The organism is Nocardia paucivorans NBRC 100373, from assembly GCF_000308675.1.
GTDB classification, from domain to species: domain Bacteria; phylum Actinomycetota; class Actinomycetes; order Mycobacteriales; family Mycobacteriaceae; genus Nocardia; species Nocardia paucivorans.
In genome coordinates this window covers 1-57,671 of the sequence record NZ_BAGE01000043.1, presented here as the reverse complement: position 1 = coordinate 57,671, position 57,671 = coordinate 1, and the positions used below count along the sequence as shown (strand labels likewise).

The following is a 57,671-nucleotide window of genomic DNA, read 5'->3' as shown; positions in this document are numbered from 1 at the left end:
GGCTGCTGGACATCAACGACTTCCGCGACCATCCCGAACCCGAGGTGCGGGTTTTCGTCATCGGATTCGCGGTGGTCAATCTGGCTCTGGCCGGGGTCGTGATCGCCAAGGGCAAGATCTGGACCGGGCTGTTCGGCATGTTCTTCCTGCCGCTGTTGGTGGTGGGCGCACTGCGGTTGAGCCGGCCGGGCGCGCCCTGGGCGCGGTGGCGTTACGGCGATCGGCGCCGGCTCATGTACCGCGCCATGGTCCGGGAGCGCCGCTATCGGCGCCCGGTCATTCGCGCCAAGATCTTCGTACAGGATCTGATTGCCGGAAAACCCGATGTCGATCATGTCCGGCGGGCCGCGGAGGCGGAATTGCAACGCACCGTGGTCGCCGCGCCGCCCGCCCCGCATCGTCCGCACCCGTGGTCCCGAGAACATCATCCCGACCCGGAGGTCGAGGGGGAGGAACATCCCTGAGCAGCGGATCGATTTTCGACCCGCTGTGCCGGTCTGGCACAATGCAGGGGTTGCCCTGGGTGCGTTGTCGGCCCCAGCGCATCCCCCTATTCGGAGCACGAACCGGTCGAGCAGTACGCCGCCAGGTTCCTCTGTTCGCGCGAACTCCAGAAGGATGATCATGAACACCCTTGACTTCGTCGACGAGAAATCGCTGCGCAGCGACGTCCCCGACTTCCGGCCGGGCGATACCCTCAATGTGCACGTGAAGGTCATCGAGGGCTCGAAGGAACGTATCCAGGTCTTCAAGGGCGTCGTCATCCGGCGCCAGGGCGGCGGCATCCGCGAGACCTTCACCGTGCGCAAGGTGTCGTTCGGTGTGGGTGTGGAGCGCACCTTCCCGGTGCACAGCCCCAATATCGACCGCATCGAGGTCGTGACCCGCGGTGATGTGCGGCGGGCCAAGCTGTACTACCTGCGCGATCTGCGCGGTAAGGCCGCCAAGATCAAGGAAAAGCGCTGAGCTGTTCCGTATGCGCCGGATTAGCCGGCGCGGGGTTGCGGCCCTGACGGTTCTCGCATCGCACACCCGGGGCCCACGCCGTCGGCGTATACGCCTCGGGTGTGTGAATACGAGACGGGCCGCAACCCTTTTGCGCTCTCATGACCGGGGTCTTCCTTCCCGGTAGGAATTCATGGGCCGTATTCGCTTCGGTCGGTCCCGGAGGTCCCGACCAGTGAGTGTGCGTAAGGGGCTTTCCCGTCTGGCGTCGGTGATATTTCCCGTTGGATCGGTAGTGCGCCCGGACCGCGGTGGTGCGGTGTAGGGAAAGTACCGGTTCCGGTCCGTCACCGCGGTTCTTCTTCGTATGCGGTCGCTGCCGCTATGCCTTTTTCATTTCCGGGAATGCGGGAGTCGATCGCGTCGGAGGTTGCGTCTTCGGCCGGTGGGGATCACGGTGGTTCGTGGGCCGGGACAATCCGGGACGATATTGTGACCGGTCGGAATCGACGGGTCGAGGTGTCGCGTTCTTCGACCGGCCGGGTACCGCGTGCCGCACGCGATACCGGGATACTCTGTTCGGCGTGGCAGACGAGAGTTGGTCGGTATCGGTGTCCGGGTCCGACGGTGGACAGTCGCGAGGGCGTCGCGCGCGGCGGCGGCACACCGAGAAAAAGCAGCGTCCGTTCTGGCAGGAACTGCCGATTCTATTGGTGATCGCCGCGCTGATCGCGGCCGTGATGGTGACTTTTGTCGGCAGGCCCTATGTCATTCCGTCCCAGTCGATGGAACCGACCCTGCACGGGTGTGAGGGTTGTACCGGTGATCGCATCTACGTGCAGAAGTTGAGCTATTACTGGAGCGATCCGAAACCGGGAGACGTGGTCGTCTTCGTCGGTCCACCGTCCTGGAACACCCACTACCGCTCCATTCGTTCGGACAACCCCGCCATCCGCGGCGTGCAGAATTTCTTCTCGTTCTTCGGTCTCGTGCCGCCCGATGAGAACGATCTGGTCAAACGGGTTATCGCGGTCGGTGGACAAACCGTCGAATGTTGTGACGATCAGGGCCGCATCCTCGTCGACGGTGATCCGTTGGACGAGCCGTATGTCGCCGACGACTTCCCGTGGACGCCGGGTGCCCGGAACGCCGCCTACCCGGTGGGGCGGGTCTTCGGCCCCGTCACGGTTCCGCAGGGGCATCTGTGGGTGATGGGCGACAACCGTAACGAGTCCCGGGATTCCCGGGCGCATATCGGCGACGAACTCCAGGGGACGGTCCCGATCGAGAACGTCCGCGGCAAGGCCGTGTTCAAGATCTGGCCCCCGGGGCGGATCGGTCCGATTCGCTCGGAGAACCCGCAGACGGGGCAGTGAGCCACCCGAGCGGTATCGGTGGGCGGAGCCGGTCTCCGGTCGAGAGTGCGGTCAGGCCCGTGGATGGGCCCGATCGTGCACCTTCCTGAGGCGGTCGACGGAGACATGGGTGTACAGCTGGGTGGTGGCCATACTGGCGTGACCGAGCAACTCCTGAACCACGCGGAGATCGGCCCCGCCCTCCAGTAGATGGGTGGCCGCGGTATGCCGGAGACCGTGCGGTCCCATATCCGGGGCGCCGGGAACCGCGGCGACGACCTCGTGGACCACGGTTCGTGCCTGCCGCTGGTCCAGTCGTCTGCCCCGGCGGCCGAGCAGGAGCGCGCGCCCCGACTCGGCGCCGGCCAGCAGCGGTCTGCCGTAGCGCAGCCAGTTCTCCAGCGCATCATCGGCCGGGACGCCGAAGGGCGCCGAACGCTCCCTGTTGCCTTTGCCGAGAACCCGGACCACTCGGCGTTCCCGATCGATATCGTCGATATCGAGACCGCAGAGTTCGCTCACCCGAATACCCGTGGCATACAGCAGCTCGACGATCAGTCTGTCCCGCAGCGTCATCGGGTCCTGTTGTGCCGCACCGGATTCGGCTGCGGCCATGGCCTGTGCGGCCTGGTGACGACCGAGGACCGCGGGCAGCACCCGATGCGCTTTGGGTGTTCCCAGACGTGGTCCGGGATCGGTGGCCAGCCGGCCGGTGCGGGTCAGCCAGGCGGTGAACGTGCGGGCCGAGGAGGCACGTCGCGCCACGGTGGTTCGGGCCGCCCCTCGCTCGGTGTGCTCCGCCAGCCATGAGCGCAACACCCCCGTGTCGAGTTCCCCCACGGAGGCATCGGGGGTGTGGTGAACCAGATGCGCCAGGAGCGACCGGGCGTCGCCGAGATAGGCACGCACCGTATGCGCCGATCGATTGCGCCCGAGTCGCAGGTACCGTGCGTACTCGCTCAGCAGGGCTTCCAGGTCTTCGGGCAATTCCTTCACCACCCCACCGTTACCCGGTCGACGCATCCTGGCAAGCGTCCGGGGCGCATGTCCCGCCCGGGGAACGGTGCTTTCGCCGCCAGGGTCTCGTCCCGGCTCGCGGTCACATCCAGGGCGTCCATTTCCAGGGCGCCCATATCGGTCTCGCACATGCGGCCCGACGGCCCCGCTCGCCGGTGCGCACTGCCACACGGTCTCGCCGAGCCACCGACGAATGGGTCGTGCGGTCAATGCGGATGCCGGGCGAAGAAGCGGAACGAACCTCGATGGGGCCACGGTTTCCGGTGGGTGCTTCCGTCCCGTACCGGCCGGCTCCCGGTGTGGCTATCCATGGCGCTCCGGTGGTGTGGTCCCACCACCGGAGCCGGTCGTCGAACGCTCGAAGAACAATGCGGTGCGTACCGCACCGGACGGGGTGACCGTTTCGTGTGGTTCGCCCACCCGGGTGAACCCCGCTTTCTCCAGTACCCGTTGCGAGGCTTTGTTCTCCGGGACCGTCCGGGCCTGGAGTATCGACACGCCGATCGTCGCTGCCATATGCGTGCAGGCGCGCAGGGCCGACCGGGCCGCGCCGTGGCCGCGGGCCCAGGGGGCGAGCCAGAAACCGACCTCCCCGCGCCCGGCGCAGATATCGAACAGTGCGATGCTGCCGAGGAACTCGTCGGAGCGCACATCTGCGATCGCGAGAACGGCGAGCGTTCCCGAGGCCAATCCGGTCGCGATCACCCCATCGATCTGCTCCCGCACGATCCGAGGGGTGTACTCCGAGAGCGGCAGGTGACCGAAACGGCGTACCGCGGCGTCCGCGCTGCCCGCGGCGAACGCCTCGGCATCCCGGTGTTCGAGCCGACGCACCCGAATATCACCCTCGACGCGCGGCAACACCTCCACAATGTTCACTGCTCGGTTCCTTTCTCGATTTCGGGCGCGTTCAGGACTGTGCCGACCGTCGGTCCGGTTTTCGGGGCCGCGACGGTTCGAGCGGCTTCCGGTTTTCACCTTCCACGCGATACCAGCCCGCGGTGCCCACGGCCACCAGGCCCGCCAGTTCGAGCTCGGAAAGCGCCGCGCGGACGGTGGCGAGCGGCAGACCGGTCGGCGCGCAGAGTTCGTGTGGTTGTCGACCGCCGAGCGTCGGTAATGCCGCGTGGACCAGCGCCGCATCCCCTGTCGACCGATCGGTGTCCGAAGTCGGCGTGGCGGAGAACGGCAGGTGTAGTGGTGCAGTTTCGGCGAGGACATCCATGGCATCGGCGACCAGGAGGGCCTCACCGTCCCGGATCATCCGGTGACAGCCGACCGAGGCCGCCGAATGAACCGGACCGGGCACGGCGAGGGTCGGCCGCCCGAGTCGGCGGGCCCATTTCACCGTATTGCGAGCCCCGCTGCGCAACCCGGCCTCCACCACCAGCACCCCATCGGCCAGAGCGGCGACCAGGCGGTTGCGTGCCAGGAAATGGTGTTTGCGTGCGGTGACGCCGGGTGGATACTCGCTGATCACCAAACCGGATGCGGCTATCTCGGCGATGAGTCGATCGTGCTGGGCGGGATACGGGCGGTCGACCCCGCAGGCGAGGACCGCGAGGGTCGTACCGCCCACCGCCAATGCGGCGCGATGCGCCATCCCATCGATACCGAATGCCGCCCCCGACACGATGGTCCAGCCGCGGGCCGCCAGATCACCCGCGATCTCGCCGGTGACCCGATCTCCGTAACCGGTGCTGCACCGGGCTCCCACCACGGCCAGCGCCCGTTCGGTCAGCTCCGACAGCGAACCGGGCCCACGCGCCCACAGCGCCAGCGGAACCGCGCCCTCGGCGTCCTGCCGCGGATCGAGACGGGACAGGCCCAATATCCGCCAGGCCGGCCATTCGGGATCGTCCGGTGTGATCAGGCGGCCACCCAGCGCTGCTATGCGCTCGAGGTCCTGTTCGGCGAGATCGACCCCGCGTCGTCGCGCGGTCGGTCTGCGCAGCGCCTCCGGCAGGGCGCGTTCTCGCACCGCGCGTGCTGCCTCGACCACCCCGACCGAATCGATCAACGCCGATAGTGGGGGACAGGGACCGAGCACCACCCGGGACAGATACGCCCAGGCGAGTCGCCGTTCATCGGTGGCGGTTTCCACGACGGACGATTCGTGTGCTGCGGGACTCATTGCACACCTCGCTGCCGGAAATTCAACGCCAGCATCACGTCCTGCGCGGTGGGCACTTCACCCCCACGCAGATCGCATATGGTCCAGGCGACGCGAAGGGCGCGATCGGCTCCGCGTGCGGACAACCGCCCCAGCCGCAGCGCCGCCTCCACCGGCGCGAGCGCATCCCGGGGTAGCGGGAAGCGACGGCGTAGCAAGTGGCCGGGCACCTCGGCATTGGTGCGCCATCCGTACTCCCGCCACCGTGTGGCGGCTGCCTCGCGGGCCGCGGTGACGCGCCGGCGCACCGTTTCGCTGCTCTCGGACTCCTCGGCGGCCAGGCCTACATTCGTGTTGGCGTGCAGCTGCACCCAGATATCGATGCGATCCATCAGCGGACCGGAGAGCTTGCCCAGATAGCGTCGGCGGGCCAGCGGCGCGCAGATACAGTCCACATCGCGAGCCGGGGCGCAAGGACACGGATTGGCGGCGAGGACGAGCTGAAAACGTGCCGGGTATCGGGCGACGCCGTCCCGGCGGGCGATCCGGACCTCGCCCTCTTCCAACGGGGTGCGCATGGCCTCCAATACGTTCGTCCCGATTTCGGCGCATTCGTCGAGGAACAGCACCCCGCGATGGGCGCGGCTGACCGCCCCCGGACGCGCCGATCCGGAACCGCCACCCACCATGGCGCTCACCGATGTCGAATGATGCGGTGCGACGAACGGCGGCAGGGTGATCAGCGGCTGTTCCCCGGAAAGGGTGCCCGCGACGGAGTGAATGGCGGTGACCTCCAACGCCTCGGCGTCCGTCAACGGTGGCAACAGCCCGGGAAGCCGTTGCGCCAACATGGTTTTCCCGACCCCGGGTGGCCCGGTGAACAAGAGGTGGTGGCCGCCCGCGGCCGCGACCTCCAGCGCCCAACGGGCCTCGTGCTGGCCGACCACTTCGCTCAGGTCACCGCCGGTGCGGGATCGGGTCATCGGGGCTTCCTCGGGTTCGGCGAGGGGACCCTCGCCGCGCAGCCAGTTCAGGACCTCGGCCAGATTCGCCGCGCCGAGGACCCGGATATCGGTGACCAGACCCGCCTCCGGTAGCGCCGATTCCGGCACGACAACCGTGCCGCACCCCGCCTTTCTCGCGGCCAGAACCGCGGGCAGGATCCCTCGAACCCGCCGCAGCCGGCCGTCCAGAGCGAGTTCCCCCAACAGCGCGGTGCCGTCGAGTCGCGTGGACGGTACCGCGTCGGCCGCATTCAATACCGCGATGGCGAGCGCAAGATCGTAAACGCTGCCCATCTTCGGCAGCGTCGCCGGGCCGAGGGCCAGGATCACCCGGCCGTCCGGCCATCTCTCACCCGAATTCGTCACGGCCGCACGGACCCGATCCCGTGATTCCTGCAGTGAGGTGTCGGGTAGCCCCACCAGATGCACCGAGGGAAGCCCCTGCCCGATATCGGCCTCGATCTCCACCAGTTGACCGTCGATTCCGCTCACCGCGATGGAACAGACGCGACCGAGCGCCATCAGAACACCCCCCGCAGATGTTCGATCACCGGTTCCCGATGCCTGGAGAGCAGTACCGAGACCACATCGAACCGAATGCGCTGCCGCGGCCCATCCTGCTCGGTGAGCCACAGCAGCGCCAGCCTGCGAATACGTTGTTGTTTGGCGAAGGTGACCGATTCGGCCGGGACACCGAACCCGAGCCCGGTTCTGGTCTTCACCTCGACGAAAGCGGTAACTCCCGCATCCCGCACCACCAGATCCAGTTCACCGTATCGGCACCGCCAGTTGCGGCAGACGATCTCCATGCCGGCAGATCGCAGGTACCGCGCCGCCAATTCCTCCCCGTGCGCTCCGAGCGCCATATTGTGTGCCACCCGATCAGCGTGCGGCGGCGTCGTGCGTTAGGTGGGACTGCGACCTGGGCAAACAGAAAACCTGTGGATAACCGAGCCTGTGGAGGGTATCCGGAATCCGCTCCACACGCGGGCGGTCCCGGCGGCGCCACACGCCATCCGGGACGGACCTGCGACTACTCCGGTAGCCGCAGGTCCGGCTTCTCCAGCTCCTCGATATTGACGTCCTTGAAGGTGATCACCCGGACGTGTTTGACGAACCGGGCCGGCCGATACATATCCCAGACCCAGGCATCGCTCATCCGCACCTCGAAGTACACCTCACCGTCCGCGTTCTGCGGTCGCAGTTCCACGGAATTGGCGAGGTAGAAGCGACGCTCGGTCTCCACCACGTACGAGAACTGACCGACGATGTCCTTGTACTCCCGGTACAGCGAGAGCTCCATCTCGGTTTCGTACTTCTCGAGGTCCTCGGCACTCATCGGGTGGAACGTCCTCCTTCTCGCCGCACTGCGTTGTACTGACCATCATTGCTCATGCGGGGTCGATTCGGCATGTGCGGGCACCTCGCGTGGTTACGCGGCGCCGTCTCCTTCGGGCACCGGCCGCCCGCGCCGTGGCGGTTCGACAGGTGCGAGTGGGCTACGTGCTCGGGCCGCGCCGCCTCCTTCGAGCGCCGACCACCCTGTGGTGCGGCCCGGTACCACGATCTGCCACCGCTCATTCGACCACGACGCGGTGCGGGCAGAGTGATCGGGCGATCTTCGCGGCTCGGATTCACGCCCCGCGGTCGCTTCGCGAATCCGCGTATATCGGCATTGCCGACGTATTGTCGTCGCGCTCCGATACCGACAGTTCCCGCACGTTCCGCCAGGAACGGCGGTGTTCGGCGCTGGGCCCCAATCGGCGCAGGGCCTCGGTGTGTTCGGGGGTGTTGTAGCCCTTGTGCGCGGCGAAGCCGTAGCCGGGCAGACGACGATCCAACTCGATCATCATGCGGTCGCGGGTGACCTTGGCCAGGATGCTGGCTGCGGCGATACAGGCGGCGGTGGCGTCCCCGCCGATCACCGGCAGTGACGGCACCGGCAGCCCCGGCACTCGGAAACCGTCGATGAGCACGTATCCGGGGGTGTGGTCGAGACCGGCCACCGCCCGGCGCATGCCCTGGATATTGGCGACATGGATACCGATCGCATCGATCTCGTGGGCGGGAACCACCACCACCTGCCAGGCCAGGGCCAGCCGGGTGATCACCGGGTAGAGCTCCTCCCGGGCCGCTTCGGTGAGTTTCTTGGAATCGTCGAGGCCGGCCAGCGCCCCGTGTGCCCGGGGACCGAGTACGCACGCCGCCACCACCAGAGGACCGGCGCAGGGACCACGTCCGGCCTCGTCCACCCCGGCGACCGGGCCGAGTCCGCTCCGGATCAGCGCTGCCTCGAGGGTGCGCAGCCCGGCGGCCTTGCGCATCACCACCCGCGGGGGCCAGGTTCGCGTCGCCCTGGTGCGCCGGTCGGGACGGTCGCCGTGCGGCGTTCGTACGCCTCGATGTCGATCGGTGTACCCCACGTCGCGATTATTGCGTGGGGCGGTGGGTCGTGCCGTGGGTGCGGTACTCACCCCGCCTACCGCGACGGTCGCCACCCGATGCCGATCGGGCCGATTCCTCCGCCGACCCCACCGGTTTCAGTCGTACCCCGCCGGGTCGCAGCAGCCCCAACGGGTCCAGATATTCCGGCCTGCCCCGACGTGCCCCATCCCGGCGGAGCCCCCAGTGCAGACAGGCCGCGGCGGCACATCCGTCGTGTCCGGCGCGCAGCGCACCGATCCGGGCGCCGCGCATCACCCGTCGCCCGACCGGCACCTCCGCCTCCACCGGCTCATAGGTGGTCCGCAGACCGCCCCCGTGCTCGATCGATACGACCGGCCTGCCCGCGACCGCTCCGGCGTACACGACGATTCCGGCTCCCGCGGCCAGCACGGGTTGACCCGGAACGCCGGCCAGATCGACCCCTCGATGGCCCGGTGACCAGTCGTATTCGGGTTTGTCGAACCGCTTCTCCACCGTAGGGCGTGGGCGCAGGGGCCAGTCGAACCGTCCGTCCGACTCCGCTGTGCCCGGCCCGGCCGCCACGGTCAGGGCGAGCGTTGTCAGGGCGAGCGTTGTCAGGGTGAGCGCTGTCAGGGTGAGCACCGCGAGCCGGGGCGTGGCCCGGCGCTCACCCATGTTCGCCCGGTGCGGGCGATGCGGAGACCGATCGGCGGTGCCGATCCGGGGTACGGATCGCCATGAGACGTCCCGGCGTCCGATTCGAGAAGAAAAGGCAGGTCATGGCTGTCAGTCTGCGTCCACCCGACCTCCCGGACGTGGGCCGCGCGGCGAATGTGGAGAACACGCGGGTTGTGGACAACCACCGTCTCCGCGACCCGCTCGACACCATCGATTATCGATATGCGCCGCTCACGCCGTAAACTGGTCGGGCGGTTCGCGCCACGCGAACCGACTTCGCGCACCACCCGTGCTTGTTCATCACGGCGCCGGACGGGCCGCGCTCCCTATGGAGCGGTTCGACCCCGGGCGCATTCCGGACAGGGAATCATCGGCTGGTCCCGCTCCGCACGGATCGGGTCCGATGGTTCGGTGGTGCCAGGGCAGCAGACCGCCGGTCCGCTGCGACAACCGGCAACGAAAGAGAGATACGAGAGCCATGGCTGTCGTAACCATGAAGCAGCTGCTCGACAGCGGCGCGCACTTCGGACACCAGACCCGTCGCTGGAACCCGAAGATGAAGCGGTTCATCTTCACCGACCGCAACGGCATCTACATCATCGATCTGCAGCAGACGCTGACCTACATCGACAAGGCCTACGAGTTCGTCAAGGAAACCGTGGCCCACGGCGGTACCGTGCTGTTCGTCGGTACCAAGAAGCAGGCCCAGGAGTCGATCGCGGCCGAGGCCACCCGGGTCGGTATGCCGTATGTCAACCAGCGCTGGCTGGGCGGCATGCTCACCAACTTCTCCACCGTGCACAAGCGGCTGCAGCGCCTCAAGGAGCTCGAGGCCATGGAGCAGACCGGTGGTTTCGAGGGACGCACCAAGAAGGAAATTCTCATGCTCACGCGTGAGAAGAACAAGCTGGAACGCACCCTCGGCGGTATCCGGGACATGCAGAAGGTGCCCTCGGCCATCTGGGTCGTCGACACCAACAAGGAGCACATCGCCGTTGGTGAGGCTCGTAAGCTGAACATCCCGGTCATCGCGATCCTGGACACCAACTGCGACCCCGACCTGGTCGACTACCCGATCCCGGGCAACGACGACGCGATCCGCTCCGCCGCGCTGCTCACCAAGGTCGTCGCCTCGGCGGTGGCCGAGGGCGTGCAGGCCCGCGCGGGCCGCTCCGGCGGCGACGAGAAGCCGGAAGCCGGTGCGGCCGAGCCGCTGCCGGAATGGGAGCAGGAGCTGCTGGCGCAGGCCACGCCGGGCGGCGAGGCTCCGGCGGCCGATGCGCCGCAGGCCGAGTCCCCGGCCGAGGCCTGAGCCGTAGCCCTGTTGTCGGGGCGGCGTTCACCGTTGTCCACGAGGTGAACGCCGCGGATCGAACGTCTCGCGGCGGTGGTCGCGGCTCGACGAGCACCGACCACCGCCGACCGGTACCCGAACTTTCTCGAAGGAGGCTCGCCACCGATGGCGAACTACACCGCCGCTGATGTGAAGCGGCTGCGGGAGCTCACCGGCTCCGGAATGATGGACTGCAAGAACGCGCTGGCCGAGACCGACGGCGATTTCGACAAGGCCGTCGAGCTGCTGCGCATCAAGGGCGCCAAGGACGTCGGCAAGCGGGCCGAGCGCACCACCGCCGAGGGTCTGGTCATCGCCAAGGACGGCGTGATGATCGAGATCAACTCCGAGACCGACTTCGTCGCCAAGAATGCCGAGTTCCAGGCACTGGCCGACAAGATCGTCACCGCTGCCGCCGCTGCCAAGCCGGCCGATGTCGACGCCCTCAAGGCCGTTCAGGTGGATGGGCAGACCGCCGAGGAGGCGCTGCAGGCGTTGGCGGCCAAGATCGGCGAGAAGCTGGAACTGCGCCGTGTGGTGTCGCTGGACGGCCCGGTCGCCACCTACCTGCACAAGCGCGCCTCCGACCTGCCGCCCGCCGTGGGTGTACTGGTGGAGTACACCGGTGAGGGCGAGGCCGCCGCCGAGGCCGCCCGGGGCGCCGCCATGCAGATCGCCGCGCTCAAGCCCAAGTACGTCACTCGCGACGAGGTCCCCGCCGATATCGTCGAGAACGAGCGGCGTATCGCCGAGCAGACCGCGCGTGAGGAGGGCAAGCCCGAGGCCGCGCTGCCGAAGATCGCCGAGGGCCGCCTCAACGGCTTCTTCAAGGACGTCGTCCTGCTGGAGCAGCCGTCGGTGACCGACAACAAGAAGACCGTCAAGGCCCTGCTGGACGCGGCCGGGGTGACCGTCACCCGCTTCGCCCGGTTCGAGGTCGGACAGCCCTGATCCGTGTACCGAGGCCCTCGCCGTGATATCGCGGCGAGGGCCTCGGCGCATGTTCTGCCCTCGAAAACGGCGCGAGAAAGGTCGATTCGGGGGCCTTCTGCCGCCCGTCGAGGCGGGTAGGGCAGGATAGAGGCGCTGGTATCAGTCGCTTTGCCGAGCCCGTGCTCACCATGTTCGTACAGACACAGACCGTGCCGATCGCCGAAGGAGGCGCCCACCGATGACCCGCCCGGGGACCGACCGACCAGGATATCGCCGGGTATTGCTCAAACTCGGTGGTGAGATGTTCGGCGGCGGAAAGGTGGGGCTGGACCCCGACGTCGTACAGACGGTGGCCGAGCAGATCGCCGAGGTCGTCGCGACCGGGGTGCAGGTGGCCGTGGTGATCGGCGGTGGGAACTTCTTCCGCGGCGCCGAACTCGAGGAACGCGGGCTCGAGCGGGCACGTTCGGATTACATGGGGATGCTCGGAACCGTGATGAACAGTCTCGCGCTCCAGGACTTCCTGCAGAAACAGGGTGTGGACACCCGGGTGCAGACCGCCATCACCATGGGCCAGGTGGCCGAGCCGTATCTGCCGCTGCGCGCCAAACGGCATCTGGAGAAGGGCCGGGTGGTCATCTTCGGAGCCGGTATGGGCATGCCCTACTTCTCCACCGATACAACCGCCGCGCAGCGCGCCCTGGAGATCGGCGCCGAGGTGGTTCTGATGGCCAAGGCCGTCGACGGGGTGTTCAGCGCCGACCCGCGCGTGGTGCCGGATGCCACCATGTTCGAGGAGATCACCCACAAAGAGGTGATCGAGCGGGACCTGAAGGTCGCCGATGCGACGGCTTTCAGCCTGTGTATGGACAATCAGATGCCGATTCTGGTGTTCAATTTGTTGACCAAGGGCAATATCGCTCGAGCGGTTGCCGGTGAGAAGATCGGCACATTGGTTCGTTCCTGACGCCGCGGGTCCGCGGATCATGACGATGACGACGCTGTGGAGGAAACGGTCGTGATTGAAGAAGCGCTCTTCGACGCCGAGGAGAAGATGGAGAAAGCCGTCTCGGTGGCGAAGGACGATCTCGGCACCATCCGCACGGGGCGCGCGAACCCGGGCATGTTCGCCAGGGTCGTCGTCGACTACTACGGGGCGCCGACCCCGATTACCCAGATGTCGAGTATCACCGTGCCGGAACCACGGATGGTGGTGGTGAAGCCGTACGAGCAGTCGCAGCTGTCCGCCATCGAAACCGCGATCCGTAATTCCGACCTCGGTGTCAATCCCACCAACAACGGCGATATTCTCCGTATCACGGTCCCGCAGCTCACCGAGGAGCGGCGCCGTGAGCTGGCCAAGCAGGCCAGGCAGAAGGGCGAGGACGCCAAGGTCGCCATCCGCAATGTGCGGCGCAAGGCCATGGACGAACTATCCCGAATTCAGAAGGACGGCGAGGCCGGCGAGGACGAGGTCGGGCGCGCCGAAAAAGAACTGGACAAGACCACGGCGAAGTATGTCGGTCAGGTCGACGAGCTGGTCAAGCACAAGGAAGCCGAACTGCTCGAGGTCTGATGCCGGCAGCGGCGTCGACGGGCCCGGGCGGTAGCCGGGTCGACCGGGCACAGCGGGGTGAACGCCGCCGGTCGGACACGGTCCGAGGGCCTACCGGGCGGGACGAACGGAACGACGAGTTGAGCGACGGGACAATCGTGGCCGAGAATACCGCCGCGGCCGGTGCTGGTCGGGCGCCGGCCGACGGCATATCCGAACCGGTGCCGGCGCACCCCGGCGATGTGGTGGCGGCCGCGCCATCCGGTTCCCGGGCCGGACGCAATCTACCCGCGGCATTGGCCGTCGGGCTCGGACTCGGGGCTTCGCTTATCGCGATCCTGCTGTTCGTGCCCGAGGTCTTCATCGGGGTGGTGTCGGTGGCGGTCGCCGTGGCGACCTGGGAGGTCGGCAAACGGCTGCGCGAGGCCGATGTATTGGTGCCACGGATTCCGCTGATCCTCGGCGGTCAGGCCATGATCTGGTTGGGCTGGCCGTTCGGCGCGGGCGGGGTGGCGGGTGCCTTCGCGGCCACCGTACTGGTCTGTATGGTGTGGCGGTTGTTCGATCACGGATTGCGTACCGCGCCTCGGAATTTCCTGCGGGACACCGGGATCGCCGTATTCGCCCTGGCCTGGATTCCATTCCTGGCCTCGTTCGCGATACTGCTGTTGTTGGCGCCGAGCGGCAATCTGCGAGTGCTGACCTTCATGATTCTGGTGGTCTGCTCCGATGTGGGCGGGTATGTCGCCGGAGTATTGTTCGGCAAGCATCCGATGGTGCCGGCGATCAGCCCGAAGAAGTCGTGGGAGGGGCTTTGCGGGTCGCTGGTTTTCGCCGTTATCGGCGGCCTGCTCACCGTCACCCTGCTGTTGGACGCCAATTCGATGATCGGTGTGCTGCTCGGTGTCGGCCTGGTGTTGGTCGCCACGTGCGGGGACCTGATCGAGTCGCAGATCAAGCGCGATCTGGGCATCAAGGATATGGGCACCCTGCTGCCCGGACACGGTGGCATCATGGATCGGCTCGATTCGATGTTGCCATCGGCCTTCGTGTCCTGGCTGGTGTTGAGCACCCTGCTCTGAGGTCCGGGCTCCGGGTCGCCGCGCCGATCACCCTCGTTTGGCGGCGCGGCGCAGCTGCATGATCCGCGCTCCCCCGACGAGCGCGGTGAGCAGAACGCCGACGATCACCGAGAGCAGCACCGTGACACCGAGGGGGAGGGAGAAATCCCAGAACAGCAGGTGCAGGTCGACGGTATCCAGGTTCTGCAGGATGAAGGACAGCACCAGGATGCCCAGGAGCGCGGCGAGCACCAGACCGATCCAGGTGTAGCCGGTTTTGGTTCGTCGCACCCCGCGGCGGGGGCGTACCGTGGGCCGGCCGGAGGTCGCGGGCCGGTCGGGCGCCGCTTTGCCCGCAGGATATGTGCCGGGTTCATACGGTCGATCAGCAGGGGAAGTCATACCCCGATAATTGCCTATCGCTATCACCGGTGCACGGATTTCCCCGAGGGGTGTGCGGATTCGATCGGCGATTCTCCCGGGACGGGATGCGCCGTCGGCCACGCGGGCCGAGATGGGACACTGGAAGCACTATGACCGCCTCCCTGCCCCTGGTATTCGACGCCCCACGCCGTGGGATGCCGCCCCGCCACCTCGCCGACCTCGACGCCGACGGCCGTCGCGCCGCCATGGCCGAACTCGGGCTACCCAAGTTCCGGGCCGACCAGATCGCGCGCCAGTATTACGGACGACTCCAGGCCGACCCGGAGCGGATGACCGATCTGCCCGCGGCCGTGCGTACCGCGATCGCCGAAGCCTTGTTCCCGCCGCTGCTCACCCCGGTTCGGCATGTGGACTGCGACGGCGGGCAAACCCGCAAGACGCTGTGGCGCGCCGGGGACGGCACCCTGCTGGAAAGTGTGCTCATGCGCTATCCGGACCGGGCCACCCTGTGCATTTCCAGCCAGGCCGGATGCGGTATGGCATGCCCGTTCTGCGCGACCGGTCAAGGCGGGTTGAACCGTAATCTGTCCACCGCGGAGATCGTCGACCAGGTCCGCGCCGCCGCGGCCGCACTGCGCGACGGCGAGGTGGCGGGTGGACCGGGCCGATTGTCGAATATCGTGTTCATGGGTATGGGGGAGCCGCTGGCGAACTACAAGCGGGTGGTGAACGCGGTGCGTCGGATTACCGCCCCAACCCCGGACGGCCTGGGTATTTCCCAGCGCAATGTCGTGGTGTCCACGGTCGGATTGGCGCCCGCCATCCGCAAACTTGCCGACGAGGGTCTGTCGGTGACCCTGGCGGTATCGCTGCACACCCCTGACGATGAACTGCGCGACACCCTGGTGCCGGTGAACAACCGCTGGCCGGTCGCCGAGGTGCTCGACGCCGCACGGTATTACGCGGACCGTACCGGCCGTCGGGTCTCGGTGGAATATGCGCTCATCCGAGATATCAACGACCAGCCCTGGCGCGCGGACATGCTCGGCGCGAAACTACACCGGGCGTTGGGTTCACGGGTGCATGTGAATCTGATCCCGCTGAATCCGACACCGGGCAGCAAATGGGATGCCAGCCCCAAACCCGTCGAGCGGGAATTCGTGCGGCGGGTGGAGGCCCAGGGAGTGCCGTGTACGGTGCGCGACACTCGGGGCCAGGACATTGCCGCCGCCTGCGGACAGTTGGCGGCCGAAGGCTAGTACCACCCTCGGGGCCCGGCGACAGCGGAACCGGTGTACGGGACCGCTGTCGTGCGCCGGTCGGTCGGCGCGGTTCAGCGTGGCCGGCGACGCAGAACGGACTCGCGGATCAGGATGAACGCGAGCAGCGCGGCGAAGCCGACGAGGAAGTAGTTCTCCACATTGCCCTGGTGGTTGCCGATGGTCATGCACAGCAGGGCGACGACCACGAACCAACCCGCCACCTGGAAGGTACGGCGGGACTCGCCGCTCCAACCCCACGCCGCCGACGGAACCTCGGCGGGGTCCACGGTGGTGACGACGCGGTCATGGGCGGGTTCGAGTTCCGTGGCGGACACGATCGCTCCTCCTCGAGAGAACGGATACTGCCGATATCGTGGCATACGACCCGTCGTCGTAGCCACCAGGGGCGGGTCGGCGCCCCGGTGGGGTCCGCTCGGTGACAATGGGCGCTCGGTGACAATGGGTTGGTGTCAGACATCCGCAGAGTCCTCCTACTCGGCAGCACCGGTTCCATCGGAACCCAGGCGCTCGAGGTGATCGCCGCCAATCCGGACAAGTTCGAGATCGTGGGTTTGGCCGCCCGCGGCGGCAACACCGAACTGCTCGCCGCGCAGATCGCCGCCACCGGCACGAAGAATGTGGCGGTCGCCGACCCTGCCGCGGCCCGGCGGTTGGGCGTGGAATTGAGCGGTCCGGGTGCGGTGACCGAACTGGTGCGGCGCACAGAGGCGGATGTGGTGCTCAACGCCCTGGTCGGCTCGCTCGGGCTGGAACCGACGCTGGCGACGCTGGAGTCGGGCACGCGGTTGGCATTGGCGAACAAGGAGTCGCTGGTCGCGGGCGGATCGCTGGTGACGAACGCTGCCGCGCCGGGCCAGATCGTACCGGTGGATTCGGAACATTCCGCGCTGGCGCAATGTCTGCGCGGTGGTCGGGCCGAGGAGGTGGACCGACTGGTCCTCACCGCTTCGGGCGGGCCGTTCCGGGGATGGACGACGCAGATGCTGCGCGAGGTGAGTCCGGCCGAGGCCAAGGCCCACCCCACCTGGTCGATGGGACCGATGAACACGCTGAACTCGGCGTCGCTGGTGAACAAGGGACTGGAGCTGATCGAAACCCACCTGCTGTTCGGTATCGATTACGACCGTATCGATGTCACCGTGCACCCGCAGTCGATCGTGCACTCCATGGTCACCTTCACCGACGGCTCCACTCTCGCCCAGGCCAGTCCGCCCGATATGAAACTGCCCATCGCGCTGGCCCTGGGCTGGCCCGACCGGGTGCCCGGTGCCGCGGCGGCCTGCGATTTCGGTACCGCCGCCACCTGGACGTTCGAACCGGTCGACAACGAGGTGTTCCCGGCGGTCGAACTGGCCCGCCGGGCCGGAACGGCGGGCGGCTGTGTACCCGCGGTGTACAACGCGGCCAACGAGGTCGCGGTGCAGGCGTTCCTCGACGGCGTCATCCGGTTTCCGGATATCGTGCGTACGGTCGAGCGGGTGGTGGACGCCGCCGACGGATGGCGCGCCGAACCCACCTCGCTCGCGGAGGTGTTGGCCGCGGACTCGTGGGCGCGGGAGCACGCCCGCGGTCTGGTGCGCGATTCCACCGTGTCCAACTCGTGAACCGGTTTCCGGTCGAGGCAGGAAGCACAACGGCCGGGTGGGCGGTTACTGTTGAAAGGTGCTCGCGGCCGGTTCGGTGCGCGTGCGCGCCGGGAGTCGACGAGCTGCGCAACGCAGGAGGGCTGTAGGGCAGATGGTGTTCGCATTGGGATTCGTCCTGTTCGCCCTCGGTATCACCCTCTCGATCGCCTTGCACGAGTGCGGACACATGTGGACAGCGCAGGCCACCGGTATGAAGGTGCGTCGCTACTTCATCGGTTTCGGCCCCAAGATCTTCTCGTTCCGTCGTGGGGAAACCGAATACGGGGTGAAGGCCCTACCGTTGGGCGGTTTCTGCGATATCGCCGGGATGACGGCGCTCGACGAACTGCCCCCCGAAGAGCTCGACCGGGCCATGTACCGCCAGGCGGCCTGGAAACGCCTGGTGGTCATGAGCGGTGGGATCGCGATGAACTTCGTGCTCGGTTTCATCCTCGTCGTGGTGCTCGCGGTCGGGTGGGGTCTGCCGCGCCTCGATCAACCGCCGGAGACGGCGCTGGGCGAGATGAGCTGTGTGGCACCGCAGAACCCCGACGGTTCGTTGGGCACCTGCACCGGGCTCGGTCCGGCGCAGCGGGCCGGGTTGCGCCGCGGTGACGTGGTCACAGCCGTCAATGGTGTGCCGGTCGATACCTGGAAGGAATTCCAGCAGCTCACCCAGCAGCAGACCGGTCCGTTCACCTACACCATCGAGCGGGACGGGCAGACCCTCACCGTGCCCGTCACCCCCGAGCGGGTTATGCGTTACCCCGCAGACGGTGGGCCGGGACGCGAGGTCGGGGTCGTGGGTGTCGGCATGGACTACTACGAACCAGTCCAGTACGGCGTTCTCGCCGCGATACCGGCCTCGATCGATTTCACCGGGGACCTGTTCATCCGCACGTTCCAGTCCCTGCTGCAACTCCCCGCGAAGGTTTCCGCGCTGTGGACCGCCGTCACCGGCGGTGAACGTGATCCGGAGACCCCGGTGAGTGTCTATGGCGCCAGCCGGATCGGTGGCGAATCGGCGGAACTCGGGAAGTGGAACGTTTTCATTCTGGTGTTGGCCAGTCTGAACTTCTTCCTCGGCGCGTTCAATATCCTGCCGTTGCTCCCACTGGACGGCGGCCATATCGCCGTGGTGCTCTATGAGAAGATTCGCAACACCGTGCGCGGCCGACGCGGCCTGGCCCCCGGCGCCCCCGTGGACTATCTCAAACTCCTGCCCATGACCTATGTCGCGGTAGTGGTGGGCGGCGCGTACATGTTGTTGACCCTGGCCGCGGATATCGTCAACCCGATCAGCATCCTCTAGGGGCCGTATCGGTGACGCGGTGTCGTGGCGGTCACATGAGCGGCCGATCGGGTCACGACTAGACTCGGCAGGCGAACGGCCCCGACTGGAGACGAAAGCAGGCATCCGAACGTGACCAGCACAATCGGATTGGGTATGCCGGCCGCACCCGCGGCCGTGCTCGCCCCCCGACGCAAGACTCGTCAACTGATGGTGGGCGGCGTCGGTGTCGGCAGCGACCACCCGATCTCGGTGCAGTCGATGACCACCACCAAAACCCACGACGTCAACGCGACCCTGCAGCAGATCGCGGAGCTCACCGCGGCGGGCTGCGATATCGTGCGGGTCGCCTGCCCGCGGCAGGAAGATGCCGACGCGCTCGCCACCATTGCGAAGAAATCGCAGATCCCGGTAATCGCCGATATCCACTTCCAGCCGCGCTACATCTTCGCCGCCATCGACGCCGGGTGCGCCGCGGTCCGCGTCAACCCGGGCAATATCAAGGAGTTCGACGGTCGGGTCAAAGAGGTTGCCAAGGCGGCCGGCGCCGCCGGTATCCCGATCCGTATCGGCGTGAACGCCGGTTCCCTGGACAAGCGGATGATGGCCAAGTACGGCAAGGCCACTCCGGAGGCGTTGGTCGAATCGGCGCTGTGGGAGGCGAGCCTGTTCGAGGAACACGGGTTCGGCGATATCAAGATCTCGGTCAAGCACAACGACCCGGTGGTGATGGTCGAGGCCTACCGGCAGCTGGCCGCACGGTGCGACTATCCACTGCACCTGGGGGTTACCGAAGCGGGCCCGGCGTTCCAGGGCACCATCAAATCGGCGGTGGCGTTCGGCGCGCTGCTCAGCGAGGGCATCGGCGACACCATTCGGGTGTCGTTGTCGGCTCCGCCCGCCGAAGAGGTCAAGGTCGGTACACAGATCCTGCAGTCGTTGAATCTGCGTCCGCGGAAACTGGAGATCGTCTCCTGCCCTTCGTGTGGCCGGGCGCAGGTGGACGTCTACACCCTGGCCAATGAGGTGACCGCCGGTCTGGACGGGCTCGAGGTGCCGCTGCGGGTGGCGGTCATGGGATGCGTGGTCAACGGTCCGGGCGAGGCGCGAGAGGCCGACCTCGGCGTGGCCTCGGGTAACGGCAAGGGCCAGATCTTCGTCAAGGGCGAGGTCATCAAGACCGTGCCCGAGGCGCAGATCGTGGAAACCCTCATCGAAGAGGCCATGCGAATCGCCGAGGAGATGGGCGCGGAGGCAGGCACCGGAAAACCGGTCGTCACCACCATCGGCTGAGTGATCGGCCCCGCAGGGGTGGGGCCGAGGTCCCTTTCTCGCGATCCGTCGTTCGACGCGTGCGGTTCGACCGGACGTAGCGGCCGGTCGATGGACACATTCCGGTGTAGACGTCGCATACCTGTACCGCCGTGCCGCCGTTCGTGGCAGGCTGTGGAACGTGCGGAGTCTGCTGGAGCCGACCCGGCGCGCGAAGGATGTTCCCGCGCGTCGACTCGCGAGGCGGGACCTGGCCCAGGTCCTCCGGGTGCTCGACGACGACCCGGTGGCGTGCTGTATGGTCGCAGCCCGGATCCAGGAGTGCGGACTGGATGCCCGATGCGGTCAGGGCGAACTGTGGAGTCGGGGCGGCCCCACCGACTCGCTGTGCTTCTCCGGGGTGAATCTGGTGCCGTTGCGCGGAGATCGCGACGCCCTGCGCGCCTTCGCAGAGCGGGCGATCCGCTGGCCGCGAATCTGTTCCTCGGTGGTCGGCCGCCAGGAGTTGGCGCTGCCGTTGTGGGAGATGCTCGCCCCTCATTGGGGACCGGAACGGGAATTGCGCGGCAGCCAGCCGTTGCTGGCTCTGGACGGGACCGCACTGGTGGCCGCCGACCCCCAGGTGCGTCAGGTGCGCATCGACGAGCTGGAGCCCTACCTCGAGGCCGCCATCGCCATGTTCATCGAGGAGGTCGGGGTGGACCCGTGCTCCGGTGACGGTGGCCGCGCCTACCGTAGGCGGGTGGCGAGCCTCATCGAAGCCGGCCGCGCCTGGGCCAGGTTCGAGGACGGCACAGTGGTTTTCAAGGCGGAGGTGGGCGCGCAGTCCCGTCATACCGGTCAGATCCAGGGGGTGTGGGTACATCCCGAACGCCGGGGCCACGGTTTCGGCACCGCCGGCACCGCCGCGGTCGCCAATGCCGTCGTCACCTCCGGACGCACCGCCAGCCTGTATGTCAACGACTTCAACGAGATCGCCCGGCGGGCCTACCATGCGGTGGGTTTCCGGCAGATCGCGACCTTCGCCACCGTGATGTTGGACTGATTACCGCCTCGGTCCCGGTGCGCCCCAGCGGATTTTCGGTATTCGATCGTTACGATCGGTCGCGATGCCGATCCGCCTGGTCCTCGTGCTGACAGCCGCGATGTTCACGATCGCGGCCTCCGGTTGTGCCTCGGTTCGAAGTGGGCCGCTGCCCGCGGCGGACGCGTTTCTCGCAGCCTTCGCCGCCCGGGACATCGACACCGCCGCCGCCCGCACCACCGTCCCCGAAACCGCCCACGCGGTACTGCTGTCGGCGTGGGAACAACTCCGGGCCGAAGAGCTTTCGGCGCAGACCGGCTCGGCGCGCATCACCGGGGATATCGCCGTCGTCGACTACACCTACCGGTGGCGATTGCCGAAGGACCGCGTATGGACCTACACCGGCCGGTTGCAGATGGGGCGCAGCGACGGCCGATGGAAGGTGCGGTGGAGTTCGTCCGTGGTACACCCGCGTCTCGGTGACACCCAAACCCTAGCTTTCCGCGTGGATCCCGCGCCCCGGGCCCGGGTGAACGAACAGTCGGGGAGCGATGTGCTGGTGCCGGGCACTTTGTCGCGGGTGACGTTCACTCTCGCCGATGCCGTGGATCCGCACGCCACGGCCGATGCGCTGTCGGCGGCATTACATCGCTTCGATCGGCAGCTGACAACCGAGCAGATCCTGAACGCGACCCGCCGGGACGGCGGCGTCCACACCCTGATCCGATTGAGCGAGAGCGAGTTCGGCCAGGTCGGCGCGCAACTGCGCGACCTACCGGGGGTGCAGGTGACCGAGGAGTGGGGGATGGCGCCCACCGACCGGGATTTCGCCCCGGACCTGCTGGCCCAGGTGCGGCAGGCCGTCATCGACGAAGTGGACGGTAAGGCGGGCTGGAGTGTGGTCGTGCGCAATGCCAACGGGGTGGAGACGGGGGTGCTGCACGAGGTGCCGGCGCAACCGGCTCCCTCGTTCGCGCTGAGCGTGGACCGCAATGTGCAGAACGCCGCTCAGCGCGCGGTCGACGCGCGCACCGAACAGGCCATGATGGTGGTGTTGCAACCGTCCACCGGCGGAATTCTGGCCGTCGCGCAGAATCGGGCCGCGGACCGGGAGGGACCGGTGGCCACCATCGGCCAATATCCGCCCGGGTCGGTGTTCAAGACGGTGACCGCCGCGGCGGCCATGACCGCCGGTCTGGCCACCCCGGAAACCGTGTTGCCGTGTCCGAGCACAACCGTGATCGGCGAACGCACCATCCCCAATCATCACCATTTCTCCATCGGGGAGGTGCCCATGGCCACCGCTTACGAACGGTCGTGCAATACCTCGTTCGCGATACTCGCCGGAAAATTACCGGCAGAGGCGTTGCACGATACCGCGGCGGCATTGGGAATCGGGCCCGATTACACGGTGGCGGGGCTGCCGACCTTCTCCGGTTCGGTTCCGCCGGCCCGGGACCGGACCCAACGGGTCGAGGACGGTATCGGACAGGGCAAGGTGGTGGTCAGCCCGTTCGGGATGGCTATGCTCGCGGCGACGATCGCACACGGGTCCACGCCGGTGCCGTATCTGATCGGGGGTCGGGAAACCGAGGTCGTCGGCAACCACCCGACGATTGATCCGGCGGTGATCGACGGGCTGCGGACGATGATGCGGATGGTCGTCACCGGCGGTACCGCGGCGCGGATCGCGGATCAGGGCGAGGTCTTCGGTAAAACCGGTGAGGCCGAGGTCCCCGGCGGGGCGCATTCCTGGTTCGTCGGCTATCGCGGTGACCTGGCTTTCGCGACGCTATTGGTCGAGGGGGGTAGTTCCGACCATGCGGTGGCCGTCACCCGGGACATGCTGACGGCGCTTCCGCCGGGTTACTGAGTTCGGGTTGCCGAACTCGCCCCGCTCGCCACCGGGTGATGTCACGGGATGGCGCCGGAGAGGCCGAGCCAGGTCGCGTCCCGGTAGACCAGATCGACGAGTTCGACCGTTCTGTCGTCGACCGGCCTGGGTATGGTGACCTCTTTGGGGTCGTCGGGGGAGAATACCGGCGCCGAGCTCGTGATATCGGTATCGAGGATTTCGACGACACCGGCGCCGCCCAGAATCATTCCGGCTGTGACGAGAGCGAGAGTGACACGCTTCATATCCGACTCCCTCGGATCGAAGATTTCGTCAGGTAGGAGAGATCGAGCGGTTCCTTCGCGGTTGCGCAATCCGGAAGTTGTTTTCTGGCAATTTGCCGTTGAGGCCAAATTAAGCCCGTATAGCCGGCAAGACAAGGTGGAGGGCCCAGGAGAGGACCGATCGACACGAATCGTGATGATCGCCTCGTGCCCGTGATCGAATCGTGACGGCCTGTTCAGATTCTGTGCAGCGTGGCCGCCAGATGATGCTGTAGAGGGCGGCCGACGGCGGCCATGCGTAACGTGTACTCGATAACGTCGCCGTATTGGTGGATCGAGCGGCCGAGTTCGCTCACCGGTTTCGCTGTGCCGGTGCGGCCGATGGTGGTGGATTTCAGTTCCAGTCGGATCCCCCCGTCATCGGTTACCGTCAACGGTCCCGCACAGATCTCGGTGATACCCGTGGGGTGTGCGAGGACGAGTTCCACCCGGTCGGAACCCGGGCAGCGCAGATATCCGGTTTCCGCGTGCAGGGGACGGTCGTCCTCGGTGGAGCGGGTGCGTTGCCGGTAGGTGAGGAAGGGACGGCCGGTATGGCCGAATTCGATCTCCTCCAGATAGCCGAATGGCTCGATAGTGGGATATTCGCCCGCGCCGGAGCCGCGCCAGGTTCCCAGCAGACCGGACAGAGGGGCGATATCGGGATGCACAGCGATGCTCGGTTGCGCTTCGGCCACGGCGACGAGCCTAGTGGACGTCGCCGGGCGGGCTCGTCGCGACGGTCCGGCCGCCGTCCGCGGCCGTGGCGGGACCGCCGGCGCTACCGGGTGCCGGTCGTTTCCGTCCGGTCAGCCCCGTTGCCTTCTGCGACCGAACGGCCAGAACGACCGACTCCGGCGTCGGGGTAGCGCGGCGTAAACCATGGTCATCTCCGCGAAGACCCCTGCCTCCTGTTCGCGTTCCGGGCCGAAATCATCGCGGCCGAGGATCTGCTCGATGGACCCGGGCGCAATTGTCGAGAGCGCATCGATCAGCGCCGGGTCGAGCGCGCTGAAGGAGATACGGGTCTGTTCGGCGTCGGGTTCCGTCGACGGGTTCGTGCCGTAGTGACCGAGCAGCATATGGCCGACGGCGTGTAACACGATGTGTTCGGCGTTGCGACCGGTGGCCGCGGAATCGCAGACGATGATGTCATCGTGTCTGCGGGCGATCCACAGCCCGTTACCGCCGCAGCCGATATCGGCCAGGGCCGACCGGTGCACCGGCTGTAGCGACAACGGTCGCTTCCGGTACTTGGCCACCGCGGCGAGGTAGGCGTTGAGGTCCCACGGATCGGGTAGCGGAACGGTCCCGGCCGCATCGCGAAACCTGGCTTCCATACTTGTCATCGGCGAATACGTTACCGATCGTTCGGGCGCCCGTCATGTCCACGATCGACGCTTTTCTCCGGTGACCGGACGCACCGGTCCGGTTTGCCATGGGGAATGTCGGCGGCGGGATCACTTCACGTCGATCGCCGGGTCGAGGGGACCGTCCTCGGACCTCCGCCCGAATATACGGTTCACCACTCCCAGCGCGGCACCGATCAGCAGCAGCACCCCCGCGACGGCGTACTGTCGGGGATCTCGATCGGTGAACGGTGTCACCAGATACGCACAGGCGAGCGCCCCGATCACCGGCAGGAGCGTCGGGGTGCGGAAATGTTCGTGCGGTACTTCGTCGCGGCGCAGCACCAGGACGGCGATGTTCACGATGGTGAAGACCCCGAGCAACAGCAGGGCGGTGGTCCCACCCAATTGCGGCACCTCGCCCGCGAAGGCGATCAGCCCCAGCGCCAATACGGTGGTGAACACGATTGCGATATGAGGGGTGCGTCGCCGAGAATGCACCCGCCCCAACGGTTCCGGAAGCACCCGGTGCCGGGCCATGCCGTACAGCAGCCGACCGGCCATCAGCATATTGATCAGCGCCGAATTGGCCACCGCGGCCATCGAGATGAACGCGAAGACCTGAATCGGGAATCCGGGTGCTCCGGTCTCGACGACCCGCAGCAGTGGGGTATTGCCTTCGGCGAGCTGTTCCGGCGGGACCAGCGCCACGGCGGTGATCGAGACCAGAACGTAGATCAGCGCGGTGAGCACCAGACCGGCCAACAGCACCTTCGGGAAGATCCGGCTGGGTTCCTTGGTCTCCTCGGCCATGTTCACCGAGTCCTCGAAACCGACCATGGCGTAGAAGGCGAGGGTGGTGGCGGCGATCACCCCACCCACGGCGGAACGGTCACCGGTGGAGAAATCGATCACCCGCCCGAAGTCGCCGTTGCCGAAACCCAATGCCCACAGGCCCACCACGATGACGATCAACAGACCCGACAATTCCACACAGGTCAACAGCACATTGGCCTTGACGCTCTCGCTCACGCCGCGCAGATTGAGCGCCGCGATCGCCGTCATGAACGCCGAGGCGACGAGGGTCGTTCCAATGGCGGTTCCGAGGTCGAATTCGAAGGCCTGCGCGAGATTCGACGCGAAGGCCCGCGCGGCCGTGGCGGCGGAGGTGATACCGGAACACATCACCGTGAAGGTCACCATGAAGGTGAGGGAGTGGAGGCCGAACGCCTTGTGCGTGTAGAGGGCCGCACCCGCCGCCTCCGGATACTTGGTGACCAACTCCAGATAACTGAGCGCGGTGACCAGCGCGACCGCGAACGCGACCAGGAAGGGAACCCACACCGCGCCCCCCACCTCGGCCGAGATCTGTCCGGTCAGTGCGTAGATGCCGGTGCCGAGAATATCCCCGACGACGAACAGCAGGAGGAGTCCCGGACCCATGACCCGCTTCAGTTCCGGTGATCGCCGGGCGCCGGGCGTGGCAGGTGTATCGGCCATGGAACCCCTCATTTCCGTATGGCTCGCGAGATGAACGGCAGGTGACCGCCCGGACGGTGATCGTGTTGACAGGAGTACCCGTTCGGCCTGCGGATCAGACCGGTGATCGGAGGTGTTCGGTGCCGGTGCCGCGTGATATGTCCATTGTGGACCTCAACCCATGCGTTCTGCCGCTTCGGCGATCATGATCGCGGAATCCCTCGGGCTCAACGCCATTGCGCGCAACTGGTCGAAAATGACGCCGAATCGCCGGATCTCGGTATGTCCTTCGATGAGCGCGTCCCCGGCGATCCCCTCGGCGTAGACCAGCTCCGGATCGGCCGGGTCGGGGAAGTCCAGAATCGTGAAGGATCCGATCATGCCGGGGTGCGCTCCCGCGTCGAACGGAAGGATCTGCAGGATCACGTTCTTGCGCTTGGTTTCCTCGCCCAGCCGGCGTAGCTGACCGCTCATCACCTCCGGTCCGCCGACCACCCGCCGAATGGCCGCTTCGTCCAGGACCACCCACAGTTCCAGGGGTTCGTCCTTGCTCAATACGGCCGCGCGGTCCATTCGGGCGCGGGCGCGGCGTTCCAGGACCGCGGGCTCGAGTTTCGGCATACAGGTATCGATGACCGCCATCGCGTACTGTTCGGTCTGCAACAGGCCGGGGATGAACGAGGTCTGGTAGTGCCGGGCCGAAAGCGCCACCGACTCGAAATTGATGTACGCCGCATACACTTCGGAGAGGCTGGCCTCGTACGGACGGGACATTCCCGGTTTCTGGGCGTCCGAGAGCAGTGTCAATGCGTCTTGGCGCCGTTCCTCGCTCACACCGTAGAGATCCAGCATCGTCATCAGGGTGCGCCGCTGCGGCCGCGCCTGTGCCGTCTCGATGCGATAGAGCGTCGTGACATTGATCCCGGTTCGGGCGCTGACCTCTTCCTTGGTCAGGCCGGCGTTTTCTCGCATTTCCAGCAGCAGCACCGACAGTCGGCGCAAGCCCGCGGTGAGGATGGTGCGTTTGCCCGCCATGGCCTTCCTTTCGCTTCCGCTACGCGGTTCGCACTGTTGCGGCCTGATTCTCGTGTTCCCGCAGGGGTGTTGACACGTATTCGTGAGGGAAGATCGGCTGGTTTCGGTCAATATACCGGTGTGAGAACGCCATCGGTTCGGCCCCGATGGCTCGTATGGGACGGTCGAGCGCGGCGAGGGGGCTCGACAGGCCACCGGTCGATACGACCGGGCCGTGCCGGGGGAATCACCTGCCGGCGCAAGAACATATCGAACGCAGCCGAGAGAATGCATTCTTGTGTTCTTGCATCTGTAAGAGCATGATCCAGTTAGCCTAGTTGTGAGCTACCGATCCGATGGCCGGGACAACCGAATCGAGAGTCGATGATGGTCGTACAGAATGTGCAGGTACAGGGTGATTCCGCGAGGTGCAGATGAGTGCACCGACCGCAGCGGAGTTGCCCACCGCACCTCAGTTGTTGTGCGCGTTCCAAGGTAGAAGGTTCGAGGACCGTGCCATGTTGCGCTCCGCGCGAGCCCTGGTGGAACTGCACCGGCGGCGCGCACAGGTCGGCGACCCGGCTCAACTCGCCGAGATGGATTCGCGGCGTGCGCGACTCGTGGCGGATATCAACGAGTGGATCGCGCAGCAGGTCCCCCGGCATCGGTGCGGTGCGGCGCTGCACACCGAGAGCCTCGGCGCGGTGATCGACCGGATGGCCCGCAGTTGGGTGGAGGCCAATCGGGCGATCGATATCGATGGCGTACGCAGCGACAATACCCACAAACACTGGTATCACCTGGCCGAATTGGTCGATGGATATACGGATTTGGTCGCCGATGTGATCGACGGACGTCGACGCCTTCCCGCGCGGTAACCGTGCCCGGTAGTCCTCGCCCTCCGGGCATGAACCGAACCGGTAGGTATGCTCCGGGGCGAAGCGTGATTCATTATTGGTCTAGACCAATTAACGCGATGGGTTGACCGCCATGGAATCGTTGGAAGGGGAACCCCCGTACACCGGCCGCGCCCGGCTCTTTCGGCAGCGCGCCCTCGAAACGCACCACGCGGATGCGGTGAATCCCGAGCAGCCCGGCGCCGATACCCGATCGAAGGTGCACCAGGTGCGCGATGCGATCGAACGGTTGCTCGCCGAGTTGCACGCGGGGGATCCGGTGCCGGCGGAACGGGAGCTGTCCGCCCGGTTCGGCGTCGCCCGGGAAACCGTCCGCCAGGCACTGCGAGATCTCGTGGTGGCCGGCCGGATTCGCAAGGCCGGTCGCGGTACGGTGGTGGCGCGGCCGAAACTGGTGCAGCCGCTCGCCCTGGATTCCATGGCCGATATGGCCGCCCGACCCGGCTGGAAATCCGGTCGGGCGCTGCTGTCCTGGGAAGACCGGCCCGCCGAGGGGGAGGTCGCCCGCGATCTCGATCTGGCCGTGGGCACACCGGTGATGTGTCTGGAACGGATACTGCTGGCCGACGACGAACCGATCGGCCTGGAGACCACCTATCTCTCGCTGGATCGATTCGGCTGGCTGCGCGCCGGATTCGATCCGACCACCTCGCTGTACACCACGATCAGCGATTCCGGGATCGAATACTGCGGTGCGACCGAACGTATCGAGACCGTACTCGCCGGCGCCCGGGAGACCGCCCTGCTCGGCTGCGGTCCCGGAATACCCCTGATGCTGCTCACTCGGCGCAGTGTGGATGCCGGCGGTCGACCCATCGAACGGATGAGTGCGTTGTACCGCGGTGACCGGATAGCGTTCGAGGCGCGTCTCGGCATCGCCGACCACTGAACCGACGCTTCCCGGCTCCGTCGCGCGATATCCGTTCTCACCCGGATATCGGTCCGGCGCGCTCCGGAGGCGGACGCGGATATGCCTTCGCCCGCCGTAGCGACGCCCCCGGCGACCGGGCCGGATACTCTGGAGACATGTCCGTGCGTACCCGTCAGCCGCTAGTCCCCGGAACTCCCACCCCCATCCGCGAGGTGCCCCGCGGTATCGAGCGACCGGAGTACGCGTGGAAACCCACCGCCAACGAAGGACACGAGCCGTGGGTGCAGACCCCGGAGACCATCGAGAAGATGCGGATCGCCGGCCGGTTGGCGGCGCAGGCCCTGGCCGAGGCCGGAAAGGCGGTGGCGCCGGGGGTTACCACCGACGAACTGGACCGGATCGTGCACGAATACCTGTGCGATCACGGCGCCTACCCCTCGACGCTCGGCTACAAGGGTTTCCCGAAATCATGCTGCACCTCACTCAACGAGGTGATCTGCCACGGCATCCCCGATACCACCGTCATCGCCGACGGTGACATCGTCAATATCGATGTCACCGCCTATATCCACGGCGTGCACGGCGACACCAATGCCACCTTCCTCGCGGGTGATGTCGACGAGGAGGTCCGGCTGCTCGTCGAACGCACCGAAGAGGCCACCATGCGCGCCATCAAGGCCGTGCGGCCCGGGCGGGCGCTCAATGTGATCGGGCGGGTCATCGAGTCCTACGCCAACCGTTTCGGTTACGGCGTGGTGCGTGATTTCACCGGCCACGGGGTCGGACCGACCTTCCACAGTGGGCTGGTGATCCTGCACTACGACCAGCCCGCCGTGGACACCATCATCGAACCCGGGATGACCTTCACCATCGAGCCCATGATCAACCTGGGTGGTATCGCCTACGAGATCTGGGACGACGGGTGGACCGTGGTCACCAAGGATCGCAAGTGGACCGCCCAGTTCGAGCACACCCTGGTGGTCACCGAAACCGGCGCGGAAATCCTCACTCTGCCGTGACCTCGCCCCCCGGCACCCGATCCGGTCTCCGGGGTGCGCTGCTGATCGCCGGCACCACCTCCGACGCGGGTAAGAGTGTGCTCGTCGCCGGGATCTGCCGAATGCTGGCCCGGCAGGGGGTGCGGGTGGCGCCGTTCAAAGCGCAGAACATGTCGAACAACTCCGTCGTCACCCTCGACGGCGGCGAGATCGGTCGTGCCCAGGCGCTCCAGGCCCGCGCCTGCGGACTGGAACCGAGTGTGCGGTTCAATCCGATTCTGCTCAAACCGGGCAGCGACCGACGCTCACAACTGGTGGTACGCGGTGTGGCCGTGGACACGGTGGGGGCCCGCGACTATTTCCGACACCGGCGGCGGTTACGAGAGGTGGTGGCCGCCGAACTGGCCGCCCTGCGCGCCGAGTTCGATGTGGTGATCTGCGAGGGCGCGGGTTCCCCCGCCGAGATCAACCTGCGCGCCACCGATCTGGCGAATATGGGTCTGGCCCGGGCGGCCGAACTGCCGGTGCTGGTGGTCGGCGATATCGACCGCGGAGGTGTGCTCGCGCACCTGTTCGGCACCCTCGCCGTGCTCGAACCGGACGATCAGCGGCTCGTTGCCGGTTTCGTGGTCAACAAGTTCCGTGGCGATGTGGAACTGCTGCGGCCGGGTCTGGATCGGCTCGCCGAGCTCACCGGCCGCCCCACCCTGGGGGTGCTGCCCTACCGGGACGAACTCTGGATCGACGCCGAGGACTCGCTCGGTACCGTGGCGGACGCGCCGGTCGGGCGCCCCGCACCACCGCGGGGCGCCGACTGGCTCACCGTCGCCGCCGTGCGGTTGCCCCGAATCTCCAACTCCACCGATATCGAGGCGCTCGCCTGTGAACCGGGGGTTGCGGTGCGTTGGGTGAGCGAACCCTCCCGGCTCGCCGACGCCGACCTGGTGGTGCTGCCCGGGAGCAAGGCCACCGTCGACGATCTGGCCTGGCTGCGACGCACCGGTCTCGCGGATGCGCTGCGGCGGCGGGCGGCGGCGGACCGACCGATCCTGGGGATCTGCGGTGGATATCAGATGCTCGGCCGCCGGATCACCGATCGGGTGGAGTCCGGGACCGCCGAGACGGTGGGACTCGGACTGTTCGATATGGAGGTCGAATTCGCCGAACCGAAGGTTCTGCGGCGTACTTCGGTCGTCGGCGCGCCCGGAACCGCGGTCGCGGGCATATCCGGTCAGGGATACGAGATTCATCACGGGCGGGTTCGTCATCTCGCGGAAACTCCCTGGCTGCGGATCGGCGACGACCCGGACACCGGCGAGGGCGCCGTGCGCGGCGCGCTCTGGGGCACCCATCTGCACGGGCTGCTGGAATCGGACGACTTCCGTCGGACCTGGCTCGCCGAGGTCGCCGCACGCGCCGGTCGCACCGGGTTCACGGTCGCCCCGGACACTCGCGTGGCGGCGGTTCGCGCGGGGCAACTGGACCTGCTCGCCGATCTCGTCGCCGAGCACCTCGACCTGACCGAACTGGAACGGCTCCTCGTCGAGGGAGCGCCGGCGGATCTGCCGGTGCTCGTCCCTGGGCTCGCCGCTTGTTCCGGCGTCGACTGATCCGCCGGTCGCGGCGCGGTTCGCTCGTCGCCGGCCTGTGATTCCCAGGGCTCGGCGATTACGATCCACCGGCGGTTTCTCGCGAGTGCTACCCCGGCGCCCGCGTGCGGTGTAGCGTCGTTCGGCATGAAATCTCGGCGCATCGCGGTCGGCGACCGAGCCTGGACGGTGCGGGTCGACGGACCGGTGACGCAGCACAGTGTGCTGTTGCTGCCCGATACGGGGGACCCCCCGGACGTCTACGACCGGGTATGCGCTCGACTGCACAGCTCCGAACTGCAAACCATTGTGTTCGAAACGGCCGAGGGCCTGGATACGGCGGGGGTGTACGCGACGCTCGACGATATCGGGGTGTCATGGGTGAACGTCGCCGGTCGCGGCGCGGGCGCCACCGTGGCGTGGAAAGTGTGCGCGAGCGGGTTCGGCCGGTTCGTCAGCCTCGTGATCGCCGACCGTGGACATCCAGCGATCCCCGATGCCGGTGGTGCCGTTCTGGATCCGGACTGTAAGGCGGTGGAACTGCCCACCACCGTGCTGGTGACCAAACAACTACCCCGCTCGGTGGCCGACGCCTCCGGTCGCTATGTCTACGGCGAATTCCGGGTCGTGGACCTGGACGTCGACAATGTCGCCACCGAGGCCGATCAGGAGTTCACCACCGAGATCGTATTGCGCACCAGCCTGTGGTGACCGGTATGCGGTGATACCTCAGGTCCGGCTGCGGCGATACTCCGTCAGCCAGTCCAGCCAGGAGTCCAGTTCCGCGAACGCGGCCGCTCGCGGTTCGGCCGCGGACAGGAACACGTCGTGACGGGCGCCATCGATCGGCACGATATTGGTCCGGTCGCCCAGGCACCCGGCCCAGCGCTGGATCTGCCGCACATCGAGTACCGCGTCGGCCGTATCCACCTCGGGGCAGTAGGACGGCGCGAACTTCGTCGCCCGGGAGCGCAACAGCAGCGCCGGAACCCCGATGTTCAGACCACGGTGCAGCTGTGCGTGTCCGCGCCGGATGGCCCGCAGCCAGCCGAAGCGCACCGGGAAGCCGGGCAGCGGTTTCCAGTCCAGGTTGTATTCCCATTCCCCGGAGGCGGTGTGGTGCAGGCTGTCGCCGTAGGAGGTGGTTTTGGCCAGCGCTATGGGAGCCCGGCCCCGGACCCGGCCCACGACATCGATGAGTCGGGTGACGCCGGCGCTGCGCAGGTACGGCGGCCCCTGCAGATCGAACCACGGGCTGTTGAGAACCACCCCGCTGATTCCGGCCGCCACCGTCCCCCCGGTCCGGTTGAGCCGATCCAGCCACAGCGAGGTGATCAGACCGCCCGTCGAATGGGCCATCACCAGCACCGATGAACCGGTTTCCGCGCGGATGAGCCGGAGCGACTCGTTCAGTTCGGCGTCGTAGAGCGCCAGATCACTGATGAAGTGCGGGCTTTGTCCGCTCCGTAGGGAACGCCCACACTTGCGCAGGTCCAGCGCGTAGAAGCGGTGCCCGCGCGCGGTGAGGTGCTCGGCCAGATGTTTCTGGAAGAAATAGTCGGTGAAACCGTGCACGTACAGCACCGCGTCGGCGGTGGCCTCGGGTCGGGTGTCGGGCAGATGTCGGACCAGAGTGGCGAAGATCTCGCCCTCCCCGTCCGGGTCGGCTCCCAGATCGAGGGTGCGCTGCTGATAGTCGGTGCCGAGGATGTCCGGCCGCCAGAGGTCGGCACGGTCCGTATCGGACATATCGACCGCGGTCTCGTTCGTCACGGAAACCAATGTATGCGATACCTCCTGCCGGTACCTCTGCCTCCGTCTCGGCCGTGTGTATTCGGAACGGCGGGGAGGAATTTACGTCACAATCCGCCTCCTCGCTGCAGGTATATGGGGTAACGAGGTGCACAATTGGGCTTAGGTGAACGACGGGTAACCTACATCCCGCCGCTCCTTTGGTTCCAGGACCGAAGGCCGCGCCGTACAGCGAAAGCCGCCACCGACGGGCCTTCGTCACAACCGCATAGCACCCGTGCCCAGGCGGGGGACACCCGAGAGGCGTGCCCCGCGCACCAGGACGAGAAAGTCGATCACCGTGCCGAACACTGCCCAGACCGAAAAGACCGATGTCGTTCTCATCGGTGCCGGCATCATGAGCGCCACCCTGGGTGCGTTGCTGCGCCGGCTCCAGCCGGAATGGTCGATCACGGTGTTCGAACGGTTGGACGCCGCCGCCGCCGAGAGCAGCGATCCGTGGAACAACGCGGGCACCGGGCACTCGGCACTGTGTGAGCTCAATTACAGCCCACAGAAACCGGACGGCTCGGTGGATGTCACCAAGGCCATCGATATCAACGAACGGTTCCAGGTCTCCCGGCAGTTCTGGGCCTATGCGGTGGAGAACGGGATCCTCGGTGATCCGTCCGGTTTCATCAACCCCATTCCGCACGTCAGCTTCGTGCACGGCGCCGACGATGTGCAGTATCTGCGCAAGCGCTACGAGGCGCTGGCTCCGAACCCGCTGTTCCCGGGTATGGAATTCATCGACAGCCCCGATGAATTCGCCCGCCGGCTGCCGCTTATGGCCCGCGGTCGCGACTTCAGCGATCCCATCGCCCTCAACTGGACCGATGGTGGCACCGATATCAACTTCGGCACACTCACCAAGGAACTGCTCGCCTATATCGGCACGACCGGCGCCGAGATCGCCTTCGGACACGAGGTACTCGATCTCACCAAGCAGCGGGACGGTGGCTGGAAGGTCGTGGTACGCAATCTGCGCACCCGACACAAGCGCACCGTGCACGCCAAATTCGTCTTCGTCGGCGCCGGGGGCGGTGCGCTGCCGCTGCTGCAGAAGTCCGGTATCCGTGAGATCAAGGGTTTCGCCGGCTTTCCGGTATCCGGCCAGTTCCTGCGCTGCGTCAACCCCGAGCTGATCAACCTGCACGAGGCCAAGGTGTACGGTAAGGCGGCGGTCGGCGCGCCGCCGATGTCGGTTCCGCATCTGGACACCCGCGTCATCAACGGCAAACCGGGTCTGCTGTTCGGTCCGTACGCCGGTTGGACCCCGAAGTTCCTCAAGGACGGTTCCAACGCCGATCTGTTCAAATCGATTCGACCGGGCAACCTCACCCCGATGCTCGGCGTCGGCATCACCGAACTGGGCCTGGTCAAATACCTCGTCACCGAGCTGCTGAAATCGCAGACCGGGCGGGTGTACACCATGGAGGAGTTCATCCCACGCGCCGACGGCCGGGACTGGGAGCTGATCACCGCCGGCCAGCGGGTGCAGATGATCCGCCGCAAGGGCGTGGGCGGTGTGCTCGAACTGGGCACCGCCGTGATCGCCTCCGCGGACGGTTCCATCGCCGGTCTGCTCGGCGCCTCGCCGGGCGCGTCCACCTGTGTAACGGCCATGCTCGATGTGCTCGAACGGTGCTTCCCCCGGGAGTACGAGGCCTGGACCCCGAAGTTGAAGGAAATGGTGCCGTCGCTGGGAGTGAAGCTCTCGGAGGACAAAGCCCTGTTCGACGAGGTGTGGGACTGGACCTCCAAGGCGCTGCATCTCACCGGCGATCGGGTCGGCCGGGTCGCCTCCGTCTCGTAACACCGGAGGCCCCGTCGTTACCACCGGACCGGTTTCGGTCTCGACAAGGTGCGGTATTCGGTGACGAAATCCGCACCTTGGCCCGAAAACTTCTGCAATGGGCCCCGAGTGTGATAGCAAGGCGCGATGATGTCAACGGTTCAACTCCGACGGTCGTGGGCGCAGGATCTCGACACCGCGACCCTGTATCAGCTGCTGAAGCTTCGTGTCGAGATCTTCGTGGTGGAACAGAAAAGCCCGTACCCGGAGCTGGATGGGCTGGATCTGCTCCCGGAGACCAGACATTTCTGGCTGGACGACGAAGGCGAGATCATCGCGACCGTGCGGTTGTGGGAAGAGCACGACAACGGGGTGAAGACCTTCCGCATCGGCCGCCTGTGTACCGCGGTCCCGGCCCGCGGCCACGGTTACACCACCCGGCTGTTGCAGGCCGCGCTCGCCGAGGCCGGGTCGCATACCGTGCGGATCAATGCGCAGACCTATCTGGTCGACCTGTACACCAAGCACGGGTTCGAGATCGACGGTCCGGAATTCGACGAGGGCGGCGTACCCCACGTGCCCATGCGCAAGGGCTGAGGGAGGCGGGGCGTTCCCGGGGTATCGCCCGGGACGCCTTAGAGTGAGGCTGTGTCACTGTCGCATGCCGAAACCGCTCTGTCGTCCCGTGGTTCCGTTCGCTCCGCCTCGGAAAGCGCGGTGAGCGGGGACGATATCGGGTTCCCGTTCTCGGCCGTGGTGGGCCAGCAGCGGTTGCAGTTGGCGTTGCTCCTGTGCGCCGTGCACCCCGGTATCGGCGGTGTGCTGGTCCGCGGGGAGAAGGGCACCGCGAAATCCACCGTGGTGCGCGCGCTGGCACGGCTGCTGCCGCCGGTGGTGGACGAGACCGGGGCGCGTCCCGCCCGGCTGGTGGAATTGCCGGTGGGCGCCACCGAGGACCGGGTCATGGGCTCGCTCGACCTGGAACGGATGCTGCGCGACGGTGAACAGGCGTTCCGACCCGGCCTGCTGGCCGCGGCGCACCACGGCGTGCTCTACGTCGACGAGGTGAACCTGTTGCACGACCATCTGGTGGACGTGTTGCTGGACGCGGCGGCCATGGGTCGGGTGCATGTCGAACGTGACGGCGTCTCCCACTCCCATCCGGCCCGGTTCGTCCTGGTCGGCACCATGAACCCGGAAGAGGGCGAACTGCGGCCACAACTGTTGGACCGGTTCGGTCTCACGGTCGATGTCGCCGCCTCGCGCGAGGTGGAGGTTCGGATGGCGGTGGTTCGCGGCCGGCTCGAGTACGAGGCCGATCCGGCCGGGTTCGTTGCGCGCTACGCCGACGCCGACGCCGCGCTCGCCGACCGTATTCTCACCGCGCGCGACCGCCTGCCCGGGGTGACGCTCGACGATACGGAATTGCGTCGGATCGCGGCCCTGTGCGCTTCGTTCGACGTCGACGGTATGCGCGCCGACCTGGTGGTCGCCCGCACCGCCACCGCGCACGCCGCATGGTGCGGTCGCGACGCCGTCACCGCCGAGGATGTGCGGATCGCCGCCGAACTCGCCCTGCCTCATCGGCGCCGGCGCGACCCGTTCGACGAGCCGGGGATCAGTGAAGAACAGCTGGACGAGGCCATGCGTTCGGCGGCGGAGCAGGTGGGGGACTCCGGTGAACGGCCGAGCGGTGACGCGAATCGCGACGATGCCGCGCCCGACCCGGACGACGACCCCGACGGTGGACCGGATTCTCCCGGCGGCGGCGAAACTCCGCAGGCGGCCGACGCCCCACCCGGCCGAAGCGGCGACCGCTCCCCGGAAGCCGCTGACCGGCCGGGGGAGGCCGACAGCGACGATCGCCCCGACACCACCGCCCGCGGAACCGGGGCGGGTCTGCCCGCGCTCACGAGCGGATCGCGAATCCGGCCGCCGCGCTGGGAGGTCCCCGGTATCGGCGAAGGCGCCCCCGGTCGCCGTTCCCGCGCCCGGACCCGGCAGGGCCGCGTCGTGCGCGCCATTCCCGACCCCGCGGGCGGACTGCATCTGCCGGCCACCGTTTTCGCCGCCGCACCGCACCAGTACGCGCGTGGTCGTCGTGGCGGACCGCTGAGGTTGGCCCCCGGCGATCTGCGGGGCGCGTATCGCGAGGGCCGGGAAGGCAATCTGGTGGTGTTCGTGGTCGATGTCTCCGGTTCGATGGCGGCCCGGGATCGGTTGACCGCCGTCACCGACGCCATCGTGGCCCTACTGCGCGATGCCTATCAGCGCCGGGACAAGGTCGCGGTGATCGCCGTGCGCGGCGCGGCCGCCGAACTGGTGCTGCCGCCGACCTCGTCGGTCGATATCGCCGTCCGCCGGCTCTCCGGTATCCGCACCGGCGGCAAGACCCCGCTCGCGGCCGGGTTGCTGAAGGCCCGCGAGGTGGTACGTGTCGAGCGGGTCCGCGATCCACACCGTCGCCCCATGCTGGTTCTGCTCACCGACGGTCGCGCCACCGGAAGCGCTGATGCGCTGCCCCGGGCCCGTACCGCCGCCGCGCTGCTCGCCCGGGAGAACCTCACCTCGATCGTCGTCGACTGCGAACGCGGCATGATCCGCCTCGGTCTCGCCGCCGAACTGGCGCACGCCCTGCGCGGGGTTACCGTGCGGCTGGCGGAATTGACCGGTGATTCGGTGGCCGAGGTGGTTCGGGCCGGTACGCCGAGCGCCCGGGCGGCCTGACCGTTTCCGACGACCTCGCGGCATCGCGCCGCATTCGATCTCGACGATCCGAGCCGTCGATCACGACAAGGAGTTTCGATGCCCAAAGGGGTGCCGGAGACCGTCCCCGACGACGGTCTCACCACCAGACAGCGGAGAAACCAGCCGGTGCTGGCGGTACACACCGGCCCGGGCAAAGGTAAATCCACCGCTGCGTTCGGCATGGCGTTGCGGGCCTGGAACCAGGGTTTCGATATCGCGGTGTTCCAGTTCGTCAAGAGCGCCAAATGGAAGGTCGGCGAGGAAGCCGCCTTCCGCGCGCTCGGCCGCCTGCACGAGGAAACCGGTACGGGTGGGCCGGTGCAATGGCACAAAATGGGTGAGGGCTGGTCCTGGAGTCGTAAACGGGGCACCGAAACCGATCATGCCGCTGCCGCGCTCGCCGGATGGCGGGAGATCGCCCGCCGGCTCGCGGCCGAGGAACATCGGTTCTATGTCCTGGACGAGTTCACCTACCCCATGAAGTGGGGGTGGGTCGATACCGACGAGGTCGTCCGCACCCTGCGCGAGCGGCCCGGTAACCAGCATGTGGTCGTCACCGGCCGCGATGCCCCCGCCGCCCTGCTCGAGGCCGCCGACCTGGTGACCGAGATGACCAAGGTCCGTCACCCCATGGATGCCGGCCGCAAGGGTCAGCGGGGTATCGAATGGTGACCGACCGGTTCCACGTGGCGGTCGGATCGGTGCGGCCGTGAGTTCGTCCGTTCGGGGGGTGGTGATCGCAGCGCCCGCGTCGGGCAGCGGGAAGACCACCGTTTCCACCGGGTTGGTGGGCGCGCTGCGTCGGGCCGGATACCGGGTGGCGCCGTTCAAGGTGGGTCCGGACTATATCGATCCCGGTTATCACGGTCTCGCCGCCGGGCGCCCCGGACGGAATCTCGACCCGGTGCTGGTCGGTGCGGAGCGGATCGCGCCGCTGTACCGGCACGGATGCCGCGATTGCGATATCGCGGTGGTCGAGGGCGTGATGGGCCTATTCGACGGGCGGATCGACGATCAGGCCGGTGCCGCGGTCGCCGAGGGGTCGACGGCCCAGGTCGCCGCGCTGCTCGGTCTTCCGGTGGTGCTCGTCGTGGATGCCCGTGGTCACAGCCAGAGCCTCGCCGCGCTCCTGCACGGTTTCGCCACCTTCGATACGGCGGTCCGTCTCGGCGGCGTCATTCTGAACCGGGTCGGTAGCGTGCGTCACGAACAGGTGCTGCGCGCCGCCTGCGACCGGGTCGGGCTCCCGGTCCTGGGCGTTTTGCCCCGGTTGGCCGAACTCGAGGTGCCATCCCGCCATCTGGGCCTCGTCCCCGCCGTGGAACACGGTGCCGCCGCCATCGCCGCGGTCGAGGCCATGACGGCCCTGGCCGCCGAGCACATCGATCTGGCCGCGGTCGCGGCCCTGGCCGCGCCGACCGACGCGGGACCGAGTTGGGATGCCGCCCGGGAACTCGATACCGCCCGGCTCGGGGAGCGGACACAGTCCGGAGATGCGCCGAACCCGGCACCGGCGCCGTTCGAATCGGCCGGTGCGCCGCTGATCGCCGTGGCCGGTGGGCCGGCTTTCACCTTCGGCTACGCCGAGCACCGGGAACTGCTCGCCGCCGCGGGGGCACGGGTGGTGGTCTTCGACCCGCTGCACGACACCTTGCCCGCGGGGACTGCCGGTCTGGTGCTGCCGGGTGGTTTTCCCGAAGAACACGCGGCCGATCTGGCGGCCAATACCACCCTGCGTTCCGCCGTGGCCGAACAGGCCCGGCGTGGTCTGCCCATCCATGCCGAATGCGCGGGCCTGCTCTATCTGACCGACTCCCTGGACGGTCATCCGATGGCGGGGGTGATCGACGCGGTCGCGGAATTCGGGCCACATCTGACCCTCGGCTACCGGGACGCGGTGGCCCTGGTGGATTCGCCGCTGTGGCGAGCCGGTGAACGAGTCCGCGGCCACGAATTCCACCGCACTCGTCTGGTGGAATCCGGCACTCGCTCACCGGTCTGGGGTTGGCGCACCGCGGGGGAGCGGCTCCGGGAGGGTGCCCTTGTCGGTCGGGTGCACGCCTCCTACCTGCACACCCATCCGGCCGGCCATCCGGTGGCGGTGCACCGTTTCGTCACCGCCGCCACCGCCTACGCCCGTGGCCGTGTCGCGACCTGACCGCCCGGGCCACCCCCCTGCCTGTGACGATATGCCCAACCCGCCGATACCGGGAGGGTTGGCGGTGGGGTTGGGTCTGCGGCCGAATACGGCGCCGGAACGTATTCTCGCGGCGCTGGCCGAGGTGCTGCCCCGGCGAGCTATCACTTGCCTGGCCACGATCGACCGCCGTGCCGGCGAAGCCGGTCCGCATGCCGCCGCGGCCGCCCTGGGTGTACCCGTCCGCTTCTACTCCGTCGAGGCACTCGCCGGGGTGGTGGTGCCGAATCCGTCGTCGCGAACGGCCGCCGCACTCGGCACGCCCAGCGTGGCCGAGGCGGCGGCCCTGCTGGCGGGGAGAGGAGATCTGCTTCTACCCCGGTGCACGGTGGACGGCATCGTCATTGCCGCGGCGGCCGTATCCGAAGACAGCGCGACTGTCCTGCCCGGGTGGTCCGATACGCGGGCCGAGATCGTGACCGATGAGCAGGAACCCGTGACGATTCATCGCGGAGCGCCGCTCGAGGACGAGGGTTGCGGGGATCGACCGCGGAATGTGCGGCGGTAGGCGGCCGGGTGGTGCCGACCGCCTGGTGGAATCGGCGGCGCAGATTGGTCGCCGAGCCGAGACCGACCCGGGCGGCGATGGAGTCGATCGGCAGGTCGGTCTCCTCCAACAGGGCACGAGCGGCGGTGATGCGCTGGGCGAGTAGCCAGCGTCCCGGGGTGGTGCCCAATTGTTCGTCGAATCTGCGGGCCAGGGTGCGCGGGGAGAGACCGGCTTCGGCCGCCATATCGGCCAGGCCGATCGGACGGTCCAGGCGGCCCAGGGTCCAGTGCAGCAGTGCGGCCAGGGAATCGCCGCCGGTCGCCGGGGTCGGGGTCGGTGCGTATTGGGCCTGGCCGCCTTCGCGGTGCGGTGGCATGACCATGTACCGGGCCAGTCGCGCGGCATAGGCGGCGCCGTGGTCGGCGCGCACCAGGTGCAGACACAGGTCGATTCCGGCGCCCGCCCCGGCGCTGGTCGCGATATCGCCGTGGTCGACATACAGCACATCGGGATCGACCTGCACTCGTGGGAAGCGGTTTCGCAGTTCCTCGGTGCGACGCCAGTGCGTGGTCGCGGCCCGTCCGTCGAGCAGGCCGGTCCGGGCGAGCGCGAAGGCGCCCGTGCAGATCGAGACCAGTCGCGCGCCACGTTCGTGTGCCCGGAGCAGGGCATGCCGAACCTCAGGGGACAGCGGCGCGTCGATCGGTAGCCAGCCGGGGATCAGGACCGTGTCCGCGGTGTCGAGTGTCGACAGCCCGGCCGAGACCAGCATTCCGTAGCCGGCCGTGGTCGCGACCTTGCCGGGACGTTCCGTACACACCCACAGGTCGTAGCGGTTGGGCAGGTCCGGGCGCGAGGTGCCGAAAACCTCTACGGCACAACCGAGTTCGAAGGGCGACTGCGGTGATTTCACCAGGACGGCGACCCGATGCCGCCCCTCGGGGGTATTCCGATCGGGCATGGCAGGAAAGTACCGAATAATGTCATTCGAGACACTGGGCGTCTATCGCCACCGCCGGCACCCTGGCCGTATGGCCGATACCGCACACCCCGAAAACGGGCCCGATATGCCCGGTTACACCTGGTCGACCGTGGTCGACGCCCCGGTACGGGAACTCTTCCCGGGTATTCGCCTGCGCCCGCTCTGGTCCGGTCCGCGGGGCTTCCGCGCATGTCCTGGAAATGGCGGCCGGAAGCTGTTGGGAGGGTGTCGATGTGCACCGTCCTGGACCGGAGGAGGTCTTCGTCGTCTCCGGCACCTTCAACGACGGCGTCCGCGACTACCCGGCCGGTTCGTTCATCCATGCCCCGGCCGGTTCCTGGCATGTGCCGCAGACCGCGGTCGGCTGTGTGCTTTTCGTCTTCTATCCCGAGGGGTAACGCACGCGAACCTCACGGCGCCATCGACGTCCAGTCCGCGAAACCCGTCGGATCGTGCCGCCCGACGCTGGCATGTTCGAACAGTCCCCATCCCACCGCGTCACCGCAGCGGGCCTGCGCCACATGGTCGGTGACCCCGTAGGGGATACGGGCGGCGACGGCGGGATCGGTGAGGTCGTAGCGGCTCGTCGACGACCAGTTCCGCCCCTTCCACTGTCCGTGCTGCCAGTCCGGGTCGCCGCCGTAACCACAGCCCACGTGTAAGGGAATGCCGATGAGCGTGCGGATCTCGATCTCCAACGGTCGCCCATCGGCGGTGGTGAGTTCCATTCGCGCGCCCAATGGGTGTCGGGTGCCGGACAGATAGTCGAAGGTGATCCGCGGCCAACCGAGCTGCTCCACCCGGCCGTCCGGCCATACCCGCACCGCGTCGTTGAGAATCCGATGGCCGTCGGGCTCCTCCTGCACGATCACCACGACGGCGAAATCGTCGAAACGCAACGGCACGTACAACCACCAGAACCCACCGGAGGGTTCCTCGGCCGCACGACCGGGCGGTTCGGGTTCCCCGATGGGACGAATCCCCCAGGAGCGGTCCCGCGTCCCGGTCCACACCTCCGGGTCGACGGTGATATCGCGGCCGTCGATGTGCAGGACACCGGACCACGAACCCACTTGCGTGAAACGGGACGCCTCGATGATCGGCCGGTTCCCGGTGAGCACCAGATGCGGTTGTTCCTGCACCGCCGGGAAGGCTCCCGTCCACATCAGGTCGAAGGCGAGCTCGTCGTGCTCGCAGCGCACCCGCACCCGGCATAACGGGTCCACCACCTCGATCCGGTATCCCCCGACGCTCATATCGAAGCTCCGGTCGCCGAGCGCGTCGGAGAAACGCACCGCGCGCACCTCGTCGCCGCGTCGAATCGCGGCATAGCCGTCCACCACCCCCAGGTTCGGGTACACCCCGAATCCGGTGACCAGCATGGTTCCCCCCGCGCGGTCGTGGGCGTTGAAATAGCTGCGGTCGTAGAAGTTTCGGTCACCGGTCACCGGACGGGAGATCGGCAGCGGCGCCTGGTGGATGGGGAATTCGTCCAGGGGTCCGGGCGCCGGGCCCGGTGTGCGGGCGAGGGGATCGGTCATGGTGTCAATCCCATTCGTAGGTTCCGTCGAGCAACTCTTCCAGACACGCTCGGTGCATGACGTAGTCGTCCGGATCGTCCGGTTCGGCGTCCTCGCCCATACCGATCATCCGCAGTTTCATCCGGGCCATCACAATGGCGTGTCGCACTGCGGCGTACACGAGGTGGAAGTCGAGGTTGTGGACGGTGTGGCCACTGGCGCGTTCGTAGTGCGCGACCACATCGGAGCGGCGCATGAAATCGGGCAGACCGGGCAGCTCGAACCGGAGCGCGATGTCCTGGAAGAAGCGGTGCAGGAAGATCATCCACGCCAGATCCAATTCGCACGGCCCCAATGCCGCCATTTCCCAGTCGAGTACGGCGACCGGGGTGAAATCGCGATAGATGATATTGCCCGGACGGGAATCGCCCCAGCACAACACATCCGGGCCCGGGTCGTCGGGGAAGTTGCGTTCCAACCAGTCGAAGGCCCGCTCGATCAGCGGAATCTCGTGTCCTCCATCGGCGAGCGCCCACCGATACCAGCGTCGGTGCGATTCGAGATGTCGCCGTAATGACGGCCCCGGCCCGTCGAGCATCGGAAATCGTTGTGCGGGTTCGGCGATGGCGTGGATGCGGGCCAGTACATCCACCGTGGCCGCGGTGAGCGCGGTTCGTTCCGCGACACTCGCGTCGTGGAGCCAGCCGGCGAACACATACGGTGGGTTGTCGCCCGGCACCTGTCCGTCCACCCGATCCATCACGAAAAACGGGACGCCGAGTGCCTTCTCGTCGGTTTCCAACCAGCGCAGCGGCGGGATCGGCACCTCGGTGCTCGCCGCGACGCCGGCCATCACCGTGTATTGCAGCTCCAGGTCGTAGGTTTCGAAAACCGGGAACGTATCGGCGTCCGGTGCCATCCGCACCACGAACGACCCGCTGTCGGACACGCCCGCAACGGTCCATTGCGCGTCGAACAGTATCGAGGAGCTCGACATCCCGCCGGCCTGCGGTCGCGACAGCGCGCTGATCTCCGGCTTCCGATCGGCGCCGACCCGGGTGCCCAGCCACTGTGCGAGATCGTCGGCGAGAGTGTGCAGATCACGCCCTCCGGTGGTGAGTCGGCGGCGATCGGTGGGTGCAGGATTGTCCGGCATCGTCATCCTCCTGGCGCCATATGATGGTGGCGCGGACGGACCGAGGCAGGGGTGACCGAGTCCGCCCGTATGCGGAGAGACTGTAACCCGTTTCACACACGCTCGAGGGTGAAGCGGGGAAAACGATCGTTTCGCCGCTGTGATCCGGTGCGCGTCGATGTTTCGCCGATCACCCGACGCGTCCGAGCGCGCGAATCACCTCGCTCGCCACCACCGCGTGGCCACCGGTGGTGAAGTGGATGAGATCGTCGCTCATCAGATCGGGCCGCAGCCGCAGTGGATGGTCCCAGAAGTCCACCAGCAGGGCGTCGTATCGGGTGGCGGTTTCGCGGATGACATCGTTGAGATCCGCCATACGCGTGCGCATCGGCCGCATCGGCGCCATTCGTTCCACATCCCAGACATCGGCCATGGTGAAGGTGCACAGCAGGGCCCCGGTATCGGTCAGGGCCGAAAATATGGCGTCCAGATTCGCCCGCAGCTCGACGAGATCGGTATGGGCGAACAGGTCGTTGCCGCCGCAGATCACGTGCACCAGGTCGGGTCGGAAATCCAGGACCCGGGGCACCTGTTCGGCCAGTACCTGTGCCGAGGTGGCTCCCATTCGGCCGGTGTTCAGATAGCGCAGTTCCGGTTGGACGGTGGTGAGCGCGTCGACGACCCGTTCGGCCCAACCGCAGGGCCGGTAGCCCGGGCTCGGATCGCCTATGCCCTGAGCGATGGAGTCGCCGAGCACGGCATACCTGCGCCATGGAACGCCGGAGAGCAGTTCGCGGGCGGTGGCCGTGGGGATCACCAGCGGATCGTTGGTCTCGGTGCGTGGCTCGGTGTGGGTCATCGGGCTTCCTTCGGGTAGGGGTGCGCTCGACAATAAATACGAACGATCGTTCGTATAAAAAAGTACGATCGATCGTCCGTATTGACAAGCGGTCGGTGAAAGAATGGCCCTATGACCCGGACCGATCAGCGACTCGCCAAAGGCGCCCGTTCCCGGGCCGCGATCGCCCGTCACGCCGCGAACGTGGCCTCCGTCGAGGGACTGAACGGATTGAGCATCGGCCGGTTGGCCACCGACCTCGGCATCAGCAAAAGTGGGATCGCCACCCTCTTCGGCTCCAAGGAATCCCTACAACTCGCGGCCATCCGTGCCGCTCGCGACGTATTCGTAGACCATGTCGTCACGCCCGCCCTCGGTGCGCCTCGGGGTATCGAGCGAGTACGCGCCCTGGTGGACCGCTGGTTCGCCTACGTCACCGACGATCCGCCCTTTCCCGGTGGCTGCTTCCGCTCGGCCACCGTGGTCGAATACGACAGCAGGCCCGGGCCGGTGCGAGACGCTCTCGCCGCCGACCGCGCCGACTGGCTGGCGTTACTCGCCACCGAAATCCGCAAGGCCCAAGAACTGGGCGAACTACCCGATCGCGATCCGGACGCACTGGCCTTCGAGCTCGACGCCGTCCTCTGCGCCGTCAACACCGCCCACCAGCTCGGCGACCACTCGAGAACCGACCTCGCCCGCGGCATCCTCGACCGCCTGCTCGGATGAGTCCCCGGCCGGCGACCGGACCCGTCGAGGCAGGACGTAGGCTCGAAACTTGTGCCGAATACGTCAACCGATACCGATCACCTGTCCGCCGGGGATCCGAATTACCTGGTCGGACTGGATCTGAACGGACGAAGGGTCGTTGTCGTCGGTGGCGGCTCGGTCGCACAGCGCCGCCTCGGCCTCCTCATCGCCGCCGGTGCCGACGTGGAGGTGATCACGCGTGAGGCGACCCCCGCGGTGGAGGGGATGGCCACCGCGGGACAGATCACCCTCACCCTGCGCGAATATCGTTCCGGCGATCTCGACGGCGCCTGGTACGCCCTCGCCTGCACCGACGAACCCGAGACCAACGCCGCCGTGGTCGCCGAGGCGACCGACCGGCGCGTCTTCTGTGTGCGCGCCGATATCGCCCGCCGCGGTACGGCGGTCACCCCGGCCACCGCACGCTACGAGGGACTCACCCTCGGCGTGCTCGCCGGCGGTGCGCATCGACGCTCGGCGGCGGTGCGCACCGCCCTGCTCGAAGCCCTGCAATCGGGAACGGTGACCGACGACGCCACCCCGATGACCCCGGGCGTGGCACTGGTCGGCGGGGGACCCGGCGACCCGGATCTGATCACCGTGCGCGGCCGCCGCCTACTGGCGCGTGCCGACCTGGTGGTCGCCGACCGGCTCGCTCCCCCGGAACTACTCGCCGAACTCGGTCCCCATGTGGAGGTCGTGGACGCCGCCAAGATCCCCTACGGACGGGCCATGGCGCAGGAGGCGATCAACACCACCCTCATCGAGGGCGCCAAGGCCGGCAAATTCGTGGTCCGGCTCAAAGGCGGTGACCCGTACGTGTTCGGCCGTGGCTACGAGGAGCTGGAGGCCTGTGTCGCGGCCGGGGTACCGGTGACCGTGGTCCCGGGCGTCACCAGCCCCATCGCGGTCCCGGCCGCGGCGGGTATCCCGGTCACCCACCGCGGGGTGACCCACGAATTCGTGGTGGTGAGCGGCCATGTCGCGCCGGATCACCCGGATTCGCTGGTCGACTGGTCTGCCCTGGCCCGATTGCGTGGCACCATCGTGCTGATGATGGCGGTGGAGCGAATCGAACAGTTCGCGACCGCACTGCTCACCGGCGGACGTCCCGCCGACACACCGGCCACCGTTATCCAGGAGGGCACATTGCGCAGCCAGCGAGTGCTGCGGGCCCGCCTCGACACCGTTGCCGAACGGGTCCGTGCCGAAGGGATCCGACCACCCGCCATCGTGGTGATCGGACCCACCGCGGCCTTCTCCGCCGATCCCGTGCCAGAGGGAGTTGAGAACCGTCCGTTACAGTGACCAACTGTGCTCGATAACCCCGCGGCGACGACGCAGTACCCGGTGACCAAGCGGGCCTTCGGGCTCGCCATTCTCGTCCTGAGCGGGTTGCAGCTCATGGTGGTGCTGGACGGCACCGTGGTGATCCTGGCCCTGCCCCGATTGCAGGAGGAGATGGGGCTGACGAGTTCCGGCAGCGCCTGGACGGTCACCGCCTACGGGTTGCCGTTCGCCGGGTTGATGTTGCTCGGCGGCCGGATCGGTGACTCGTTCGGTCGCCGCCGCATGTTCGTCCTGGGGGTCGGGCTGTTCACACTGGCCTCGCTGTTGTGTGGGTTCGCGCAGAACCAGTGGATGCTCATCGCGGCCCGAGCCTTCCAGGGCACCGGCGCCGCACTCGCCGCACCCACCGCGTTCGCTCTGGTGGCCAGCACCTTCGCCCCCGGTCGGGTCCGCAATCAGGCCTTCGCGATCTTCGGCTCCATGGTGGCGGTCGGTTCGGTAGGTGGTCTCGTCATCGGCGGTGCGCTCACCGAGGCGAGTTGGCGGTGGATCTTTTTGATCAATGTGCCGATCGGCGCGCTCATCGTGCTCGGCTCCATCTTCGCGCTGCGTGATACCGATCACCATCGACTCACCCTCGACATTCGAGGCGCGGTGATCGGCACATTGGCCTGTGCGGCCATCGTCTTCGGCGCCACCGAAGGCCCGGAACTCGGCTGGGGCAGCCCTGCCGTCTACGGGTCACTGATCGCCGGTGTGGTGCTACTGGTGGTCTTCATCTTCGCGGAACGCTACGTGGACAACCCGCTGCTTCCATGGTCGCTGTTCGACAGCCGGGACCGGGTGTCCACCTTCGTGGTGATCCTGCTCGCCAGCGGCGTCCTGGGAGCGACCACCTATTTCTCCGGTCTCTTCGTGCAGAACGTGGTGGGTTACAGTCCGCTCCTGGCCGGGGTCTCGTTCGTGCCGTTCACCCTCGGGGTCGGAACCGGTAGCGCGCTGGCATCGAAACTGGCGATGCGGATCGCGCCGCGCTGGCTGCTGGTGAGCTCGGCGGTGGTTCTGGTCGCGGGTCTGTTGTACGGCTCCACTCTGGACGGCAGTGTGGAGTACTGGACCACCCTGTTGCCGTTGTTCGTGGTGATCGGTTTCGGTATCGGGGTGGCCATGGTGCTGATCCCGCTGTGCGTCCTGGTCGGGGTGCCGCCGGACGATATCGGCCCGTTGTCGGCGGTCGGCCAGATGTTCTTGAACCTGGGCACCCCGATCGCGATCGGGGTGCTCACTCCCATCGCGGCCTCGCGCACCCTGTCCCAAGGCGGACGGACCGGTAAACCGGCCGATATGACGCCGGAGGAGATCGTCGCCCTGGGTAGTGGATACACGTTGGTGTTGTTCGTCGCCGCCATCGGGGCGCTGCTGGTGGGCCTGATCGCGCTCACCCTGCGCTATACCGCCGACGAGGTGGCCCGGGCCCAGCACGCGCAGGAAGTGGCGCAGGCCGCCGACCCCGAGATGTAGTCGGCCCCGGCCGGCGTGCAAGGGACCACAATCTGCCCCGTGGACTGCGAGGCGGAAGAAACCACGCGGTATCGCGCCGGACGCTGCGGAGTGGGCACGGTCGCTTCCTCGACAGTGGGAAGCTCGACCGTTCCGCGGTTCCGCTATAAGTGATAATGCCCAAGTCTCTTGAGGTTCTCCGGTTCGGTTGGGGCACCACAAGTGGTTAGGGGGCGTATATGGTCCGGCTCTCGTTGTGGACCGAGCCCGACGAGCTTCCAGGCCACAGCGACGAAACCATATCGGTTCGTCATGGAACAGCGAAGTTGCGGACAACTCGCACCCGAGAAAGGGAATTTCGGGGCAATGACGGATCCGGTGGAGATTTTCGGGGAAGGTTTCGCGGCCGATGCGGAACGGAATATAGCGGATTCCGCGAATTTCACGACCGAACCCCGGCCATCGGCCTCGTGGCAGCGGATCGCGGTCACGAAGTGGATGCGGTGCCGTCGCCTGCCGGTCGTTCTCGTAGGAGCACGGGCGCAGCGCTCGACCTGTCACAATTGGCTCCGGCGCGCGAATATACTCCGCAATCGGTAGCGATCGCGGGCTGGAGATGACCCGTGAGGAGGCCCTGGTGGTGGCCGATGCCGGGGATCCACTCCTCGGTGACGTGGCATCCGGAACGTATAATTCGATCGTCGTCGACAACCAGTTCATCATGCGTGTCCGGGAATTCGACGTCGAGGACGTATGATCCACGGTTCGCTTCCGAGTGTCATACCCTATCGGTTATTTCTCGATATACCAACAACGTACCGCAGCTGTTGCATGTAATAGAAGATTTCCGGCTACCCGACGGGAGGGCGGCCGAAATGTGGATCCAACGACTCGGTCTCGGAAAAAGCTTGGCCGACTCCCTTTCCGTAACTCGAATACAGGGTTGGTCGACGTTACGCAATACTCGTGATAGATTCCTGCCTCTTGATTCCTATCAAGGCCTGATATTGGATGCGTATGCGCGGATTCATACGCAACTTCGTTCGGTGCCGAAAGGTTCGTTGGTGGATCGACCGACCCCACCTGGAGTAGAGCCCGGTGATACGGGAGGTTTCTTTGGATTCATGGTCGACTGGTATGCCGAGTTCTATCGAAGGAACTATGAAAAATTTGGCTCTCTGATCGTAGGATCTCGGACATTTTCGGTCCATGGCAACCGTGACGACCCTGCGCTCGGGCTTTGCTTCTCCCGGTGTCACAGCGCTGCGTCGGAGTGAATCCGGTGCCGAAGTGAGCCGTGATGCAGCACTGCGCGGACGGACCACCTCGGCTTGCGGGGCCGGCACCGTCCGAACGGAAGAGACGATGAAAGATGTTGTACCGCTTCATCTTTAGTGTTGAGTCGTAGGCGAATTACTCCGGCGGTCCCTCTTCCCACGCTCGGGAATCCGGTGTCTTCGGAAGGTTGGGTGACAATGAGATTTCGTCCGCGGGTGCGGGCGGCGGGTTACGGGAATGAGCTGGTCGCCGTATATCGATGCGGATGTGGTGCATACGTTGGTGAACGGTCCGTCGAAGGGTGTCGATCGGGCGCCGAAGGGCTGTTCGATCGCCGATGTGCCGAACCGGGGCGGGCCGGCAAAGCGCGGACGGTTGGGTAAACGGTGAGCGGTGCCGTTGTTCCGGGGATACCGGAGGAGCTGACTCATTGGATCATCGGGCACTCACCTGTCGGTAGCGCATCCGGTATGCGTGAGGTGGCCGATGCTTTGCATCGGTCGGGGGTTCGGTTGGCCGAGACCGTGTCGGCGTTGGAGCTGGGGGCACATGATGTCGTGGCGGCGATCGAAGGTGCGACGGGTACGGCGGTGCGGGAAACACTGGGCCGACAGATCGATTACGGGCATGTTCAGGTCGCAGCCTTGAAATCGTTGGCGGGGCTCATGCGGGAGGCCGCCAACGTGATCGAGTTGGAACAGTTGACCGTCCGTGCGATCGGTATCGCCATGTTGGTGAGCATCGGGGCCAGTCTCGGCACCCAGTCGTTGACGGCTCGGCTCAATGCCGAGATCGCGGTGGGGCAGGCCCGGCGGCGCACCTTGGCGTGGTTGTGGCAACGATTCGTCGCTTTTCGGGCGGAGTTTCCGTTGTTGGCGCCAGCGGTGAGCGGAATGTTGGTGGGGGCGGTATCGATGGGAGGTGCGTCGGCGGCTGCTCAGTACGTCCAGATCGAAAAGGGGCGTGGTGAGGTGGGGCGGGTTTCGGAGATGGATTGGGGGAGGGTTGGTGTGGCGGCGGTGGCGGGGTCGGTTGGTGGTGCGTCGGGGGCGGTGACGGCGGTGCGGGTGATGCCGTGGCTCGATCGTCGGGTTGTGGGGGTGGGTTTGCCGTTGCCGGTGGTGTGGGCGGTGGTGGGTACCGGTGGTGTCAGCGGTGCTGTGGGTGGGTTGGCCGGTGGGTTGACGGCGTTCGGGTTGACCGATGAGGAGGTTGGTGGTCGTCAGCTTGTGGAGATGGTGTTGATGGGGATTGGTGGTGGTGCGGTGGGGGGTTTGGGGGCGGCGGTGCAGGTTGGGCGTGTTGTTTCGGGGGTGCATGTGTCGGTGGTGGATAAGGGGGTGGGGGAGCCCGGTCGGTCTCGGGGTGAGTCGGTGGCATCGGGTGAGATCGATTCCGCGGCCGGCAAGAGCGACGGGTCGGCGGCCCGTTCCGAACTTTCGGCCGATTCGATCCGGGCCGGTGACGATATAGCCGATGAAACCGCCCACCCGGATGGGCCCGGTGCAGTGGCGGGGGAGCCCACCGGTTCTCATGGTGGTACGGGTGATGGTGACGGGTATACGGCCCGGCTCGGACTTTCCCCCGAATTGGTTCAACTCGGTAACGAGATCGCCGGTGAGGTGGCTCGTAATCCGCGGCTCGACGATGTCGCACCACAGGCGAGCCCATTGCTCGAGTTCACCGCCGAGCACGCCGCCGACCCGCCGGCCGGTCGGGGCAGGTTCCAGGAGATCGAGCTGCCGCAATGGCAGCAGATGGCCGATGCCCAGGCCCTTCGCCTACTCGCCGGGATGCAGGGCGGCACCGACACCCCGCCGGGCGTGGTTCCGCCCGATGCGGTTCCGCCGTCCTCGTCATCGCCGTCTTCGGGGGGAGCGCCGTCCTCACCGGGCCGCGGCCCGGCCGATGCGGCCTGGTCCAAGGTTTTCGAACAGGTCCGGGCCGGGACGGTCGGCGCCGACTCACCCGTGTCCGCTGCCGGTGCACCGCAGCGATCCGGCTCCGGCACCGGGCTGCCGCCCGCCGCGGCGACCGGCGGCGGTGAGGCCGGTGCCGCGCGGATGGCCCTGGCGGGAACCGTCGTCACGGTCGGCTCCGGTGCCGAGGCCGGGTCGGTGGCCGGGCAGGGCTTCCAACCGGGTCCATCGATGAACCTCAACGGACCGATGCCGAACACCGGTGCGCCCGAAACGCATGTGGCCGCCCTGAACGACTTCGGGGCCGGTGGCACCACATCCAATGCCACGGCGCAGCCGACCATCGCGGCCGGTGACGGGATCTCTGTCGGGACGCCGGGCCCGCGTGGGTCCCGCAGGGGTGGGGGACCGGCCGAGCTTCCGCCCGCCGACGACGCGTTCTCGCTTCTCGAGCCCGGTTTCTCCGATGATTCCGCACCACAGCACATCGGAGCGTCGAACGGGCAGTCGGCGACAACATCCGGTCGTGATGCGCCGGCAACACCAACGACCACCGGTCGGGTGCCCGGCGGCCGGCCACCTGCCGCGGAGCAGGTATCCGCCGCCTCTGCCCCGTCGCCCGCCGCGAACTCGACACCCGCCCCCATTCCGGAACCCAAAGGGCAATCGGTCCCGACGACAGCGGCGAGCAACCAGCACGGTGCGCCGCCCGGAAACGGCGTCACCGCCGCTCCCGTAGGTACCGACAATCCGGCAGCATCAGCGGTGGCGCCGTTCGCCGAATCGACATCGACCGACCCGATACCCACCGGGGCAACACCATCCGGAGCGATCTCGACCGGGTCGACATCGGCGCCGTCGGTGAGCGAGCCCGCCCTCGAGTCGGTGATGCCCATCGCCGCGGCAGCAGCCCCCGTCGTGGCTGCGATGGGCAGCCTCGAAGCGCCGGAACACACGGCAGAGACCGACCCCGCTTCGAAGGGGGACGACCTCCCCGTGGCACGGTCGAACACCACATCCCCGATATCGGCCGTCGACCCGACCGACACATCACCGAGCGACGACGAACTTCCCACACCCCCCGAGGAGTTCCCCGGACCACTGCCCGCCGACGCCACCCCCCGCGTTCCCCTCACCCATCCCGACCCTCATCGGGCACCCGAATACCCGACCACCGCCGACCACCCCCCGCAATGGCGGCAACCACGCGGCACCGACGTCGTGTTCCCCGGCGCCCCGGCAACACCCGAAGGGCCGCCACCGCACGCCATACCCGTCATCCCCCATCACGAGGATCCCGGTATACCGACCGAGCGAGACGCCGGGCCGGTGCCCTACATTCCGCCGATCCCCGCCGACCCACTGGGTTCCACCGATACCGACGACAACACCCCTCGGCACACACCCGTACCCGACGTATCACCGCCACCGCGCCACCGCGCCGCCCCCGAAACCCACCTACCCGCAACCGGGAAATCACCCGAAGAAGTCCCCGCGTCCGCGCGTTACGCCACCGAGCCCGACCCCGAAACCTTGGGCGCACCACAAGATTCGACCCAGACGCCCCAATTTCACCCCGACGTTCTCGACTACATAGTCGACTCCAGCGGAGTGCCCCGTCTCGGCGGACTTCCCGCCACCGAACTCGCCCCACAACAGCGCGATCTCGTCGAGCCGTCCCTACCGGTACCGATGATGGGGCTGCCGAACGAAGACGACCGTACTCCACGTCGTCGCACGAAGAAAACACCCGAACCGCCCCCGAAACCGGAGGCGCGGCCGAAACCCTCCGAGCGCCCGGGTGATCCACCCGGAACCACAGGCGCTCCTCGAGCAGAACTTCTCGGATTCGAGGAGCTCCGGGCCGCGCTGGTTGCCGCTCTGGAGGCAGCCAGACCACCGAACCCGCTCCGGGTGTTGGCCGAGGCGCGCCCGCAGCAGGTGGTGGATGCCTTGGCTGTGCTCACCACACAGGAACGCACGGCATTGCTCGCCATGCGTTCAGGACAGTTCGCCGGTCCGGTTTCCCGGAAGACGGTCGAAGAGACGGCTGTTCATGCCGCTAACCGACTGGTCAAGGCCCTGGTCGAGGGATGGAAGCAGAGCGATCCCCCGCTCGGCGCCCTCCGTCGGGCACGGCCGGAGCAGGTGCGATACGCACTCGACGAACTCGCCCCACAGCAGCGGCGAACCATTGTCGGTCTGCTCCAGCGCGGCGAATCCGCCGCCGTGGTGGCGCAGGAACTCGGTCTCGGCGTGCCCATGGTCGAGCGCTTGGCCCAGGGCGCCATCCGAAGATTGGCCGAACGGATCGCCGCTTACCATGCCGCGGGTGCTCCGTCCGCTCCCGAGGGCCCCGTTCGGCCCTCCGACCCCGCACCGACGGAAACGGTTGTTGTGGCCGAGCCGACACGCCGCGCCGGGTTTTATCGAGGACAGCGGTTGGCCCGAGAGGAAGCGGAGGCCGCTGCCGCCGAACATGCGAGCCCCGGCCCCGTGATCGACCCGAACATGCTGCTACACCAGGTTCTGCACCGCTTGAACAGACTGTTTCCGGTGCCTGCCCGGAGTTCGGAGGAGCCTCGGGCTCCCCAAACGACATACAGTGCGGCACCTTGGCGTGGACACGTACCGGCCGTACGAGCGCCGAAGCCTCGGCGCGCTCGGCCCATCGGGACGACGGGGGTCAAACGTTCGTCGACCTTCCCGAGCTCGGGGCGGGCGGGAATCGAGCCCGGACAACGTCGTCCGAGGCCCGAGCCGGCCGTGGGGCCCGACCGTCCGGCCCATGAGGTCGACGACCGCGAAAACCCAGTGAGCGCGACTCCCCCCGACACCGTTCTCACGGTCTCGTCTCGGGAAGTCGCCGAAATCGAAGCGGAGCTGCGACGCTACCCCGGTTCCGACTACCTCGTCCATCGCCCGGAGACCGCGCCCGACGAACCGATCGGCGCGGCATGGATCGACAGCCCACAGCGTTACGCCTGGGAACGCGCGTGGCTCACCGCGAACAGCCCTCGCATTTCGGCTCTCGCCGCGCTCACCCTGGCCGCGTTGGAGGCGGAAACCGAGTTCGGCCTGCCCAATACGACGCCCGGACCGTATTTGATCGTGCAGCAGCGTCCCCGACTACCCGGTGAGATATTGCCAGTCTGGAAATTCCGAACCCTGCCGATCGGTGAACCGGAGCGACCCAGCGATACCGATACCGATACCGCGTCCCAGGCCAGTACGATCGGTAGGCCTTCCCGCGCCCTTTCACTCGATGAGATTTTGCAGTACGCATATTGCTCGTTGGTCGGGGCGAGACCGGTATTCGAGGAAGATCTCGAGCTGACGCGGCAAGTCCTGTCCCTGATAGAGCGGCCACGCTTCGCTCTGGTCCCGAGGGACGGGGTGTACACCGCACACTATCCGCTCAGCCGTTTCCAGACGAACCAGTCGTCGGAGTTCCTGCGCACACGATATCTCGCCGACAGGTTCCTCTTGGCGATCGGTTCCCGAACGTTCTACCAGCACTATTTGGACAATGTCGTCACGCCCTACCAGCGTCGGGAGGCGCATCGGCTGCTGGACGGTTACACCGGCCGCGACCTATCTGCCGCCGAGCGGGTAGGCCACTGGTTCGTGGCAGCGGTGACGGCCATACTCGATGCCGAGCCCGAAGTCGCCCCCCGGATACTCCACGAAGCGCTCGACTCCCCACTGCGTCGCACCGAATCGGCGTTCGCGCGGGATGGATTGGTTCGGTCATTCGTGGCGAAGATCGCCGAATTATTGGACGGACATACCGATTTCGGTAGTTATCTGCATCATCGGCAACTCCCGGAAACACAGGAATACCTACGCGATGTCCGGCAGGCCGTCCGCGGTCGTCACCCGCACGAGGCCGCTATGCAGGTGCCTTTCCTCGCGACTCTGCTCGAATCACCCGCGGCGGCGCGCACCGATGCGTCCGCCTCCCGCGCCGAGCAGCCGCCCGCGGCGGAGAAGCGTCCGGTCTCCGAATCGGCGCACGGTCCGACGCCCTGGAAAAAGACCGAGAAATCCGCACACGCACCGAAGCAACGGACCGCCGGGCCCGGCAAAGGAGCGAAACCGAACCACGCCCCGGACCCATTCGATCATTTCGACCATGCCGAAGCGCTCGACCTGCCCGCCCGGGCCCGTGCGCGTCGGCACGGCCCCGATATGAACCTCGCCCTGGGATTCCATCACGATGAGCACGGGCGTGAATGGGACGGTGGGAAAGCGCCTCGGCGCCGGGATGATGCGGCTACTCCGGCGACGGCACCGGAGACAGGGCGAGCGAACGCCGAGAACGCAGGCTCCGCTCCCAAGGTAGCCGTGCCGCCCGAGCAGATCTTCCGACAGGCACAGGTGGTGGTCGCGAGACTGGTCGAGCGAGGCGCCATCGACCTCGATACGGCACAACAGCGACAGTTGGCCCGGGACATCACCGACGACACCCTCGCCGCCGCCGCACGCCTACCGGCCACCAAGCCGGGGCAGAACATGGGGCGAGAAATCGCCGATATCGCCAGGCGAATCACCCAGGCCCACGTCCGCACCGAGCAAATTCGCCGGCGTGTCCTCGACGCGCTCCCCGAGGAACTTCGCGTCGGACCGCAGGGACAAGCGCTTCGCCTACTCCCGCGGCACGAACTGCGGCAACGCCTTCGCGATCTCGCTGCCGCACATCCTGCCCAATACCGCAGCCTTCTCGACGCCGACAACCAACTGGCGGCCCTGCATATGCCTCGTGCCGCGCTCGCCATCGCGCGGATTCCCAGAGAGGAAATCACCGAGGACGAGCAAGAAGAAATCATCGAAGACGCAATAGCCGACGTCGTATCGGCCACGCAGGATGAAGCTCTCTCCGCAATCATCGGAGGGTCGACAGTCGCCGATTTCACAAATCTCGCGGCCCTCTACGGTCCGCGGAAGACTCTCTCCTTCCTTATTGCCCGGGCATTACACGCCGGTGGATTCGAAAAAGGCCACCGGCTCCCATCGGCACTGGAGTTGGCTCTCCATCTCGGAATATCGCATAGAACGGTGATACGCGTGTACGAGACGCTGGGCAGGCAGGGCTATGTGACCGTAAGCAAGCGCGGCACCTCTGTGGCCGACGAAAGACAATGGCCGGAGTCTCCGAAAGCGCCTGCCTCGTCCGATCTCTTCGCCGAGGAGCTCGCCACGAGGCTCATGGAAAGGGCAACGTCCGGTGAGCCTTCGAAAACGATCTCCTACTACGGCCGGCGGCCTGCCTTTGCCGCCGCGCTCCGTCGAGAGCTCGAGGAAGGTTGGCTCGAGAACGGTGGAAGGCTTCCCCCGGCTGAGAAACTCGCCAAGGCCTTGGGCATCTCGAGATGGAGCGTTCAACAGATATACAAGGAGTTGGCCGAGGAAGGACATCTCCCGGCACGCCAGCGCTCCATCACCGCTGTGACGAGCAAGGTCGTTCGGAGTACCTCCGCTGATGTATCCCGGCCGGAGAAGTGGAGCCCACCAGTCGAGCTCCGGTTCACTCCGGAGGAGTTCGTTCGGAGAATTGCCGGTTCGCCTACTCCGGAGTCTTTCGTGCGGCTTGTGGAGCGAAATGACTGGCAGACCGTTCTTGTTACGATGCTTCATCGGGCGCTTCTCGACGGTGCGTTCGAGGCGGGCGACCGGCTCCCGCTGTCTTCGGAACTCGGCGAATATCTCGGAGTGTCGAAACAGACTGTCGTATTGGCATATCGGGCGTTGTCCGAGGCGGGTTATCTGGTCACCGTCTCTGGTC

Annotated in this window: 51 protein-coding genes and 2 pseudogenes (1 of these 53 running past the window's edge); 32 read left to right on the top strand and 21 right to left on the bottom strand. The window is 67.0% G+C overall.

Features of this window, described 5'->3' with window-relative positions; all coding sequences use genetic code 11:
* The 3 genes from ON32_RS14345 to lepB form a co-directional block, all read left to right on the top strand.
* Nucleotides 1-464: the 3' portion of a hypothetical protein gene (locus ON32_RS14345; protein ID WP_040791410.1), read on the top strand. 427 nt of this gene lie to the left of the window's left edge; only the last 464 of its 891 coding nucleotides appear in the window; the start codon falls outside the window, past its left edge; the stop codon is at nt 462-464.
* A gap of 160 nt (nt 465-624) precedes the next feature.
* Entirely contained in the window at nt 625-966 is a 342-nt protein-coding gene (rplS, locus tag ON32_RS14340; RefSeq protein ID WP_040791439.1) for a 50S ribosomal protein L19, read from the top strand.
* 563 nt (nt 967-1,529) lie between these two features.
* On the top strand, nt 1,530-2,321 hold the full coding sequence (gene lepB, locus ON32_RS14335) for a signal peptidase I (RefSeq protein ID WP_040791438.1): 792 nt from the start codon (nt 1,530-1,532) through the stop codon (nt 2,319-2,321).
* 51 nt (nt 2,322-2,372) lie between these two features.
* On the opposite strand, the gene ON32_RS14330 is transcribed toward lepB, so the two are convergent.
* The 9 genes from ON32_RS14330 to ON32_RS14295 all read right to left on the bottom strand — a co-directional run bounded on the left by ON32_RS14330 (nt 2,373) and on the right by ON32_RS14295 (nt 9,515).
* A complete protein-coding gene (locus tag ON32_RS14330) occupies nt 2,373-3,323 on the bottom strand; it encodes a tyrosine recombinase XerC (RefSeq protein ID WP_083874519.1) in 951 nt (316 codons plus the stop codon).
* Entirely contained in the window at nt 3,293-3,448 is a 156-nt protein-coding gene (locus tag ON32_RS28860) for a hypothetical protein (RefSeq protein WP_157224194.1), read from the bottom strand. Before ON32_RS28860 ends, ON32_RS14330 begins: the two co-directional genes overlap by 31 nt.
* Nucleotides 3,449-3,620: 172 nt before the next feature.
* The gene (locus ON32_RS14325) at nt 3,621-4,196 is read right to left on the bottom strand and encodes a GNAT family N-acetyltransferase (protein WP_051133243.1); all 576 of its coding nucleotides are present in this window, start codon (nt 4,194-4,196) and stop codon (nt 3,621-3,623) included.
* Nucleotides 4,197-4,227: 31 nt separating this feature from the next.
* On the bottom strand, nt 4,228-5,451 hold the full coding sequence (dprA, locus tag ON32_RS14320) for a DNA-processing protein DprA (protein ID WP_083874518.1): 1,224 nt from the start codon (nt 5,449-5,451) through the stop codon (nt 4,228-4,230).
* A complete protein-coding gene (locus tag ON32_RS14315) occupies nt 5,448-6,956 on the bottom strand; it encodes a YifB family Mg chelatase-like AAA ATPase (RefSeq protein WP_040791409.1) in 1,509 nt (502 codons plus the stop codon). The genes dprA and ON32_RS14315 overlap by 4 nt, the downstream gene beginning before the upstream one ends.
* On the bottom strand, nt 6,956-7,312 hold the full coding sequence (locus ON32_RS14310; RefSeq protein WP_040791408.1) for a YraN family protein: 357 nt from the start codon (nt 7,310-7,312) through the stop codon (nt 6,956-6,958). Before ON32_RS14310 ends, ON32_RS14315 begins: the two co-directional genes overlap by 1 nt.
* A 155-nt stretch (nt 7,313-7,467) precedes the next feature.
* Nucleotides 7,468-7,773 (bottom strand): DUF2469 domain-containing protein, encoded by a 306-nt coding sequence (locus ON32_RS14305; RefSeq protein ID WP_011210678.1) that lies wholly within the window; start codon nt 7,771-7,773, stop codon nt 7,468-7,470.
* A gap of 295 nt (nt 7,774-8,068) precedes the next feature.
* Nucleotides 8,069-8,857: a ribonuclease HII gene (locus ON32_RS14300; protein WP_281032233.1), complete on the bottom strand. Its 789-nt coding sequence runs from the start codon at nt 8,855-8,857 to the stop codon at nt 8,069-8,071.
* Between the two features lie 7 nt (nt 8,858-8,864).
* Nucleotides 8,865-9,515, bottom strand: coding sequence for a M23 family metallopeptidase (locus ON32_RS14295; RefSeq protein ID WP_083874517.1), 651 nt, complete (start codon nt 9,513-9,515; stop codon nt 8,865-8,867).
* Nucleotides 9,516-9,619: 104 nt separating this feature from the next.
* Here ON32_RS14295 and ON32_RS14290 point away from each other — a divergent pair, with 104 nt between their 5' ends.
* From ON32_RS14290 to ON32_RS14265, 6 genes are all read left to right on the top strand, one after another.
* Nucleotides 9,620-9,760, top strand: a complete 141-nt coding sequence (locus ON32_RS14290) for a hypothetical protein (RefSeq protein WP_157224193.1) — start codon at nt 9,620-9,622, stop codon at nt 9,758-9,760.
* A 236-nt stretch (nt 9,761-9,996) separates the two neighbouring features.
* Nucleotides 9,997-10,830, top strand: a complete 834-nt coding sequence (gene rpsB, locus ON32_RS14285; protein ID WP_040791406.1) for a 30S ribosomal protein S2 — start codon at nt 9,997-9,999, stop codon at nt 10,828-10,830.
* Between the two features lie 147 nt (nt 10,831-10,977).
* Nucleotides 10,978-11,802, top strand: coding sequence for a translation elongation factor Ts (gene tsf, locus ON32_RS14280; protein ID WP_040791432.1), 825 nt, complete (start codon nt 10,978-10,980; stop codon nt 11,800-11,802).
* 220 nt (nt 11,803-12,022) lie between these two features.
* Nucleotides 12,023-12,751: a UMP kinase gene (pyrH, locus tag ON32_RS14275; protein WP_040791405.1), complete on the top strand. Its 729-nt coding sequence runs from the start codon at nt 12,023-12,025 to the stop codon at nt 12,749-12,751.
* A 51-nt stretch (nt 12,752-12,802) separates the two neighbouring features.
* Entirely contained in the window at nt 12,803-13,360 is a 558-nt protein-coding gene (frr, locus tag ON32_RS14270; RefSeq protein WP_040791431.1) for a ribosome recycling factor, read from the top strand.
* Between the two features lie 119 nt (nt 13,361-13,479).
* Nucleotides 13,480-14,421, top strand: coding sequence for a phosphatidate cytidylyltransferase (locus tag ON32_RS14265; RefSeq protein ID WP_174361633.1), 942 nt, complete (start codon nt 13,480-13,482; stop codon nt 14,419-14,421).
* 27 nt (nt 14,422-14,448) lie between these two features.
* On the opposite strand, the gene ON32_RS14260 is transcribed toward ON32_RS14265, so the two are convergent.
* Nucleotides 14,449-14,691 (bottom strand): LapA family protein, encoded by a 243-nt coding sequence (locus tag ON32_RS14260; protein WP_040791404.1) that lies wholly within the window; start codon nt 14,689-14,691, stop codon nt 14,449-14,451.
* Between the two features lie 242 nt (nt 14,692-14,933).
* Here ON32_RS14260 and rlmN point away from each other — a divergent pair, with 242 nt between their 5' ends.
* Entirely contained in the window at nt 14,934-16,043 is a 1,110-nt protein-coding gene (rlmN, locus tag ON32_RS14255; protein ID WP_040791403.1) for a dual-specificity RNA methyltransferase RlmN, read from the top strand.
* Nucleotides 16,044-16,117: 74 nt separating this feature from the next.
* On the opposite strand, the gene ON32_RS14250 is transcribed toward rlmN, so the two are convergent.
* Nucleotides 16,118-16,381, bottom strand: coding sequence for a DUF2631 domain-containing protein (locus ON32_RS14250; RefSeq protein ID WP_040791402.1), 264 nt, complete (start codon nt 16,379-16,381; stop codon nt 16,118-16,120).
* Nucleotides 16,382-16,513: 132 nt separating this feature from the next.
* Here ON32_RS14250 and dxr point away from each other — a divergent pair, with 132 nt between their 5' ends.
* From dxr to ON32_RS14225, 5 genes are all read left to right on the top strand, one after another.
* Nucleotides 16,514-17,671, top strand: coding sequence for a 1-deoxy-D-xylulose-5-phosphate reductoisomerase (dxr, locus tag ON32_RS14245; RefSeq protein ID WP_040791401.1), 1,158 nt, complete (start codon nt 16,514-16,516; stop codon nt 17,669-17,671).
* Nucleotides 17,672-17,804: 133 nt separating this feature from the next.
* Complete coding sequence (locus tag ON32_RS14240; RefSeq protein WP_040791400.1) at nt 17,805-19,004, top strand: M50 family metallopeptidase; 1,200 nt, start codon at nt 17,805-17,807, stop codon at nt 19,002-19,004.
* Between the two features lie 111 nt (nt 19,005-19,115).
* Nucleotides 19,116-20,276, top strand: a complete 1,161-nt coding sequence (gene ispG, locus ON32_RS14235; RefSeq protein WP_040791399.1) for a flavodoxin-dependent (E)-4-hydroxy-3-methylbut-2-enyl-diphosphate synthase — start codon at nt 19,116-19,118, stop codon at nt 20,274-20,276.
* A gap of 160 nt (nt 20,277-20,436) precedes the next feature.
* Nucleotides 20,437-21,300, top strand: a complete 864-nt coding sequence (locus ON32_RS14230; protein ID WP_083874514.1) for a GNAT family N-acetyltransferase — start codon at nt 20,437-20,439, stop codon at nt 21,298-21,300.
* A gap of 64 nt (nt 21,301-21,364) precedes the next feature.
* Nucleotides 21,365-23,152, top strand: a complete 1,788-nt coding sequence (locus ON32_RS14225) for a penicillin-binding transpeptidase domain-containing protein (RefSeq protein ID WP_085995193.1) — start codon at nt 21,365-21,367, stop codon at nt 23,150-23,152.
* A gap of 41 nt (nt 23,153-23,193) precedes the next feature.
* On the opposite strand, the gene ON32_RS14220 is transcribed toward ON32_RS14225, so the two are convergent.
* The 5 genes from ON32_RS14220 to ON32_RS14200 form a co-directional block, all read right to left on the bottom strand.
* Entirely contained in the window at nt 23,194-23,418 is a 225-nt protein-coding gene (locus tag ON32_RS14220) for a hypothetical protein (protein ID WP_040791398.1), read from the bottom strand.
* Between the two features lie 215 nt (nt 23,419-23,633).
* On the bottom strand, nt 23,634-24,134 hold the full coding sequence (locus tag ON32_RS14215; RefSeq protein ID WP_040791397.1) for a peroxynitrite isomerase: 501 nt from the start codon (nt 24,132-24,134) through the stop codon (nt 23,634-23,636).
* A 111-nt stretch (nt 24,135-24,245) separates the two neighbouring features.
* Complete coding sequence (locus ON32_RS14210) at nt 24,246-24,785, bottom strand: hypothetical protein (protein ID WP_245551039.1); 540 nt, start codon at nt 24,783-24,785, stop codon at nt 24,246-24,248.
* A gap of 111 nt (nt 24,786-24,896) precedes the next feature.
* Entirely contained in the window at nt 24,897-26,285 is a 1,389-nt protein-coding gene (locus ON32_RS14205; RefSeq protein WP_040791395.1) for an APC family permease, read from the bottom strand.
* A gap of 153 nt (nt 26,286-26,438) precedes the next feature.
* Nucleotides 26,439-27,299 (bottom strand): helix-turn-helix domain-containing protein, encoded by an 861-nt coding sequence (locus ON32_RS14200; RefSeq protein WP_040791394.1) that lies wholly within the window; start codon nt 27,297-27,299, stop codon nt 26,439-26,441.
* Nucleotides 27,300-27,796: 497 nt separating this feature from the next.
* On the opposite strand from ON32_RS14200, the gene ON32_RS14195 reads away from it, so the two are divergent.
* The 5 genes from ON32_RS14195 (at nt 27,797) to ON32_RS14175 (ending at nt 32,364) form a co-directional block, all read left to right on the top strand.
* On the top strand, nt 27,797-28,156 hold the full coding sequence (locus ON32_RS14195; RefSeq protein WP_040791393.1) for a DUF4254 domain-containing protein: 360 nt from the start codon (nt 27,797-27,799) through the stop codon (nt 28,154-28,156).
* Between the two features lie 112 nt (nt 28,157-28,268).
* Nucleotides 28,269-29,084: a GntR family transcriptional regulator gene (locus tag ON32_RS14190; RefSeq protein WP_083874512.1), complete on the top strand. Its 816-nt coding sequence runs from the start codon at nt 28,269-28,271 to the stop codon at nt 29,082-29,084.
* 137 nt (nt 29,085-29,221) lie between these two features.
* Nucleotides 29,222-30,085: a type I methionyl aminopeptidase gene (gene map / locus ON32_RS14185; RefSeq protein WP_040791392.1), complete on the top strand. Its 864-nt coding sequence runs from the start codon at nt 29,222-29,224 to the stop codon at nt 30,083-30,085.
* On the top strand, nt 30,082-31,674 hold the full coding sequence (locus ON32_RS14180) for a cobyric acid synthase (RefSeq protein WP_040791391.1): 1,593 nt from the start codon (nt 30,082-30,084) through the stop codon (nt 31,672-31,674). The genes map and ON32_RS14180 overlap by 4 nt, the downstream gene beginning before the upstream one ends.
* Nucleotides 31,675-31,800: 126 nt before the next feature.
* Nucleotides 31,801-32,364 (top strand): hypothetical protein, encoded by a 564-nt coding sequence (locus tag ON32_RS14175; RefSeq protein WP_040791390.1) that lies wholly within the window; start codon nt 31,801-31,803, stop codon nt 32,362-32,364.
* Between the two features lie 18 nt (nt 32,365-32,382).
* Here the strand turns inward: ON32_RS14175 and ON32_RS14170 are convergent, their stop codons facing one another.
* On the bottom strand, nt 32,383-33,402 hold the full coding sequence (locus tag ON32_RS14170; protein WP_040791426.1) for an alpha/beta hydrolase: 1,020 nt from the start codon (nt 33,400-33,402) through the stop codon (nt 32,383-32,385).
* A 343-nt stretch (nt 33,403-33,745) separates the two neighbouring features.
* Between ON32_RS14170 and mqo the strand changes: the two genes are divergently transcribed.
* From mqo to ON32_RS30070, 6 genes and pseudogenes are all read left to right on the top strand, one after another.
* Nucleotides 33,746-35,260, top strand: coding sequence for a malate dehydrogenase (quinone) (mqo, locus tag ON32_RS14165; RefSeq protein WP_040791389.1), 1,515 nt, complete (start codon nt 33,746-33,748; stop codon nt 35,258-35,260).
* A gap of 126 nt (nt 35,261-35,386) precedes the next feature.
* Entirely contained in the window at nt 35,387-35,836 is a 450-nt protein-coding gene (locus tag ON32_RS14160; protein WP_040791388.1) for a GNAT family N-acetyltransferase, read from the top strand.
* Between the two features lie 78 nt (nt 35,837-35,914).
* Nucleotides 35,915-37,966, top strand: coding sequence for a VWA domain-containing protein (locus tag ON32_RS14155; RefSeq protein WP_051133245.1), 2,052 nt, complete (start codon nt 35,915-35,917; stop codon nt 37,964-37,966).
* Between the two features lie 78 nt (nt 37,967-38,044).
* Nucleotides 38,045-38,659, top strand: coding sequence for a cob(I)yrinic acid a,c-diamide adenosyltransferase (gene cobO / locus ON32_RS14150; protein ID WP_040791387.1), 615 nt, complete (start codon nt 38,045-38,047; stop codon nt 38,657-38,659).
* A 37-nt stretch (nt 38,660-38,696) separates the two neighbouring features.
* Nucleotides 38,697-40,145, top strand: coding sequence for a cobyrinic acid a,c-diamide synthase CobB (locus ON32_RS14145; RefSeq protein WP_040791386.1), 1,449 nt, complete (start codon nt 38,697-38,699; stop codon nt 40,143-40,145).
* A gap of 31 nt (nt 40,146-40,176) precedes the next feature.
* Nucleotides 40,177-40,479, top strand: a pseudogene (locus tag ON32_RS30070) (cobalamin biosynthesis protein); the annotation flags it as partial.
* 46 nt (nt 40,480-40,525) lie between these two features.
* Here ON32_RS30070 and ON32_RS14135 read toward each other — a convergent pair.
* On the bottom strand, nt 40,526-41,635 hold the full coding sequence (locus ON32_RS14135) for a helix-turn-helix domain-containing protein (protein ID WP_083874508.1): 1,110 nt from the start codon (nt 41,633-41,635) through the stop codon (nt 40,526-40,528).
* Between the two features lie 70 nt (nt 41,636-41,705).
* Here ON32_RS14135 and ON32_RS14130 point away from each other — a divergent pair.
* Nucleotides 41,706-42,054: pseudogene (locus tag ON32_RS14130) on the top strand (cupin domain-containing protein).
* Nucleotides 42,055-42,066: 12 nt separating this feature from the next.
* Here ON32_RS14130 and ON32_RS14125 read toward each other — a convergent pair.
* The 3 genes from ON32_RS14125 to ON32_RS14115 all read right to left on the bottom strand — a co-directional run bounded on the left by ON32_RS14125 (nt 42,067) and on the right by ON32_RS14115 (nt 45,170).
* Nucleotides 42,067-43,197, bottom strand: a complete 1,131-nt coding sequence (locus ON32_RS14125; RefSeq protein ID WP_051133241.1) for an Rv3169 family protein — start codon at nt 43,195-43,197, stop codon at nt 42,067-42,069.
* A gap of 4 nt (nt 43,198-43,201) precedes the next feature.
* The gene (locus tag ON32_RS14120; RefSeq protein WP_040791423.1) at nt 43,202-44,332 is read right to left on the bottom strand and encodes a phosphotransferase family protein; all 1,131 of its coding nucleotides are present in this window, start codon (nt 44,330-44,332) and stop codon (nt 43,202-43,204) included.
* A gap of 169 nt (nt 44,333-44,501) precedes the next feature.
* Nucleotides 44,502-45,170, bottom strand: a complete 669-nt coding sequence (locus ON32_RS14115; protein WP_040791384.1) for an SGNH/GDSL hydrolase family protein — start codon at nt 45,168-45,170, stop codon at nt 44,502-44,504.
* Between the two features lie 111 nt (nt 45,171-45,281).
* Between ON32_RS14115 and ON32_RS14110 the strand changes: the two genes are divergently transcribed.
* The 5 genes from ON32_RS14110 to ON32_RS14090 form a co-directional block, all read left to right on the top strand.
* Complete coding sequence (locus tag ON32_RS14110; protein WP_040791383.1) at nt 45,282-45,878, top strand: TetR/AcrR family transcriptional regulator; 597 nt, start codon at nt 45,282-45,284, stop codon at nt 45,876-45,878.
* Nucleotides 45,879-45,929: 51 nt separating this feature from the next.
* Nucleotides 45,930-47,207 (top strand): uroporphyrinogen-III C-methyltransferase, encoded by a 1,278-nt coding sequence (cobA, locus tag ON32_RS14105; RefSeq protein ID WP_245551037.1) that lies wholly within the window; start codon nt 45,930-45,932, stop codon nt 47,205-47,207.
* A 6-nt stretch (nt 47,208-47,213) separates the two neighbouring features.
* Nucleotides 47,214-48,710, top strand: a complete 1,497-nt coding sequence (locus tag ON32_RS14100; RefSeq protein WP_040791382.1) for an MFS transporter — start codon at nt 47,214-47,216, stop codon at nt 48,708-48,710.
* Nucleotides 48,711-49,305: 595 nt separating this feature from the next.
* The gene (locus ON32_RS28855; protein ID WP_157224192.1) at nt 49,306-49,446 is read left to right on the top strand and encodes a hypothetical protein; all 141 of its coding nucleotides are present in this window, start codon (nt 49,306-49,308) and stop codon (nt 49,444-49,446) included.
* Nucleotides 49,447-50,353: 907 nt separating this feature from the next.
* Nucleotides 50,354-57,671: GntR family transcriptional regulator (locus tag ON32_RS14090; RefSeq protein WP_157224191.1), on the top strand; the 7,318-nt coding region annotated here is incomplete at its 3' end.

What these genes read in the sequence shown, in the direction of transcription:
- rplS (WP_040791439.1), top strand. Translation starts at nt 625, where the DNA reads ATGAACACCCTTGACTTCGTCGACGAGAAATCGCTGCGCAGCGACGTC.
- ON32_RS14330 (WP_083874519.1), bottom strand. Translation starts at nt 3,323, where the DNA reads ATGCGTCGACCGGGTAACGGTGGGGTGGTGAAGGAATTGCCCGAAGAC.
- ON32_RS28860 (WP_157224194.1), bottom strand. Translation starts at nt 3,448, where the DNA reads ATGTGCGAGACCGATATGGGCGCCCTGGAAATGGACGCCCTGGATGTG.
- dprA (WP_083874518.1), bottom strand. Translation starts at nt 5,451, where the DNA reads ATGAGTCCCGCAGCACACGAATCGTCCGTCGTGGAAACCGCCACCGAT.
- ON32_RS14315 (WP_040791409.1), bottom strand. Translation starts at nt 6,956, where the DNA reads ATGGCGCTCGGTCGCGTCTGTTCCATCGCGGTGAGCGGAATCGACGGT.
- ON32_RS14305 (WP_011210678.1), bottom strand. Translation starts at nt 7,773, where the DNA reads ATGAGTGCCGAGGACCTCGAGAAGTACGAAACCGAGATGGAGCTCTCG.
- ON32_RS14295 (WP_083874517.1), bottom strand. Translation starts at nt 9,515, where the DNA reads ATGGGTGAGCGCCGGGCCACGCCCCGGCTCGCGGTGCTCACCCTGACA.
- ON32_RS14290 (WP_157224193.1), top strand. Translation starts at nt 9,620, where the DNA reads ATGGCTGTCAGTCTGCGTCCACCCGACCTCCCGGACGTGGGCCGCGCG.
- rpsB (WP_040791406.1), top strand. Translation starts at nt 9,997, where the DNA reads ATGGCTGTCGTAACCATGAAGCAGCTGCTCGACAGCGGCGCGCACTTC.
- tsf (WP_040791432.1), top strand. Translation starts at nt 10,978, where the DNA reads ATGGCGAACTACACCGCCGCTGATGTGAAGCGGCTGCGGGAGCTCACC.
- pyrH (WP_040791405.1), top strand. Translation starts at nt 12,023, where the DNA reads ATGACCCGCCCGGGGACCGACCGACCAGGATATCGCCGGGTATTGCTC.
- rlmN (WP_040791403.1), top strand. Translation starts at nt 14,934, where the DNA reads ATGACCGCCTCCCTGCCCCTGGTATTCGACGCCCCACGCCGTGGGATG.
- ON32_RS14240 (WP_040791400.1), top strand. Translation starts at nt 17,805, where the DNA reads ATGGTGTTCGCATTGGGATTCGTCCTGTTCGCCCTCGGTATCACCCTC.
- ON32_RS14225 (WP_085995193.1), top strand. Translation starts at nt 21,365, where the DNA reads ATGCCGATCCGCCTGGTCCTCGTGCTGACAGCCGCGATGTTCACGATC.
- ON32_RS14220 (WP_040791398.1), bottom strand. Translation starts at nt 23,418, where the DNA reads ATGAAGCGTGTCACTCTCGCTCTCGTCACAGCCGGAATGATTCTGGGC.
- ON32_RS14210 (WP_245551039.1), bottom strand. Translation starts at nt 24,785, where the DNA reads ATGACAAGTATGGAAGCCAGGTTTCGCGATGCGGCCGGGACCGTTCCG.
- ON32_RS14205 (WP_040791395.1), bottom strand. Translation starts at nt 26,285, where the DNA reads ATGGCCGATACACCTGCCACGCCCGGCGCCCGGCGATCACCGGAACTG.
- ON32_RS14200 (WP_040791394.1), bottom strand. Translation starts at nt 27,299, where the DNA reads ATGGCGGGCAAACGCACCATCCTCACCGCGGGCTTGCGCCGACTGTCG.
- ON32_RS14195 (WP_040791393.1), top strand. Translation starts at nt 27,797, where the DNA reads ATGTTGCGCTCCGCGCGAGCCCTGGTGGAACTGCACCGGCGGCGCGCA.
- ON32_RS14190 (WP_083874512.1), top strand. Translation starts at nt 28,269, where the DNA reads ATGGAATCGTTGGAAGGGGAACCCCCGTACACCGGCCGCGCCCGGCTC.
- map (WP_040791392.1), top strand. Translation starts at nt 29,222, where the DNA reads ATGTCCGTGCGTACCCGTCAGCCGCTAGTCCCCGGAACTCCCACCCCC.
- ON32_RS14175 (WP_040791390.1), top strand. Translation starts at nt 31,801, where the DNA reads ATGAAATCTCGGCGCATCGCGGTCGGCGACCGAGCCTGGACGGTGCGG.
- ON32_RS14170 (WP_040791426.1), bottom strand. Translation starts at nt 33,402, where the DNA reads ATGTCCGATACGGACCGTGCCGACCTCTGGCGGCCGGACATCCTCGGC.
- ON32_RS14160 (WP_040791388.1), top strand. Translation starts at nt 35,387, where the DNA reads ATGATGTCAACGGTTCAACTCCGACGGTCGTGGGCGCAGGATCTCGAC.
- cobO (WP_040791387.1), top strand. Translation starts at nt 38,045, where the DNA reads ATGCCCAAAGGGGTGCCGGAGACCGTCCCCGACGACGGTCTCACCACC.
- ON32_RS14135 (WP_083874508.1), bottom strand. Translation starts at nt 41,635, where the DNA reads ATGCCCGATCGGAATACCCCCGAGGGGCGGCATCGGGTCGCCGTCCTG.
- ON32_RS14125 (WP_051133241.1), bottom strand. Translation starts at nt 43,197, where the DNA reads ATGACCGATCCCCTCGCCCGCACACCGGGCCCGGCGCCCGGACCCCTG.
- ON32_RS14120 (WP_040791423.1), bottom strand. Translation starts at nt 44,332, where the DNA reads ATGCCGGACAATCCTGCACCCACCGATCGCCGCCGACTCACCACCGGA.
- ON32_RS14115 (WP_040791384.1), bottom strand. Translation starts at nt 45,170, where the DNA reads ATGACCCACACCGAGCCACGCACCGAGACCAACGATCCGCTGGTGATC.
- ON32_RS14110 (WP_040791383.1), top strand. Translation starts at nt 45,282, where the DNA reads ATGACCCGGACCGATCAGCGACTCGCCAAAGGCGCCCGTTCCCGGGCC.
- ON32_RS28855 (WP_157224192.1), top strand. Translation starts at nt 49,306, where the DNA reads ATGACCCGTGAGGAGGCCCTGGTGGTGGCCGATGCCGGGGATCCACTC.